At 68.6% G+C, this 57,231-nt stretch carries 46 protein-coding genes (1 of these 46 only partly in view); 21 read left to right on the top strand and 25 right to left on the bottom strand.

Annotated elements, in window-relative coordinates:
- From D7V88_RS03095 to D7V88_RS03080, 4 genes are all read left to right on the top strand, one after another.
- Window positions 1–423: the final stretch of a phosphatidylinositol-specific phospholipase C domain-containing protein gene (locus D7V88_RS03095; protein WP_120539076.1), read on the top strand. The gene continues 1,290 nt to the left of window position 1, outside the view; only the last 423 of its 1,713 coding nucleotides appear in the window; the start codon falls outside the window, past its left edge; the stop codon is at window positions 421–423.
- 147 nt (window positions 424–570) lie between these two features.
- The gene (locus tag D7V88_RS03090) at window positions 571–1,830 is read left to right on the top strand and encodes an amidohydrolase family protein (protein ID WP_120539075.1); all 1,260 of its coding nucleotides are present in this window, start codon (window positions 571–573) and stop codon (window positions 1,828–1,830) included.
- Window positions 1,831–2,047: 217 nt separating this feature from the next.
- Complete coding sequence (locus D7V88_RS03085; RefSeq protein WP_120539074.1) at window positions 2,048–3,052, top strand: PI-PLC domain-containing protein; 1,005 nt, start codon at window positions 2,048–2,050, stop codon at window positions 3,050–3,052.
- Between the two features lie 249 nt (window positions 3,053–3,301).
- Complete coding sequence (locus D7V88_RS03080) at window positions 3,302–4,906, top strand: PKD domain-containing protein (RefSeq protein ID WP_120539073.1); 1,605 nt, start codon at window positions 3,302–3,304, stop codon at window positions 4,904–4,906.
- A gap of 69 nt (window positions 4,907–4,975) precedes the next feature.
- On the opposite strand, the gene D7V88_RS03075 is transcribed toward D7V88_RS03080, so the two are convergent.
- The 3 genes from D7V88_RS03075 to D7V88_RS03065 form a co-directional block, all read right to left on the bottom strand.
- Window positions 4,976–6,013, bottom strand: a complete 1,038-nt coding sequence (locus D7V88_RS03075) for a hypothetical protein (RefSeq protein ID WP_120539072.1) — start codon at window positions 6,011–6,013, stop codon at window positions 4,976–4,978.
- A gap of 84 nt (window positions 6,014–6,097) precedes the next feature.
- Window positions 6,098–7,216: a hypothetical protein gene (locus D7V88_RS03070; protein WP_120539071.1), complete on the bottom strand. Its 1,119-nt coding sequence runs from the start codon at window positions 7,214–7,216 to the stop codon at window positions 6,098–6,100.
- Between the two features lie 110 nt (window positions 7,217–7,326).
- Window positions 7,327–9,504 carry a methyl-accepting chemotaxis protein gene (locus D7V88_RS03065; protein WP_341870650.1) on the bottom strand — a complete coding sequence of 726 codons (2,178 nt, stop codon included), beginning with the start codon at window positions 9,502–9,504 and terminating at the stop codon, window positions 7,327–7,329.
- 180 nt (window positions 9,505–9,684) lie between these two features.
- On the opposite strand from D7V88_RS03065, the gene D7V88_RS45035 reads away from it, so the two are divergent.
- From D7V88_RS45035 to D7V88_RS03055, 3 genes are all read left to right on the top strand, one after another.
- On the top strand, window positions 9,685–9,807 hold the full coding sequence (locus tag D7V88_RS45035; protein ID WP_279635975.1) for a hypothetical protein: 123 nt from the start codon (window positions 9,685–9,687) through the stop codon (window positions 9,805–9,807).
- Window positions 9,808–9,895: 88 nt separating this feature from the next.
- Entirely contained in the window at window positions 9,896–10,522 is a 627-nt protein-coding gene (locus D7V88_RS03060) for an SRPBCC family protein (RefSeq protein WP_120539070.1), read from the top strand.
- Window positions 10,522–10,851 (top strand): ArsR/SmtB family transcription factor, encoded by a 330-nt coding sequence (locus D7V88_RS03055; RefSeq protein ID WP_120539069.1) that lies wholly within the window; start codon window positions 10,522–10,524, stop codon window positions 10,849–10,851. The genes D7V88_RS03060 and D7V88_RS03055 overlap by 1 nt, the downstream gene beginning before the upstream one ends.
- A gap of 83 nt (window positions 10,852–10,934) precedes the next feature.
- On the opposite strand, the gene D7V88_RS03050 is transcribed toward D7V88_RS03055, so the two are convergent.
- On the bottom strand, window positions 10,935–12,803 hold the full coding sequence (locus D7V88_RS03050; RefSeq protein ID WP_120539068.1) for a M23 family metallopeptidase: 1,869 nt from the start codon (window positions 12,801–12,803) through the stop codon (window positions 10,935–10,937).
- A 305-nt stretch (window positions 12,804–13,108) separates the two neighbouring features.
- On the opposite strand from D7V88_RS03050, the gene D7V88_RS03045 reads away from it, so the two are divergent.
- Together D7V88_RS03045 and D7V88_RS03040 are read left to right on the top strand one after the other, a co-directional pair.
- The gene (locus tag D7V88_RS03045; RefSeq protein ID WP_147448580.1) at window positions 13,109–13,534 is read left to right on the top strand and encodes an immunoglobulin-like domain-containing protein; all 426 of its coding nucleotides are present in this window, start codon (window positions 13,109–13,111) and stop codon (window positions 13,532–13,534) included.
- 80 nt (window positions 13,535–13,614) lie between these two features.
- Entirely contained in the window at window positions 13,615–14,499 is an 885-nt protein-coding gene (locus tag D7V88_RS03040; RefSeq protein WP_120539066.1) for an NAD(P)H-binding protein, read from the top strand.
- Here the strand turns inward: D7V88_RS03040 and D7V88_RS03035 are convergent.
- Entirely contained in the window at window positions 14,464–15,387 is a 924-nt protein-coding gene (locus tag D7V88_RS03035; RefSeq protein ID WP_120539065.1) for a hypothetical protein, read from the bottom strand. The two genes, D7V88_RS03040 and D7V88_RS03035, sit on opposite strands and share 36 nt — an antisense overlap.
- A 1-nt stretch (window position 15,388) precedes the next feature.
- Window positions 15,389–18,160 (bottom strand): TonB-dependent receptor, encoded by a 2,772-nt coding sequence (locus D7V88_RS03030; RefSeq protein ID WP_244237945.1) that lies wholly within the window; start codon window positions 18,158–18,160, stop codon window positions 15,389–15,391.
- Window positions 18,161–18,504: 344 nt separating this feature from the next.
- Here D7V88_RS03030 and D7V88_RS03025 point away from each other — a divergent pair, with 344 nt between their 5' ends.
- From D7V88_RS03025 to D7V88_RS03010, 4 genes are read left to right on the top strand one after another with little or no spacing between them, the layout of a single operon-like run.
- Window positions 18,505–19,677 (top strand): NAD(P)/FAD-dependent oxidoreductase, encoded by a 1,173-nt coding sequence (locus D7V88_RS03025; protein WP_120539063.1) that lies wholly within the window; start codon window positions 18,505–18,507, stop codon window positions 19,675–19,677.
- Window positions 19,667–20,299 carry an AraC family transcriptional regulator gene (locus tag D7V88_RS03020; RefSeq protein ID WP_120539062.1) on the top strand — a complete coding sequence of 211 codons (633 nt, stop codon included), beginning with the start codon at window positions 19,667–19,669 and terminating at the stop codon, window positions 20,297–20,299. The genes D7V88_RS03025 and D7V88_RS03020 overlap by 11 nt, the downstream gene beginning before the upstream one ends.
- Window positions 20,296–21,093 (top strand): aldo/keto reductase, encoded by a 798-nt coding sequence (locus tag D7V88_RS03015; RefSeq protein ID WP_120539061.1) that lies wholly within the window; start codon window positions 20,296–20,298, stop codon window positions 21,091–21,093. The genes D7V88_RS03020 and D7V88_RS03015 overlap by 4 nt, the downstream gene beginning before the upstream one ends.
- A gap of 1 nt (window position 21,094) precedes the next feature.
- Window positions 21,095–21,979, top strand: coding sequence for a DMT family transporter (locus tag D7V88_RS03010; protein WP_120539060.1), 885 nt, complete (start codon window positions 21,095–21,097; stop codon window positions 21,977–21,979).
- Between the two features lie 69 nt (window positions 21,980–22,048).
- Here the strand turns inward: D7V88_RS03010 and D7V88_RS03005 are convergent, their stop codons facing one another.
- The 4 genes from D7V88_RS03005 to D7V88_RS02990 all read right to left on the bottom strand — a co-directional run bounded on the left by D7V88_RS03005 (window position 22,049) and on the right by D7V88_RS02990 (window position 27,205).
- Window positions 22,049–23,737 carry an invertase recombinase-like protein gene (locus D7V88_RS03005; RefSeq protein WP_120539059.1) on the bottom strand — a complete coding sequence of 563 codons (1,689 nt, stop codon included), beginning with the start codon at window positions 23,735–23,737 and terminating at the stop codon, window positions 22,049–22,051.
- Window positions 23,738–23,895: 158 nt separating this feature from the next.
- Window positions 23,896–24,795 carry a macrolide 2'-phosphotransferase gene (locus tag D7V88_RS03000; protein WP_120539058.1) on the bottom strand — a complete coding sequence of 300 codons (900 nt, stop codon included), beginning with the start codon at window positions 24,793–24,795 and terminating at the stop codon, window positions 23,896–23,898.
- A 139-nt stretch (window positions 24,796–24,934) separates the two neighbouring features.
- Window positions 24,935–26,248, bottom strand: coding sequence for a fibronectin type III domain-containing protein (locus tag D7V88_RS02995; protein ID WP_147448579.1), 1,314 nt, complete (start codon window positions 26,246–26,248; stop codon window positions 24,935–24,937).
- A 144-nt stretch (window positions 26,249–26,392) separates the two neighbouring features.
- Window positions 26,393–27,205, bottom strand: a complete 813-nt coding sequence (locus tag D7V88_RS02990) for an oxidoreductase (RefSeq protein ID WP_120539056.1) — start codon at window positions 27,203–27,205, stop codon at window positions 26,393–26,395.
- A gap of 121 nt (window positions 27,206–27,326) precedes the next feature.
- On the opposite strand from D7V88_RS02990, the gene D7V88_RS02985 reads away from it, so the two are divergent.
- Window positions 27,327–28,214, top strand: a complete 888-nt coding sequence (locus tag D7V88_RS02985; protein WP_120539055.1) for a LysR family transcriptional regulator — start codon at window positions 27,327–27,329, stop codon at window positions 28,212–28,214.
- 42 nt (window positions 28,215–28,256) lie between these two features.
- Here D7V88_RS02985 and D7V88_RS02980 read toward each other — a convergent pair whose 3' ends face one another.
- Window positions 28,257–28,865, bottom strand: a complete 609-nt coding sequence (locus tag D7V88_RS02980; protein ID WP_244237944.1) for a biotin transporter BioY — start codon at window positions 28,863–28,865, stop codon at window positions 28,257–28,259.
- 184 nt (window positions 28,866–29,049) lie between these two features.
- Window positions 29,050–29,508, bottom strand: coding sequence for a hypothetical protein (locus D7V88_RS02975; RefSeq protein WP_120539054.1), 459 nt, complete (start codon window positions 29,506–29,508; stop codon window positions 29,050–29,052).
- 144 nt (window positions 29,509–29,652) lie between these two features.
- On the opposite strand from D7V88_RS02975, the gene D7V88_RS02970 reads away from it, so the two are divergent.
- A complete protein-coding gene (locus tag D7V88_RS02970) occupies window positions 29,653–30,195 on the top strand; it encodes a DUF3592 domain-containing protein (protein ID WP_120539053.1) in 543 nt (180 codons plus the stop codon).
- 46 nt (window positions 30,196–30,241) lie between these two features.
- On the opposite strand, the gene D7V88_RS02965 is transcribed toward D7V88_RS02970, so the two are convergent.
- Together D7V88_RS02965 and D7V88_RS02960 are read right to left on the bottom strand one after the other, a co-directional pair.
- Window positions 30,242–31,891, bottom strand: a complete 1,650-nt coding sequence (locus D7V88_RS02965) for an SMP-30/gluconolactonase/LRE family protein (protein WP_120539083.1) — start codon at window positions 31,889–31,891, stop codon at window positions 30,242–30,244.
- A gap of 8 nt (window positions 31,892–31,899) precedes the next feature.
- Window positions 31,900–33,714, bottom strand: coding sequence for a flavin-containing monooxygenase (locus D7V88_RS02960; RefSeq protein ID WP_208726078.1), 1,815 nt, complete (start codon window positions 33,712–33,714; stop codon window positions 31,900–31,902).
- A 94-nt stretch (window positions 33,715–33,808) separates the two neighbouring features.
- Here D7V88_RS02960 and D7V88_RS02955 point away from each other — a divergent pair, with 94 nt between their 5' ends.
- Window positions 33,809–34,396, top strand: coding sequence for a TetR/AcrR family transcriptional regulator (locus tag D7V88_RS02955; RefSeq protein WP_244237943.1), 588 nt, complete (start codon window positions 33,809–33,811; stop codon window positions 34,394–34,396).
- 46 nt (window positions 34,397–34,442) lie between these two features.
- Here D7V88_RS02955 and D7V88_RS02950 read toward each other — a convergent pair whose 3' ends face one another.
- The 4 genes from D7V88_RS02950 to D7V88_RS44190 all read right to left on the bottom strand — a co-directional run bounded on the left by D7V88_RS02950 (window position 34,443) and on the right by D7V88_RS44190 (window position 40,385).
- Window positions 34,443–35,351 carry a GNAT family N-acetyltransferase gene (locus tag D7V88_RS02950; protein ID WP_244237942.1) on the bottom strand — a complete coding sequence of 303 codons (909 nt, stop codon included), beginning with the start codon at window positions 35,349–35,351 and terminating at the stop codon, window positions 34,443–34,445.
- Between the two features lie 153 nt (window positions 35,352–35,504).
- Complete coding sequence (locus D7V88_RS02945) at window positions 35,505–36,551, bottom strand: acyltransferase family protein (protein WP_158624976.1); 1,047 nt, start codon at window positions 36,549–36,551, stop codon at window positions 35,505–35,507.
- Window positions 36,552–36,708: 157 nt separating this feature from the next.
- Complete coding sequence (locus D7V88_RS02940) at window positions 36,709–37,680, bottom strand: GNAT family N-acetyltransferase (RefSeq protein ID WP_244237941.1); 972 nt, start codon at window positions 37,678–37,680, stop codon at window positions 36,709–36,711.
- Window positions 37,681–38,000: 320 nt separating this feature from the next.
- On the bottom strand, window positions 38,001–40,385 hold the full coding sequence (locus D7V88_RS44190; RefSeq protein WP_244237940.1) for an RCC1 domain-containing protein: 2,385 nt from the start codon (window positions 40,383–40,385) through the stop codon (window positions 38,001–38,003).
- 444 nt (window positions 40,386–40,829) lie between these two features.
- On the opposite strand from D7V88_RS44190, the gene D7V88_RS02930 reads away from it, so the two are divergent.
- A complete protein-coding gene (locus D7V88_RS02930; RefSeq protein WP_120539049.1) occupies window positions 40,830–42,278 on the top strand; it encodes a M20 family peptidase in 1,449 nt (482 codons plus the stop codon).
- 71 nt (window positions 42,279–42,349) lie between these two features.
- On the opposite strand, the gene D7V88_RS02925 is transcribed toward D7V88_RS02930, so the two are convergent.
- Together D7V88_RS02925 and D7V88_RS02920 are read right to left on the bottom strand one after the other, a co-directional pair.
- The gene (locus D7V88_RS02925) at window positions 42,350–43,756 is read right to left on the bottom strand and encodes a serine hydrolase domain-containing protein (RefSeq protein WP_120539048.1); all 1,407 of its coding nucleotides are present in this window, start codon (window positions 43,754–43,756) and stop codon (window positions 42,350–42,352) included.
- A gap of 111 nt (window positions 43,757–43,867) precedes the next feature.
- Window positions 43,868–44,977, bottom strand: coding sequence for a serine hydrolase domain-containing protein (locus D7V88_RS02920; protein ID WP_244237939.1), 1,110 nt, complete (start codon window positions 44,975–44,977; stop codon window positions 43,868–43,870).
- Between the two features lie 305 nt (window positions 44,978–45,282).
- Here D7V88_RS02920 and D7V88_RS02915 point away from each other — a divergent pair, with 305 nt between their 5' ends.
- On the top strand, window positions 45,283–45,834 hold the full coding sequence (locus tag D7V88_RS02915; RefSeq protein ID WP_158624975.1) for a DUF642 domain-containing protein: 552 nt from the start codon (window positions 45,283–45,285) through the stop codon (window positions 45,832–45,834).
- Between the two features lie 93 nt (window positions 45,835–45,927).
- Here D7V88_RS02915 and D7V88_RS02910 read toward each other — a convergent pair whose 3' ends face one another.
- The 3 genes from D7V88_RS02910 to D7V88_RS02900 all read right to left on the bottom strand — a co-directional run bounded on the left by D7V88_RS02910 (window position 45,928) and on the right by D7V88_RS02900 (window position 50,654).
- Window positions 45,928–46,158, bottom strand: coding sequence for a hypothetical protein (locus D7V88_RS02910; protein ID WP_120539045.1), 231 nt, complete (start codon window positions 46,156–46,158; stop codon window positions 45,928–45,930).
- A gap of 86 nt (window positions 46,159–46,244) precedes the next feature.
- Complete coding sequence (locus tag D7V88_RS02905) at window positions 46,245–49,001, bottom strand: S8 family peptidase (protein WP_158624974.1); 2,757 nt, start codon at window positions 48,999–49,001, stop codon at window positions 46,245–46,247.
- 159 nt (window positions 49,002–49,160) lie between these two features.
- Entirely contained in the window at window positions 49,161–50,654 is a 1,494-nt protein-coding gene (locus D7V88_RS02900; protein WP_147448578.1) for a hypothetical protein, read from the bottom strand.
- Window positions 50,655–50,975: 321 nt separating this feature from the next.
- On the opposite strand from D7V88_RS02900, the gene D7V88_RS02895 reads away from it, so the two are divergent.
- A complete protein-coding gene (locus D7V88_RS02895) occupies window positions 50,976–52,058 on the top strand; it encodes a Hint domain-containing protein (protein WP_147448577.1) in 1,083 nt (360 codons plus the stop codon).
- Between the two features lie 64 nt (window positions 52,059–52,122).
- On the opposite strand, the gene D7V88_RS02890 is transcribed toward D7V88_RS02895, so the two are convergent.
- Entirely contained in the window at window positions 52,123–53,502 is a 1,380-nt protein-coding gene (locus tag D7V88_RS02890) for a pyridoxal phosphate-dependent decarboxylase family protein (RefSeq protein ID WP_120539079.1), read from the bottom strand.
- Between the two features lie 503 nt (window positions 53,503–54,005).
- On the opposite strand from D7V88_RS02890, the gene D7V88_RS02885 reads away from it, so the two are divergent.
- Together D7V88_RS02885 and D7V88_RS02880 are read left to right on the top strand one after the other, a co-directional pair.
- Window positions 54,006–54,992, top strand: coding sequence for an RNA polymerase sigma factor (locus D7V88_RS02885; protein WP_120539041.1), 987 nt, complete (start codon window positions 54,006–54,008; stop codon window positions 54,990–54,992).
- Complete coding sequence (locus D7V88_RS02880; protein ID WP_244237938.1) at window positions 54,992–55,609, top strand: glutathione S-transferase family protein; 618 nt, start codon at window positions 54,992–54,994, stop codon at window positions 55,607–55,609. The genes D7V88_RS02885 and D7V88_RS02880 overlap by 1 nt, the downstream gene beginning before the upstream one ends.
- Before the next feature lie 26 nt (window positions 55,610–55,635).
- Here D7V88_RS02880 and D7V88_RS02875 read toward each other — a convergent pair whose 3' ends face one another.
- Window positions 55,636–56,823: a hypothetical protein gene (locus D7V88_RS02875; RefSeq protein ID WP_244237937.1), complete on the bottom strand. Its 1,188-nt coding sequence runs from the start codon at window positions 56,821–56,823 to the stop codon at window positions 55,636–55,638.
- Window positions 56,824–57,231 lie beyond the last annotated feature (408 nt).

Here is a 57,231-nt window from a genome sequence, read left to right as displayed (position 1 = left end):
GTGAGCTCCCGCTTCCCCTTCCAGCTCTGGAGCGTGGTGGTGAAGAAGGCGCCCGGCGGCCTCAGCAACTGGGCGTATTCGGATTACGGGACGGGCTACAAGGCCACGCAGGGCGACTACACGTATGCCGTCCAGGCCTACTCCGCCTCGGACGGCGTGTACCTCTACGAGCACGGCCAGTTCGAAGGCAACGTGCTGCGGCTCACCTCCGGCGTCGGCTACCTGGGCGACCTCGGCTTCGATGACATCCTGTCCTCCGTCAGGATCCTGGGCCCGTATCGCGCGACGCTCTGCGAACATCCTTCGCGAACGGGCAGGTGCTTCAGCACGACCCAGAGCCTGGGCGACGTCAACACCGCGGCGGGAGGCCCCTGGAACGACCAGATCTCCTCCGCCGGTATCGACTTCATCGGCCTGCGCTGAGTCCAGGCCGCGAAGGGTCCCGCGAGACCAACCGGCGCGCGCGGCGGACGGGCGCTCGCGCACGGTTGGCGGAGCCCTCCCCCATGGTCATGGTGAAAGAGCGGCGCCCTCTGGACAAGAGCGCGCCGCTCCCACGGGAAGGAGGGAATGATGCCACCGGACACGAGCACGGCGGCCCTGCGCGAATTCATCGGTGGAATCCGGGCCATCGACAACCACACCCATGCGAACACGGTCGTGCCCGGCGACACGGAATCCGACGCGCTGTCGTTGGAGGTGTTGGGAGACTTCCCCCTCCCCGTGACGCTGCATCCGGAGAGCCCGGGCTGGCTGGCCGCATATCGAGCCCTCTACGGCTTCCCCTACGAGGAACTGAGCGACGCGCACTGGCCCGGGCTGCGGGCCACCATGCGGGCCATCGCCGAGCAGCAGGGAGAGGGATTTCCCGCATGGGTGCTGGACCGCGTCGGGACGGAGGTCATGCTCACGAACCGGGTGGCGATGGGGCCGGGCCTCGCGCCGCCACGCTTCCGCTGGGTGTCCTTCGTGGATGCGCTGATGTTGCCGCTCTCCACGCGGGCGGAAGCCGCCGTGACGCCGGATCGCGGCAAGCTGTATCCGCTGGAGGCGTCGCTCCTGCGGCGCTACCTCACGGAACTGAAGGTCGGAGCGTTGCCGGCGACGCTGGAGGCGTACTTGCGGACCGTGGTGACGCCCACGCTGGAGCGTCACCAGCAAGCGGGCTGCGTCGCGGTGAAGTTCGAGGCGGCCCTGCTCCGCTCGCTGGATTTCGCTGACGTCGCCTCCCAGACCGCGAGCGCCGTGTACTCGCGCTACGTCGGCGGTGGAGAGCCGACCCATGCCGAGTACAAAGCGCTCCAGGACTTCCTGTTCCGGGGGATCGCACGCGAGGCTGGCCGCCTGGGGATGGCGGTCCACATCCACTCGTTCGAGGGCCCGGGCGCGTACTACGCGACCGCCGGAGCCGACCCGCTGCTGTTGGAGCCGACGTTCAATGATCCAACGCTGCGCCACACCCGCTTCGTCCTCGTGCACGGCGGCGGTGTCTTCGCCACGCATGCGCGCGCGATGCTGTGGAAGCCGAACGTGTACGTGGACACGTCCGCGATGGCGCTGCTCTACCCTCCCGGGTCGCTGGCCGTGATCCTGCGGGACTGGTTGCGCCAGTTCCCCGACAAGGTGCTCTTCGGGACCGACGCCGCGTCGTTCGGGCCGGACACCGGCTGGGAACTGGCCGCATGGCTTGGCACCACCCAGACGCGAACCGCACTGGCAATGGCACTCGGCGGCATGGTTCGCGACGGAGAAGCGAGCCGCACCCGCGCCGAAGAGATCGCGACGAGGGTGATGCGCACGAACGCCGGGGAGCTCTACGGCCTGATGTAGCCCCTTCCCTCTCCAAGCGTTCCAGTCGGGCGCGTTTCCACGGGACGCGGTTGCGTCCGCCCCCAACGCGGCGGGGCCCTGGAATTGATGCAAGTCTTCCTGGGCTCCTACAGGGCTCGGGTGAGTCCGTCACGCGCTGCCAGGTGGCCCGCCACGTGCACAGACACTGCGGCATCCCCCACGGGAAAGCGCACGCCCCCCCCGAGAGAAGGAATCGATGTCCACCGACAACACCGACAGCTCACCCATTGACCCGCGACGCTGGATGTCCAGCCTGCCGAACAATGCGCTCCTCTCGCGCATCACCCTGCCGGGTACGCACGACAGCATCGCGCGCTACGGATACGGCAGTGTCTGTCAGGACGAGGACCTGGCCACGCAGCTTGCCAATGGCATCCGCGTTTTCGACATCCGGCTCCGCTACCTGAAGGGTTCGGATGGCCGGGTCAACTTCTCCGTGCACCACTCCGACGACTATCAGTATGCCTTCCTCGACTCGCTCTACGGCGGCTACGGCAGCGACTGCAAGACCTTCGTCCTGGATGACTGCCTGAAATTCCTGGCTGAAAACAACCAGGAGACCATCGTCCTGATGATCAAACAGGAGAAGGACGTCCAGAAGGCCATCGTGTTCTTTGACGCCTTCTGGAACATCGTCGGAAACCGCGACGGGTACAACGGCAAGCCGCTGAATGATCTCTTCTACGCCGGCCGCACGGTGCCGCGACTGGGCGACATCCGGGGCAGGATTGTGTTGGTGTTCGTCGATGGCGATGAGGGGAAGAAAGACGCTGACTACAAGCTCAGCAATCCGGCGCGGGGCCTGTACTGGGGAAATATCGACTACTCGGTTGACGCCTCGAACCCGGGGCCAGACCAGGTCGCGAACCTGGACGTGGAGAACCATTACTCCGACATCATGTCGGCCAAGTGGGACAAGGTCAGCGCGCACCTTCAGAAGACCTTCGACACCGGTCCCAGCGCGACCAACCAGTACGTCACCTACATCTCGGCGAGCCGAACGCCAGACGTCACCCACTTCCCGCGCAGCTACGCCGACTACCTTCTGCCCATGCTCGAGACCTGGCTGGGCACCCACCTGCAGGTCCCCCGCAACAAGGTCCCCTGGGGCGCGCATTTCGGCATCGTGATGATGGATTTTCCAACCCCTTCCATCATCCGCCAGCTCATCCTGGCCTCACGGGGCTACCACTACGTTTGACCGCCTGGAGCATCAGGCGGACAGGCCGGCACACCACCGTGCGCCGGAGCCACTGTGTGCCGCGCCCAGGCAAGGCGCGGCACCTTCACCCGACGGGCAGGAATCCGACCCATTACCGGCCCATGCGAATTTCGCACTATTCCGCCCTATCTGAATAGAATTGACATTCGGGTTTCTGCGCTCGCAATGTCAGCCCGTCGCCAAGGTCGGCGCATCGTTGCCATCGCGTCCACGACAGGGATTCGCACCATGCCGAAGTCGAAGCCACTCGCGTCCTGCCTAAGTTCCGCCCGCCAGGTCTGGCCGGCGCTCGCCACCCTCGCCCTGGTCGCCTTCGCGCCGGTAGCCCAGGCGGATTCGGCGATCTACGGCGGCGGCCCCTTCTATTCCGGCGGCACCGCGGTGATGGACGACCTGCGCAACTCGGGCTTCACCACCGTGATCCTCTGGAGCTTCCACATCGAGGACAACGGCGACCTCGTCTACAACGACATCCCGGTGGTCAAGAACGGCGCCTACATGGGCGACCCGGCCTGGCCGACGCGGCTGGCCACGCTCAAGACCGCGCCGACCTCGGTCAATCGCATCGAAGTGTCGATTGGCGCCTGGAGCGTTCCGGATTTCGAGCGCATGGCCCGGCTGGTCAACGGCACCGCCACGGGCTGCGGCAGCACCCTCGTCTGCGGCACCGGCAGCAACAGCATCCTGTACCGCAACTTCCAGGCGCTGAAGACCGCCACGGGCGCCAACGCGGTCAACTTCGACGACGAGAGCGCCTACGACCTCGCCCCGACCACCCAGTTCGGGCAGATGCTCATCGGCCTGGGCTACAAGATCACCTTCGCGCCCTACACCCAGCAGGCCTTCTGGAGGAGCCTCAAGGACAACCTCGGCAGCGCGGTGGATGGCATCTACCTCCAGGTCTACGACGGCGGCGCCGGCAACAACCCGGCGAGCTGGAACACCGCGATGGGCATGACCGTCGACCCGGGCCTGTGGTCGCGCCACGGCACCGGCTGCGGCAGCGGTGACAGCCCGGCCACGGTGCAGAGCAAGATGACCAACTGGAAGAGCACCGCCGGCATCAACGGCGGCTTCATGTGGCTCTACGACGACATCCGGACGTGCGCGGCGCAGGGCACGACCGCGCAGTACGCGGCGGCGATCAACACCGCGGTCAGCGGCAACACCCCGCCGGTCGCCAACTTCGGCGTCACCGTGAGCGGACTGACCGCGACCTTCAGCGACGCCTCCAGCGACAGCGACGGCACCATCGCCTCGCGGAGCTGGAACTTCGGCGACGGCAGCGGCTCGACCGCGACGAACCCCAGCCGTGTCTATGCCAGCACCGGCAACTACAACGTCACCCTGACCGTGACCGACAACGGCGGCGCCAGCAACACCCGGACCCAGACCGTCTCGGTCGGCGCCGGCAACGTCAACCTGGCGCTCAACAAGCCGGCGACGGGCTCCAGCGCCTGCAACACCACCGAGACGCCGAGCAAGGCGGTCAACGGGAGCGTCTCCGGCGGCACCACCGACAAGTTCTGCTCGTTGGCCTCCCCTGCCTGGCTTCAGGTGGATCTCGGCTCGGTACAGACGGTCAGCAACCTCGTCGTCAAGCATGCCGGTGCGGGCGGTGAAGCAAGCACCTGGAACACCCGGGCCTTCACCCTCCAGACCTCCAGCAACGGCACGAGCTGGAGCACCCCGGTGACGGTGACCAACAACACCGCCAACACCTCCACCCACGCCATCAGCGCCACCTCCGCGCGCTACATCAAGCTCAACGTGACCACCCCGTCCCAGAACGGCGACCCGGCGACGCGCCTCTACGAACTCGAAGTGCGCTGACCCGTCCCTCTCCGTCAGGGAGCGGCTCGCGCGTCGCAGACACGGACGCGCGACGCCGCACGGCGGCTACTACGGCTGCGCCACGCCCAGCTCGTAGGCCTTGCGGATGGCCTGGGCACAGACGCGGGACTTCTCGCCCTCCGCATCCCCACCGAGTTGGCGACTGCGGGCCAGGAGCATGTACCGGTTCCTCGCGGCGTTCACCCAGGGATAGAAGCCAAACGCTCCCGCCGAGGAGTGGCCCGTCACGGTCCACACGCCGCTCACGGTCTCGCCCTCGATCCAGTGCCCGAGCCCGTAATACGCCTGCCCTGCCGCCGTCCACGGCGTGTAGGAGACGTTGGTGCCCCCCTCCCAGGCCGGAACGGAGTCCACGGTCAGCTTGGAGGACAGCTCGTACTGGTTGCTGAGCAGCTTCATCAGGAAGACGCGGTAGTGCGCCGCGCTGCCGGAGAAGCCCCCGGCCGGAGCGACGTCGCTGTCGGACTCCGGCAGCGTGGTGCCCAGCCGGGCGTTGATCCAATCCATGACGCTGGCCACGCCCGTGCCCTTCCTCGCGCCGATATCGTCCAGGGCCAGCTTCTGCATGTGGCCGCCGTTGTAGAAGAACCGGCCGTTCTGGAGCGAGCGGTAGGAGACGTCCTTGTAACCAGGTCCGTAGCAATCCGAGACCGTCGTCCCGGCGACGCCACACAAGGTGGTGCTCTCGTCGATGTAGCCGCTGGTGAAGTTGAGCCGCTTCTTCTCGTCTGCGGTGAGGTTCGCATACCCCTTCGACTGCACGTAGGCCCCCGCGTACAGCCACTTGCTCGCGGACGCGATGGGCATCACCGTCGTGGCGGACACGCCGCTGCCGCGCGGGATTCCGTAGAGCGTCCCCGCGGCATTGCCAATCTCCCAGTAGAAGTTCCCGAGCGGCGTGCAGCTCGCCGCGTTGTTGGCCGTGTCCAGCGCGGCTTGTTCATACGCGGTGAGGGCCGCACGGGACGTGCCTGGGGGCGCGTCCTCGGTGGGTTCGAAGGCGTCCTCGGCGGATCCACAGCCAATGAGGCCCAGGGCCAGCAGCCCGCACATCGGGCTGAACGTCGTTCTTCCGTGTTGCTTCATGCGGTGATTCCTCCGGGGAATTGGCCCTGTGAACCCGGGAGGCGTTCGGAAGTTGCGGGGAAATCGATTGGGTCGCCAGGGAACTCAGACGGCTTCCCGGCGAGCCACCTTGGAGGGAGTCGCCAGGGCCCGGCGCAGCACCGTCTCCGTCCATTCGAGTTCCGCCTGGGACAGGTCCATTCCCAGTTGCACCAGGCCCGCGTCGTACTCGATGACGACACTCCTGCCCCGGGAGGTCTCGGTCCGCGTGTCCCGCAGGTCGATGTCCTGGATGCGCAAGGCCGGGAGCCTCGTGAGCTGCCGAGGCCGCCAGGGGCCGTGGCGCGTGAGTTGGAGGCCCCGGGAGGACGCGGTCACGGTCCAGCCCGTGGTGGACTCCCGGGCGACCCGCCAGAACAGGAAGGCGCCACAGGCGAGGAGGATGGCGCACGTGATGACAGGCACCGTCGACGCGGCCGACCGCAGGCCGAACATCCGGCTCCATTGCACCAGGAAGAAGACAGGTCCGCCCACGCCGATGAGCAAGGCAAGGACAGCCTGCGCCGCGTAGACGAAGCTCCACCCACACGGAGGCAGCTCCAGCGTCAGTCCCCGTTCCCCCTGGGTGAACCGGATGGCGCTGCCGGAGGGAAGCGCCGGGATGCCTCCTTCTGAAAGAGGCGCCTCTTCCAGCCTCGCGGTCACGGGGCGGCTCTGCCCCCCTTCCACGCTCAGCCCGACCCCCAGGAACCGGGACACGGCCTGCGCCAGTTCCAGGGCCTCCTCCCGGTCATCGCTGTGGGACAGCGTCAACGCTCGCGCCGGTGACACCAGCACCACGGAATAGGCCTTCGGGAAGAAGGGGCCATCGCTCGTTCCCTGCCCGCGCATCCGGAGGGCCACGGACGTGAATGGCTCCAGGGGCTGTGCCTGCCCGGTGAAGGACTCCCGGTAGCCGGTCCGGCGCCACAGGGTGCGGTTGTCCAGGTTCAGGAGCACCTTCCAGCGGGAGGCCAGGTGATGGGCCGCCAGGACGCCCAGCCCCACCATCAAGAGCCAGATGCGCCCGTCGTTGGAGAGGATGCCCGTCGACAGGGAAAACACCGGGAAGCCCAGGGCGGCCACGAGCGCGCCCCACGACAGCCACCGGTCGAGGGGACGCACTTCGTGCTGGAGCGTCAGGAACGATCCGGAGATGAACCAGCGGTGGGGGCCACAGCGCATCCTTCGCAGGTTAAAGCCCTGGGGCCGGCGGCGAAAAGAGCGGACAGCCGCGCCAAACCACTCCGCTCCTGCCGTGGCGGAGAGGAAAAGCGAAGCAGCGCGCGGGAAGACTACCGGGCCGGCGTCTCCTGGGCGTCCAACGTGCCGGAACGGAGCGCGTGGTCGGCGACGCCCGACAGGCGCTGGGCCAGCGACTGCACGGAGTGGGTGACGTTCTGCGTCTCGTCCACCACCCTCAGCGTGCGCTGCATCTGGGCGGACAGCTCCTGGATGGCCTGGGCAATCTGGTGCGTGCCCGTGTCCTGCTGGGCCACGGCGGCGGTGATCTGGCGCACGCTGGAGCTGGTGTCGCTGATGATGGAGGCCAGCTTCTGGAGCTGCATGCCCGAGGTGCGCACCGCTTCGAGGCTGCCGAGCACCCGCTGCTCGCCCTGCTCGCTCGCCTTCGCGGCCTCGCGCATGCTCGCGCCCACCCCTTCGAGCACCTCGCGGATGCGCTGGGTGGCGTGGATGGACTGGTCCGCGAGGCTGCGCATCTCCCGTGCCACCACACCGAAGCCCTTGCCGGTGTTGCCGCTGCGCACCGCCTCGATGGCCGCGTTGAGGGCCAGCATGTTGGATTGGTCCGCCAGCGCCTTCACCACGTCCACGATGCCGGAAATCTCACGCGTGCGCGCATCGAGCGCGAGGATGTGGCTGGCCATCTCCGACACCTCGGCGCGGATGGCGGAGAGGTCCGTCAGCGTGCGCTCCAGGGCCACGCCGCCGTCCCGCCCCACCTGCTCGGCCGTCTCGGCGGAGGCGGCCATCATGCGGGCCTTGTCGGCCGTCACGTGCGAGCTCTGGCGGATCTCCTCCACCGTCTGCTCCAGTTGGTGGAGCGCCGTCGCCTGACGGCTGATGCCGTGGGTCTGCTCCTCGCTCGTGGCGCGCAACTGTTGCACCACCGCGGCCAGCTCGCCGGCGCCGCTGCCCATGCTGTCGGCGAGCTGGCGCACCTCCTTGCGCCGCTCCTCCAGCCTGCGCGTGTGCTGCGCCAGGGAGTGCATCACCCGCGACGAGCGGCTTCCCACGATGCCCACGAGCGACAGCGTGAGCGAGAAGAAACCCCAGTGCAGTTGGAGGTCCGCCGCATCCGCCAGGCCGAGCATGGGCAGCGTGCTGAGGACGCAGAAGAAGAAGAGGATGCCCAGGCCGACGACGAAGATGCGGGCGTCGGAGTTGCCGCGCCAGGACTCCACGGACACGACGCCGACGCAGACCATGATGCCGGGAAGCGAATAGAGGATCATGAGCGGCAGGAGCCCCTGGGCCAGGCTCAGGTCCACGAGGACGAGGACGCCCTGGATCGCGGCCGGAACGGAGACCACCGCCGCGCCCACGCGGAACCAGCGCATCCGCCCCTCGCCAATCGTGTCCGAGATGAACCACGCGAGGCCCGGGAGGATGCAGTACGCGCCCAGCAGCGTGAGCTGGCTGCTGGCGACACTCCTGTCCCAGAGCGCGGCGAACAGGCTGCTCAAGCCAAGCAGCAGCACGCCTGAGCCCCCGGAGAAGACGGTCAGTGCCACCAGCATGCGCCGCTGGCGTCGCAGCACGGCGGCGCCCGCGGTCACCCCGGCGATGGCGAGCAGCATCATTCCGATGACGAACGGCGCCAGCCCCGTGCGCGTCGCCGCGGCGAGCAGCTCGCGGTGCGAGCCCACCCGCGCGTCGACCGTCACGCCGATGGCGAACCCGGTCCCCTGGATGCGCAGCAGGATGCGCGGGTCCTTCAGCTCGGGCGGCAGCGGCACCAGGTGCCAGCCCATGCTGTCCAGGCTCTCCCGGCCGGAGGGGTTCACCTTCCCGCTCGCGTAGATGCGCTGGCCTCCGGAGTACGCCTCGAAGGCATTGGCGACGTTTCCGAGGTAGAGCGCCGGCTCCAGCCACTTCCCCTCGGGGACGGGGATGCTTAGCCAGAGCAGCGTGTTCGAGCCACGGCCCGGAGGCACCTTCAGCGCTGCCACCGGCTGCCAGCCCTCCTCCGTGCCCGTCGCATGCGCCCAGGTGGGGATGCCCTCGGGCCCCATCGGCGAGTCACCCCAGCGGAAGCGCCATCCTTCCACCGCGGGCACGCTGGCCTGCACCGGCGCCGCATGCGCCAGCGGAGCCGACATCAAGACGAGGAGCAGCGCCGCGCCCAGTACCGCGAGGAGTGAGCTGCTGCCCGGACGCGGACTCGCGGCGGACATGAAGGGAACAACGAGCACCTTGGGCACGAAGAAGCAGACGCGGGAGAGACCCATGTGGAAGGGATGCTCCGGCGCCCGTGATACAATTGTAAACGGGGTCTGATACACCCCCCAGACGCCTGCTGGCCCAGAGACCGTCGCGAGAGCACGCAAGGGAGCCAGCGGTCGCGCTGGCCAGCTCACGGACGCCATGGGCCGCTTCGTCCCACGCCTGCCGCCACTGGCGGCACGGCGATGTCGCGTGCCCACCCAAACAACATCCAGACGAGCGACGTCCTCTTCTCACCCGATGGGCGCCTCCTGGCCTGGGGACAGGGGAACGGCACCGTCGGGCTGTGGGGCGTGGACTCGCGCTGAGTCCAGTCACCCCAGGTAGGAGCGAATATAAGAATTGACTAATATGAGCACGAACTGTAATGACTCCGTGAAAGCGGGAGGTTCACACATGCTTCACGAAGTCATTGGCGCCGAGTTCCGTGCCTGCGTCGAGCGCGAGTACGAGGGCAAGCCGGCCCACGTGGTCATCGCCCACCGCGTCTACACCACCGACATCGAGGACCTGTGGGACGCGGTCACCAACGCCGAGCGCATCCCGCGCTGGTTCCTGCCCATCGAGGGGCAGTTGCAGTTGGGCGGCCGCTATCAGCTCAAGGGCAACGCGGGGGGCACCATCAAGCGCTGTGACAAGCCCACGGCGTTTGATGTCACCTGGGAGTTCAACGGCGGCATGAGCTGGGTGACCGTGCGCCTGGCGCCGGAGGGCAAGGGCACGCGGCTGACGCTCGAACACATCGTGCACGCCGCCGACGTCGAACAGTTCTGGAGCCAGTTCGGTCCCGGCGCCACGGGCGTGGGCTGGGATCTGGGCTTCTACGGGCTGGGCCTCCACGTCGAGAATGGCCAGACCCTGGCTCCGGAAGCCAACGCCGCCTGGGCTGCCTCCGACGAGGCGAAGACCTTCATGCGTGCGAGCGCCCAGGCCTGGGCCGACGCCCACGTGGCGGCCGGAGAGGCGCCGGAAGTGGCCCGAGGGATGGCCGACCGCACGGCCGCGTTCTATACAGGAGGCTGATGCACGCCTTCGACGTCCTCGGAGATCCGGTCCGCCGCCGCATCCTGGAGCTGCTGGCGGAAGGCGAGCACGCCTCGGGCGAAGTCGTGACCGTGGTCCAGCGCGAGTTCGGCATCACCCAGTCGGCCGTCTCGCAGCACCTGAAGGTCCTGCGGGACAACGGCTTCGCGACGGTGCGGGTGGATGGCGCCCGGCGCCTCTATGCCGTGGACGCCGCCCCCCTTGCGGAGGTGGATGCCTGGCTGAACCGCTTCCGTGCGTTCTGGACGCCGAAGCTGGATGCCCTGGCCACCGAGGTCGCGCGGGGCAAGAAGAAGCGGGGCGACTGACACCAGCACCGCCCCAGGCTTCAGGGCGGTGCCGGGTCTGTCACCCCGTGCAACGGGTGTCCGGGGCACGGCCCCGGCGACACTCAGGGCTGGACGACGTTGACGCGGGAGAAGCCGAAGCCCGCGATCTTCCAGACGCCGCCATCCAGGCCGCGCACGTACGGAAGCCCCTGGAACACGGTGATGTCGTAGGCGCGGGCGCCGCCGGGGTGCTCGGCCCAGGTGCTGCCGCCCGTGGAGGACCAGACGCCGTCATTGGCCCCGATGCCCCACAGCTTGCCGGAGGTGCCGTCCACCGCCAGCCGCTTGAGCGTCGTGGTGGCGGGCAGTTGCGCGAAGGAGGAGCCGTTGAACTTCCAGACGCGGTCATCCATGCCGATGATGTAGGGGATGCCCTGGGCGACCGCGATGTCCTTGCCCGTCGAGGCGGTCGGCAGGTGGGCGCTCCACACGAGGGTGGAGGGGTTGAAGGAGTAGACCTTGTCGTCCAGGCCAATGACCCAGGCCTTGCCGGTGGACTCATCCACCGTGAGGCGCTTGGCCGTCTGCGTCGTCAGGACCCACCCGGTGCTGGTGCCCCGGTAGACGAAGTCGTTCATCCCAATCACATACGGAACCGTGGCGGTGACGGCGATGGCCTTCGCGCTGCCGCCCGGGTTCACATTCAGGTAGACGCCGGTGTGAAGCGTGCCGCTCAAGCGGTCCTGGGTGGTGCGGACCGCGTTCGTGTCGCCCACGACCCAAAGCTGGCCGTTGGTGCCCAGCGCGAAGTCGTTGGCCACGGTGTGGCTCAGCACCACCGGCACGCTCGCCGAGGGCCAGAGGAGCGAGTTGATGTGATTGGGGGCCGCTCCGCTGGGAATGCCCACGCCGTTCATCGGGGACCAGGGCGCGAGCTGCTCGATCCCATACCAGGAGGTCAGCACCGCCGAATCGATGGCGAAGGCACCGTCGAGCGGCAACGGGCGCAGCGGGCCTCCGCACTGGGGGGACCACAGCGTCGCTGACGCGTCCGAGGCGATCGCTCCGATGTGGAGGTGCGGCTTCGAGGAGCTGCCCGAGTTGCCCAGCAGGCCCACGAAGTCGCCCACGTTGACCTGCGCGCCAATGGACAGCAGTGCGGGGTTGAGCGTGCCGGCCTGCATGTGGGCATACCCGACTTCATACGTGCCGTTGTCGACGAGGAGGCTGTTGCCGCCGCCATGCGATGCCGGGTTGACCGAACCCACCGGGAAGTTGGTCGGGTCGGTGTTGACGAAGGCCGACACCGTGCCCGCGGAGACGGCGTAGATGGGCTTGCCCCACTGCCGGTAGTGCTCGTTCTGCGAACCGTCGGTGCCCGGAAGCAGGTCGGACCAGCCGGAGCCCGTCCAACCATAGACGCCCACGTCATGGGCGAAGAGCTGGCAGCCCTGGACGCTCGCGCCGTGCACCGCGCCCATGCCCTGCCAGTATTCATGAGGGCGCAGGTCGCCCACCCGGCCCCAGAAGCGGTTGCTGCCCGTCGGAGTGGGCGCCTGGTAGGCGGCAAGAGAGAACGTCTCGATCACCGGGTTCGGGTAGCCCGTGAAGTAGAGCCAGATGCGGATGGTGGCCGGCGCCGGGTTGGGCAGGATGATGTTCTGGGCGGTGCTGAACGACCAGTTGCGGATCGCGTTCGCCGGCACGGCGACGCTGGTGGACATGGCCGACAGCAGCGTCGTGCCAGGGAAATCAATCAGCACCTGGGTCAACGTCACGGACGTCGCCTGGTTGTTGCGCAACGCCAGCGCGAGCGACAGTTGATGGCTGGGACCCGGACCGCTCGACGTCGGAGACGCCATGGTGAGGTAGCGGATCGCGCCACCCTCCATGGGCTCGTAATAGGTCGTGACGTTCGGCGCCTGGGCCAGCGCGAGCGGACCCCACAGCAGGCAGGGCAACAACAGCAGGAGGGTGCGGAGCTTCATCATGGGAGCTGGAGTCCTTGGGTTGGCAGCAGGCCAGCCCTAGAGCAACGGGAGTGCCAATCGCCGCAAGGGGCTCCGTCCCCAGGAAGCGACCTCCAGGACGGCAAGTGTTGCCGTGATCCGGGTCCGGAGGGCCGGCAAGGTCAGCCATCACCGGCCAGGATTGCCGGGCGTGGAGATCCGTGAGGCCTGACGGCGCGACTCCGGATTTCCGAGTGGGCCTCCTATGCAATCCCCTGAGAAGACAGTGGAATGGAATTGGCCCGGTGGCTGCATTGGCGCAGGGGCTCATTCCCAGGAGGATGCAGATGCGACTCACACTTCCGTTGATGGCCCTCACCACGCTTCTGGTGGCCTGTGGAGAGGTGATGGTCTCCCTCACCACGGACGCCACGGAGTATCAGCCCGGTGACACCGTGGAGCTCGTGCTCCAGAACCAGGGCACTCGCGAGGTGGGCTACAACCTCTGCGTCGTCCGGATCGAACACCAGGAAGAGAGCGGGTGGATCCACACGCCGCACCTGAGCGTTGGCGAGGCCTGCCAGCTCCCGAGTTACACGCTGAAAGCGGGCGCGGAGGCCCATGACACGCTGCGGCTGCCCGCTGCGCTGCCGGCCGGCGAGTACCGCATCGTGCACGATGTGGACACCCTGCGGACCGACTCCGAGGGGCGGTCCGAGCGCGAGCCGGTGATCAGCAATACCTTCCTCGTCAGCGAGGAAGGGACGCCGTAGGACTGTCGGCGTTCGAGGAGCCAAGGGGGCGCACCTCGCCATCGCGTCCCTCTTCCACCTGCTTCCACAGGAGAAGTCCCATGCACATCATCCTTGGCGCCACCGGCCACATCGGGTCCGCACTGTCCAGGCTCCTCCTGGAGCGTGGCGAGTCGGTCACGGTCGTGTCCCGCAGTGAAGACAAGCTCAACGCACTTCGGTCGCTGGGGGCCGACGCGGCGCGGGTGGACGTGCGGGAAGTCCAGGCGCTGCGGGCCGTGTTCAGGCGGGGCAAGCGCCTCTTCCTCCTCAACCCGCCCGCGGCGCCCACGACCGATACGGACCGCGAGGAGCGCACCACCTCGAGGGCCATTCTCGAAGCGCTGGAAGGTTCAGGGCTGGAGCGGATCGTCGCGGCCTCCACGTTCGGAGCCCAGGCAGGCGAGCACATCGGAGACCTGGGCGTGCTCCACGAAATGGAGCAGGGCCTGGCGCGCCAGGGGGTGCCCGCGAGCATCGTGCGCGGCGCCTACTACTTCACCAACTGGGACATGGCGCTCCAGAGCGCGGCGAAGCACGGCATCGTGCAGTCGTTCTTCCCGCCCGACTTCCGCCTGCCCATGGTGGCTCCTCGGGACCTAGCGGAGGTCGCCGCGGACTTGATGACCGCGCCGGAGGACCGCCCCGGCCTCTTCCACGTGGAGGGACCCCAGCGCTATGCGCCCACCGATGTGGCCACGGCCTGCGCGGCGGTGCTGGGCCGGCCAGTCAAGGTGGAGGTGGTGCCCCGCGAGCGGTGGGTGGAGACCTTCCGCGGCTTCGGGTTCTCACCCTCCGCCGCGAAGTCCTACGCGAACATGACGGCCGCCACCGTCGACGGCACCTTCCCGGATCCGGGCAGCACGCTGCACGGGCGGACGTCGCTCCAGGACTACGTCACTGAACGCTGCTCAGGGGCTCCAGCGCGCCCGCCGCACCAACCATGAGCTGCCGCCGCGCCCGTCGCGCACCACGGCCCAGAACGTCACCTCCTGGGCCGCCGCGCCTTCAGCCGGCTTCCACTCCGTGCGGTGTCGTCCCTGCTGACCACCGAAGTCCGCTCCGCCCGTCTCCTGCGGACCGAACTCCCCCAGGGTGGCGTGCCAGGAGATCTCCCACGCCTCCTTGAGGTTCACGGCCTGGAGCCGCAGGCCCGGCACCACGTACGCCTCTTCCAGTGCCGACACGTCCTCGGACGTCACCACGAAGGGACCGGGGCCACTGAACTCCGGCAGCACGCCGTCCTGCCAGGGCACGTCGTCCACCCGCAGGCCCGGGAGCACCGGCTGCTCGTTGGCCTTCATGCCCTCCACCACCGGGCACCAGAAGACCATCAGCTTCTGCGCGTACACCTCTTCGTCGCCCGCCACCGCCCGCAGGACGAGCGGCATGCGGATGCCTCCCAGCCCCAGGTAGGGATCCTCCTCCTGCACGCGCTCCAGCAGCAGCCTGTCCTCCCCTACCCTCGCCGCACCGGGGCGGATGGGAAGCGTCAGCTCGCCCGCGCCCGTGGTGCCCTCCGCGAGCAGCGCGCGGTCCGCCTCGTTCGCGCACGTGCGGTCATCCGGATCCGCGCACGCCCACAGCGTGTACGAGATGGAGCGCCCCTCGCCTGAGGGATCCACCAGCAGCGCGCGGTACGTCACCTCCGCCGCGAGCGCGTCCAGGGCCTCCGGCGTGCGCTCGCAGGTGGAGGCCATCAGCTCTGGCTGTTCCGTGGAGACGCCGAGCACCCGGAAGTCGTGCACGCGAGAGGACCGGTCTTCGGGGTCGACGCAGGCGAGCGCCGCCATCGCCAACAGGAGCAGACCTCCGGAGTTGAGAAGGGCCTTCATGTCAGAAGCTTCCTTTCACGCCCACCACGGGGAGGATGGGGATGCCGGGCACCTCGTACTCCCGGCGCTGCCGGTAGTCGTTGAAGACGAACTCGACGTTCTCCGCGTTGTAGAGGTTCTGCACGTCGATGTAGGCCCCCAGCGTCCAGTTCTGGAATTGCCAGCCCTTGTCCAGCCGCACGTCGAGCTGGTGGAAGCCCGCCGTGCGCGCCGAGGCATACGGCCCATACGTGCCGTTGAAGCGGTTGCGATCCGCCTGGTACAGGTCGAACGAGTGGTTGAGCGGCGTCGTCGGACGGCCGGTGGTGTAGCGGAAGCGCCCGCCCAGCTCCCAGCCATTGCCCAGCACATAGCTGCTCACCAGCGTGAGGATGTGCGTCTGGTCGAAGGGGCTGAGGCCGTAGGTGTCATCACCACTGCCACCAAAGCTGCCGCCAAAGCCTCCGCCACTGTCGGGGTTGGAGCCCGTGCGCCCGTCGAGCGAACGGCTGAAGGTGTATGACAGCCAGCCGGACCACTTGTCCGTCGCGGACGCGCGGTTCTTCTTCACCATCACCTCCAGGCCCAGGGCGCGGCCGATGCCCTCGTTGGAGTACGGCAGTTGGACGACGCCGCCCTCCGCGCGCGCGACGATCTGCCCGGGCGCCGCGATGTTGTTGTAGCGGCGGTTGAAGAAGCCCGTCACGTCCACGTTGAGCACGTCCGTCAGGCGGTGGTCCACGCCAAGGCTGCTCTGGAACGCGCGCTGATAGATGAGGTCCGGGTTGCCGTACGGCAGGCTGATGAAGCGGAACGTCTCCGCCGGCTGGCTGTAGAGGCCGAGCGACCCCTTGAGGTTGGTGCGCTCGGTGGCCGCGAAGCTCACCCACAGCCGTGGATCCAACGCCAGGTTCCGGGCGTTGCCCGCGCGCTGGAGGTTGCCGCGCACGCCGGGGGTGAAGGTGAACTTGCCCACCTTCAGGTCCGCCTCCACGAAGAGCGCGCCGTCGAAGGAGCCGAGGCCGATCTTCTCCACCAGCAGCTCGCCCACGGACTCGGCGCCGGGGAAGGCCACGTACTCGAAGTTCTCCGGGGCGGGGAACTCCACGTCGAAGGACTGGTGCTCGTACACGAGATCCAGGCCGGTGCGCACGGTCAGCGAGGGGGACAGCTCCAGGCCCAGCACCTCGCGCGCGCCCACCGTGTAGCCCACACCGTCCTGCTTCGCGGCGCCGAACTGGAAGCTGTTCGCGTCGTAGCCCAGGTACGGCGTGAAGACGGAGGTGAGCGCGCCCTTGCGGTACGTCCAGTCACCCTTGAGGCGGTGGAAGAGGGTCTGCGTGTCCACCGACAGGTCCCGCTCCGTCTCCGGGCCCGCGGACACCACCCGGAGCTGGTCGTCACTGCCGAAGGCCATGACGTAGCCGGTGCTGCGCGCGCCGCCCGCCTGCGCCTGGGCCTCCTCCTCCGAGCGGGCGCCCCGCTTCGCGCCGAAGTCCACGCGCACCTGGTAGTCCCAGTAGCGCGGCACCACGGACAGCGTGCTGCCCTCGCTCTTGGGGAGGACGAGGGGCAGCAGCGTGTCGATGTACGAGCGCCGCGCGGCGGCGGCCACGCTGATGCCGTCCGTCACGGGCGCTTCCAGGAAGAAGCCCGCGTCCAGCAGGTCCACCTTCACGGAGCCGTGCAACGTGTCGGCGGCGCCCTTGCGCGTGCCGACCTCCACGATTCCGCCCACCGCGCGGCCGTACTGGCTGCCGTAGCCGCCCGGGAAGAAGTCGAGCTGGTCGATGAACTCGGCGTTCACCACCGAGGGGCCACCGAGCAGGTGGAAGAGGATGGGGATGCGGACCCCGTCCATCATCGTCGAGGTCTGGCCGGGGTTGGAGCCGCGCACCAGCAGCTCGCCGGAGATGAAGGGCGCACGCGCCACGCCCGGCAGGGTCTGGATGACGCGGATGGGGTCTCCGAAGGTGCCCGGCGTCCGCTGCGCCTCCTGGCGGGTGATGGTCCGGCGCACGACCTCCTTCTTCGGCCGCTCGGAGCGCACCACCGTCTCCAGGGCGCCGGCGGAGGGGGCGAGGAAGAAGTTCACCTCCGTCGTCACGTTCTCCTGGAGCTGCTCCTTCGTCTGGTAGAGCTGGAAGCCGGACGCCACCACGCGCACCGCGCACTCGCCGGGCGGCACCTCCAGGGTGAAGCGGCCGTCCGCGTCCGAGATGGCCTCGGGCGCCTCCGGATCATCACCGCAGCGAACGGTGGCACCGGGCACCCGCGAGCGGCTGCCGCGCGAAATCAACTGGCCGGTGAGCGTGGCCTTCCGCGCCGCCTGGACCTGCTCCGGTCCGGGGGCCTCTTGCGGCGGAGCGTCGAGGGTGAAGTGGTAGACGTACTCCACCTGCACCGGCGCGGGCACGCCGTCCACCTCCGCGGGCGAGAAGCGGAACTGGCGCACCGCCGCGAGGGCCGCCTCGTCGAAGCCATGGCCCGCCGGCTCCGTGGGCAGCACGTCCGACACGGTGCCGTCCGCGGCGATGGTGATGATGAGGCGCACGGAGGCAGTGAGCCCTTCCGCGAGCGCTTCGGGCGGGTACGGGGCCGCCACCTGCTGCACCAGCTCCGGGGCCTTCGTCATCGTGGGCTGGGCCTGCGCGGGCGGAGCGCCCTCGGCCTGCGAGGGTGGCGCGGCTTGCGCGGGCGACGCGCCGGGCTGCGGGGCCTGCGCGAGCACCGGGGTCGCCAGCAGGAGCGAGGCCGCGGCGAGCGCGCTTCGGGCTTTCAGGTTCGGGGACATGGCGCGGGCGAGCATACGGGATGCGGCGCCGCGTGGGGCGACAGGTCCGTCCCCCACCCCACCGCCTCACGTCACCTGGAGTGTGGCCCCTGAGCCCGCGCCCCGGGAGCGCGCATCCGGGGGAAGGCCGTGCGGCGCCCGAGCCATCACGTCGCCTCACGCCTCACGCCTCCACCCTCCGCCCTGGAGTCGCAACCGCACGGCAGACAGGCAGACGCCCCCCATCCTTCCGTTGCACGACCCAAACCAGCCATCTTCGCGCACCTTGCTTTTCCGGTTAGTCACGTTCGTGCAACAAATTGAAAAGGGATTGGAAATTTCATGCAACGACAAGGAGGCGTGCCGTGACGCGAGACGTCCGCCGCTACGACGTGGTGTTGGTAGGAGGAGGAATCACCGGGCTGATGCTGAGCCACAAGCTGTCCCGGCTCGGGCTGCGGTTGTTGCTGTTGGAGAAGCAGCCGACGCTCGCCAGCGGTCCCTCGACGCGCAATGAGGGCTGGCTGCACCGGGGCAGCTACCATGCCGGCTCCATCCGTGACCGGGAGAACGCGGTCCAGGTGGCGCGGCGTTGCATCTACGGGCACGAGCAGATTCGCGCCTTCGCGCCGGAGGCAGTCGAGGACGCGGACCGCACCCCGCTGGTCCTGGTCCGCGACGTGGACCGGGTGCAGGAGCTCACGTCCCGGTGGGACGAGGCGGGCGTCTGGTACCGGCCGAGGGCCCGGGCCGCCGCCGTCTCGAGCTTCCCGGCCGCCGACCTCTCCCGCGCCGCCGCCATCTTCGAGGTCGCGGACGTCAGCCTCAACACCCGGATGCTGTACCGCAAGCTCTACACCTCCGCGCAGCAGGGCGGCACCGAGGTCCTCACCGGCGCCCGCTTGGAGCGCATCAACGGCCTGGAGGCCAGCGTCGTCACCGCCGACGGACAGACGCTCCATGTCGAGGCGGGGCTGTTCGTCTATTCCGCTGGCTTCGGCGCCAGGGATCTCTTCCGCGACTTCTTCAAGCTGGAGCTGCCCATCCGCTACTGGAAGAGCCACCTGGTCGTCGTGCCCCGCCTGGGCGCCCACGGGCTGTTCTACGTGGACCCGCACGAGGCGGCGATGATGCACCACGGCGGCTACAGCATCGTTGGCCTGAACGAGGACGCGCTGCTCTGCACCGAGCCTGACTACAACGTCATCGAGGAGAAGGCCGGCAACCTCCACCGGGCGCTGGAGCGGCTGGTGCCCGGCTGGAAGCGCGGGACGCCCTTCACCGACGTCGCGTGCACGAAGGTGGACTTCTCACCTGACGCGGGCGCCGCGCGCTCGCTCAACATCGCCATCCACGAACCCGTCCCCGGGCACATCTGCATCCTGCCGGGAAAGATGACCGAGACGCCCTTCCTGACGGACGTCCTGACGGCGCGGCTCTACGAGCGCCTGGAGGATGGCCTCATCGCGAAGCGCCCCTGTGACGTGCTGCACGCCAACCTCACCCTCCACCGTCGCGAGCCCTCCCATGCAGCCTGACCTGGACCTGCTCTCCGCCCTCGATGCCCCCCGTCTCGCGGCGGGCCTGCTGACGATCAAGGAAGTCCTCGCGCTCGCCAGCAGCGGCAACGTCATCTTCGATCCGTTCTCCGTGCTCATCTCCCGTCACGCGCGCATCGGCCAGGGCAATGTCTTTCATCCCTGCGTCACCCTCACCTGCGCGCCGACGGCGGAGCTGCGGTTGGGCGACCGCAATGTCTTCCACACCGGCACCCTGCTGGCGGCGGAGACCGGCCCCCTCCTCATCGGGAATGGCAACCAGTTTGGCGAGGGCGGCTTCACCGCGAAGGCGAACAGCGCCGGCGCGCGCATCGTCATCGGCGATGGCGGGCGCTACCTGGGGGGCGCGTCCGTCTTCGGCCAGACGGAGCTGGGGTCGGGGACGCAGGTGCTGGGGGCCATCACCGTGGACGGATGCAGCCTGGCCGGGGGCGCCGCGTTCAGCGACCCGGATCCGGACCGGCGCGCCGCCGTCCTCAAGGGCTCCGGCACGGCCCGCCGGCTGGTGGTCGGCGTGGGCCAGGTCATCGCGGGCAGCGGCACCTTCCGCCTGGAAGATGCGAAACCCCAGTCCTTCTTCCACCCGAAGGCGGCACCATGAGCCCCCGGGGTGACGCTGAAGCACCGGTCGCGCCCGGCCCCGTCGGACTCGGGCTTGGCCTGCTGTCCATCGGCCGCACGTGGGGCTACCACTCGGAGCCTCCCCCTCCCGAGGCGGACGCGCGGCGCCTGCTCGAATTCGCCGTCGAAGCCGGAGTCCGCTGCTTCGACACGGCGCCCGCCTATGGCACCAGCGAGGAGCGGTTCGGAGCCTTCCTCACCACCCTGGGCTCACGGCGCGAGGAGCTGCTCGTGGCCACCAAGTTCGGCGAGCACTGGAACGCGGAGGCCCACACCTCCTTCACCGACCATGCGTACGACGCGCTCCGCCGCAGCCTCGACCAGAGCCTCCACCGGCTCGGGCGGATCGACCTGCTCCAGGTGCACAAGGCCACCGCAGCCACCGTGGGCGCGCCCGACGTGGTGCGCGCCCTCGAGTACGCCCGCTCGCTGGGCATCACCCGCCTGGGCGCGAGCATCAGCGACGTGGCGGCGGCGGAGGCGGCCTGTTCGGTGGGCCTCTATTCCTACCTCCAGTTCCCCTACAACACGCTCCACCGGACGCTGGAGCCCGTCTTCGCGTTGGCTTCGCGGAAGGGCCTCCAGGTCCTGATCAACCGGCCCTTCGCCATGGGGCAGTTGCTCCATGCCCCGGAGAAGGCGCGCGAGGTCGCGCTGCGGGAGTCGCTCGACCACGTCCTGGGCCAGGCCTTTTCGGGCTTCGTGCTGACGGGCACGAAATCCGTGGACCACCTTCGCCAGACGCTCGCGGCCTTCGGCGCCCGGGGAGGCTGAGATGTGGATTGCCTATGGCCTTGGCGCCGGGGTGATGCTCGGCCTGTACGATGTCTGGACGAAGAAGGCGATGACGGGCAACGCCGTCATCCCCGTCGTCATGTGGTCCTCGCTCTTCGGGGCGCTGGTCTGGGTTCCCACCCTGTTCCCCGGGGCGCTGCCCATCCACATCGATCCGTTCGGGCTGTCCCTCCGCGAGCACGCGCTCCTGCTCCCCAAGGGCGTCGCGATGACGGCGTCGTGGATCCTCGCGTACTACGCGGTGCGGGAGCTGCCCATCTCCATTGCTGGCGCCGTGCGGGCGTCCGGGCCGCTCTGGACGCTGGCGGGCGGGTTCGTGATGTTCCGGGAGCTGCTGACGCCGATGCAGTTCCTCGGGCTGATGATCACCGTGCTGTCCTACTACGTGCTCTCCGTCGTCGGCAGGAAGGAAGGCATCGTCGTCTTCCGCAACACCGCCGTGCTGCTCATGCTGTCGGCCACGGTGCTGTCGGCGGTGACGACCGTCTATGACAAGTACCTCGTCGTCCAGCTCCAGCTCCCGGTGCTGGAGATCCAGGCGCACTCCGCCTTCCAGCGGTGCGCGCTGTCCGCCCTGCTCTTCGTGCCGTACATGCTGCGCAGGGGCGGCCTGGGGCTGGGCCTCACCTGGAGCTGGGCGGTGCCCCTGGTGGGCGTCTCCTGGGTGCTGGCGGAGCTCATCTACTTCCACGCCCTCATGGATCCCCAGTCGATGGTGTCCCTGCTGTCCGTCCTGCGCCGCACGAGCCTCATCGTCGCCTTCCTCCTGTCCGCCCTGCTCTTCCGCGAGGCGAACCTCTGGCAGAAGACGCTGATGATCCTCGTGCTCATCGGGGGCATGGCCATCCTCATCCTCGGCCGGTGAATGCAAGACGGGCCGCTTCCCTCCTCGGGAAGCGGCCCGCTCTCTCAACGGCGATGAATCAGCGTCCGTTCAGTCCTTCGTGCAGACGACGTCGTCGATCTGGAGGTGGTCGCGGTCGGCCACGCTGCGGCTCGGATAGAGGATCAGGCGCCAGTCGCGCACGTTGCCGGTGAAGCGGAAGAACACCGGCTGCCACGCATCGCTGTCGACGGCGAGGAAGTCGGTCTGCGCGCTCCAGCCGCCGCTCGAATAGGTGCGATGGCGGATGCTGCCGTGGCCTCGCACCCGGTACGAACAGGAGTAGCTGCCGCTCGGGACGTTGAACTTCTCCAGCGAGAAGCGCTCGGCCACCTGGATGGGGACGACGAACTGCAGCGCCAGCGAGCCGCCGTGCACCGCGTTCGTGTACGGCACGAGGCGCGTGGGCTTGATCTCGGTGCCCGGGTCGGCGATGCCGTTGTCCATGCCGTACCAGTAATCGGGAATGTAGTGGTTCCCGTAGTAGGGGATGGAATAGGTGTCCCAGCTCTCGAACCCACCATTGCGGATGATGTTCGAGGGGTGAGCGGCGGCGACACAGCGCCGGGTCGCCGCGTCGCAGGCAGGCAGCGCGCCGACACAGTCGTAGGTGGTGAAGCAGGCGCCTTCGGCCAGCTCGCACACGCCCGTCGTGGGGTTGCAGCTCGTCGCCGCGTGGCTGCAGGTGACGCCAGCGCAGGGGTCGCCCGCCACGCACAGATGCGTGGCCTGTTCGCAGACCGGCGTCGCCGGGGTCTCCGCGCAATCCGCGTGACGGGTGCAGCGATCCGCGGCGACCACACAGGTGTGGGTCTCATCGCAGGACTGCCACTCGTTGCAGTCCGCGGCGTCCTGGCAGCGACCGGAGAGAGGTTCGCAGGTCGCGGTGGCATTCACGCAACGCTGCCAGGTCTCGCAACTGACCGCATCACACGGCTCGTCGGCCCGCACGCAGCGCACGTCGTCGACGAACAGGTGCTCTCCGCTGGTATTCCGGATGCTGAAGATGAGCTCGAAGGTGTCGAAGACGTTGGCGGCGAGGTTGAAGTTGTACGCCACCGCCTTCCACTCCTTGCTGTTGACCGAGGTGTAGGCCGAGTAGGAGGAGTAGTCGTCGTCGAAGAAGGCGTTTCGCACGTCGCCGTTGCCTCGCACCTGGTAGGTGCAGGAGTAGCGGCCCGCGGGCATCGACTTCGCCAGGGTGCTGAAGCGCCTGTGCGCGGTCAACGGATTGGACAGCCGGGCCGCGTTCCTGCCTTCAAAGGCATTCGTCGTCTCCAGCCGCACGTCGTCGGGGGAGATATTCGACGTGCTGCCGTACCACTTCGCCGGAAGCGCACCGGGCCATTCTTCGAAGCCCCAATTGTCGATGACGCTTCTCGCAGGAGGCTCACCTGCGTCCGACGTCTCCGTGCCTGCGTCGGGCGTCTCGGTGCCCGCGTCGGGCGTCTCGGTGCCTGCGTCGGGCGTCTCGGTGCCTGCGTCGGGCGTCTCGGTGCCCGCGTCCGGAGTCTCGGTACCTGAGTCCGGCGTCTCGGTGCCCGCGTCCGGCGTTTCATCACCGGCGTCCGGCGTCCCACCGCCTGCATCCGGCGTTTCATCGCCCGCGTCCGGCGTCCCACCGCCCGCATCCGGCCGGGGCTGGCCGGCATCAGGCGTCACCTCTGGATTTGGATTCGAATCACCACAGGCGGCCACCACGAGCAGCAGTGAAGCCAGACACACTCGAAACAACGTCACAGCGAGCCTCCGCTTTCCAGGAAATATCCACCCATACCACACTTCCCCCTGGGGGTGGCAGCGCCGAAGCCACAAGAGGCGAGCCCCTGCGTCTGCTTCACGATCCGGATGAATCCGTCGTGACGGGTAGTATGGATGGCGTGCGCGGCAGCCGCGGCTCAGGGCATCAACATCGCCGCCGCGGCCTCCCGGTGCCCCGGCTGGCCCGTGGTCAGCGCATAGAGCGCGTAGCCAATGGGGCTGGCCGCGAGCAACTCCATGCAGTGGTCGCCCATCCGTTCCCAGACCTGGCCGCCCGCCTTCACGTAGGCGTCGACGGTGGCCTCGAACACGGCGTCCACACCGAGCATCCGCTGGAACACGAAGTCGCGAGCGGGGTCGCCGACCTTGGCGGTGGTCCAGTCGAGCACGCCGGTGATGGTGTCGTCGGGGGCCAGCAGGACGTGGGCGGGATACAGCTCACCATGCGTCAGCGTGACGTGCCGGGGCCAGTAGGAGTCATCCCCCAGCCAGTCCTCCCAGCGCCGGACGAGCGCTTCGGCCACGTCGAACTCCTTGCGGACCCGGGCGATGTCGGCGGCCCAGCCGGTGCGAACCTGTTCGGGTGTCTCGACCGTCAGGCCGGCGCGCCCGGCCTCCTCGATGCTGATTGCGTGCAGCCGGCTGACCAGGTGGCCGAACTCCCGGGCATAGACGCGGGATTCGCGGTCGAAGTGCCACACGGGTTCGCCGGAGGCCGGGTCGAGCGTCAGCCCGGGCCTGCCGGGCAGGGCACGGTAGGCGATGAGACTGCGGTCGGCCACCTGCCACCGGGGGACGGGGACTCCGAGGCGCGGGCCGACGAAGTCCAGGATCGCCCGCTCCGCACCGAGCTTCGCGGAGACATCGTCGCGCCGGGGGATCCGGAGGACCCACTCCACGTCGCCTGCGTCGCGAGCCATCACGACGCGATAGTCGAGCCCCGCCTCGTTGACCGACAGCGATTCGGGGTTGAGCGACAGGCCGTGTGAGGCGGCACGTTCGAGGATCCGCCGGGCATCATCTGGAGGCAGGGGCATGGAGGGGTGTCCTTTCGTGAGGGGCCCGCCAGGGAGCGAGCCCGGGCAAGAGGTCCTGACACATCCGACCCGCCAACCTGACGGGCGGTGGCGAGGGTTGAAGGCGCCCCTGCCCCGAAAGCCACATATCCACGCGACCTTACTGCGGCTCGACCTTCAGGACATGGACCAGGGAGTCACCGGTAATGCCCACCAACCTGTCGCCCATGAAGGTCATGTGCTTGTAGATGGAAGCGCTGACCACGACCCCGATATGCACACCGGCGTCATCGAGGATGACGAGGTCGGGTCTGGCCAGATCACTTCCCCAGATCTCGCCGGGCCGATAGGCAATGCCCGCCGCGCGGTGCGCACCCCGTTGCGTGAAGGGATTGATGAAGGTCCCCGCGATTCCTCCCGTCGCGAGGTCGACGCGCTCGATGGGCCCCTGGATGTAGCCCTTGCTCTGCAAGAGGAGGCTGCCTGTCCAGGCCAGGGATTCCGTCCCCTCCGTCGTCACGAAGGCCCGCTCGTGAGCTCCCGTCGTGGGGTTGATGCTCACAAGCTGCCGGTTGTTGCTCCCGCCAAGGCTCACCCAGAGCGAGGAGCCGTCCCAGGTCATGCCCGTGGGCACCCGGTAGTCCTCGAAGACAAACGTATTGAGCACCGCCAGGGTGACGGGGTCGCGCTGCACCAGCGTGAGCGTGTCAGGATCGTAATAGCCACCCACATCCTGCCGGTACAGGAACCAAAGCGAGCTGCCGTCGTAGGCCACTCCGAAGATCGGCCAGGCACCCGCGAAGTTGCGCTCGAGGGCCAGCCGGTAGGACCGGGTGAAGTTGGCTTCGTTGGCCCATTTGGGCGTCCGGACAGGGAGGACATTGCTGCCAGCGAGCGTGCCATCCTCCCCGAGGACGAAGACGCGAAAGTAGAGTTGGGTGTCGGCCGAGACGAGTGGACTGCCCCCGAAGTACTGACCCGCCAACGTGAAGTCCGTCAGGGAGACCTCGGTTCCCACATGGACGAGCACGCCGTTCGTCTCGTCGAAGGCGGGCGAGTAGCTGGCGTAGACCTTGTACTCGCGGAACTTCCTGTCGTCGCTCCGCTCCCAGGCGAGGTGAACACTCGACGTCGTCACCTCGCGCGGCGCGAGCAAGCGCACGGACCTCGGCAGGCGGACGCTCACCTCCTGGAGCTCCGTGCCCTTCTCCAGGGTCTGCACGATCCGGGAGAACGTGTCGTCCCCCGACCCTAGCTGAAGCTCGAGCTGGTGCTGCCCCAGGGAGAGCTCAAGGGTCAGTTCACCAGCGGAGTCCGTCCGGCCCGCCTCGGCCCCGTTCAGCCTCACTGAGGCATCCACGACGGGTTGCCCATCATCATAGGCCGCGCGGATGTGGGTTTTATCGCTCGGAACCGCCGGCACCTCTGGCGTCTCCGCAGGACTGCCGCAGGCCATCCATCCGGCCGTCAGCAAGAAAAGGAACGGAGTCCAACGTGACATGAAGCCCCCCAGGTGAGGACGAAGTCCGGCCACTTCGTTGGGCCGATATCCTACACCATTCAAACGGCCCTGCCCCGTGTCCCGGAGACCGTCGCCCGCCCTGGCTTCAGGGCGCGCTCACGACGTGAAGTCCGTGGAGAGGGAGAGCGCGCGGTGGGCGGACAGCTCGCGGGCGACGAACGCGTTCTTGTCCTCGATGCCCTTCACCGTGTCGCTGCCCAGGGCAAGGCGCAGCGGGGGCTGCTTCAGCTTCACCAACTCCAGCAACGCGGTGGCGAGCTTCGCCGGGTCGCCCGGCTGTTGGTGATTGATGGCGGTGGCGCGAGTGCGCGTCGCGCCAGACGTCTCCGCGTAGTCGGGGATGATCTTCGCCGCCCGGGTGAGTGAAGTCTCATCCAGGAAGTCGGTGCGGAAGTAGCCGGGTTCGACGACCGTGACGTGGATGCCCAACGGGGCGAGCTCCTCATGCAGCGCCTCGCTCAGGCCTTCCACGGCGAACTTCGTGGAGCAGTACACGCCGAACCCCGCCCCCGAGCGGTACCCGCCGATGGACGAGAGGTTGATGACATGCCCGGAGCGCTGCTGGCGCATGACGGGCAGCACCGCGCGGGTGACGGCCAGCAGGCCGAAGACGTTGGTCCGGAAGAGCTTCTCGATTTCTTCGGCGCTCGACTCCTCGACGCCCCCGAGCAGCCCGAAGCCCGCGTTGTTCACGAGCACGTCGATGCGCCCCGCATTCGCCACGACGCGCCGGGCCTCGGCCTCGTCCGTCACGTCCAGCTTCGCGACAACCAGCCGGGGGTGCGCCTGAAGGGGAATGCTCTGGGGGTTGCGCGCGGTGGCGATGACGCGGTCGCCTGCGTCGAGCGCCGCCTGAGCGATGCGGAGTCCAAATCCACGGGATGCGCCAGTGATGAGCCAGGTCTTCATGTGCGTGCTCCTTGTCAGCGGTTCCGACACGCATAGAGATAGACGCTGGCCATCCATGAGGGAATCCGCACAGCATGCACTAGACTGTTGAGCCTCGCTCAACAGAGGAGAGGAAGCGTCCATGCAGGCCGACGTCCGTGAGCTGACGGTGTTCCTGGAGATCGCCCGGCACCTGAACTTCCGTCGCGCTGCGGGGGCGCTGGGGGTAACGCCCTCGGCGCTGAGCCACAGCCTGCGGGGGCTTGAGGAGAAGTTGGGTCTTCGGCTGGTGCACCGCACCACCCGGAGCGTGGGACTCACGGCGGCCGGAGAACGGCTCGCCCAGCGGCTCCGTCCCGCGTTCCGCGACATCGACGATGCGCTCGATGACCTGAACGCGTTCCGCGAGGCGCCCGTGGGCCGGCTGCGCATCACCGCGGCCCGGGTGGCGACGCGGCTGGGATTGATGCCGGTGCTCGGTCCCTTCATGGCGGCCTACCCGGGCATCGAGGTGGACGTCGTCGACAACCCGGCGTTCGTGGACATCGTCAAGGAGGGCTTCGACGCGGGCGTGCGCTTCCGTGAGCGCGTGGCCGCGGACATGGTCGCGATTCCGCTCGGGCCGCCGCTGCGCTCAGCCATCGTCGCCTCGCCGGAGTATTTCGCGAAGCGCCCTCTTCCGAAGACGCCGAAGGACCTCGCCGCGCACGACTGCATCCAACTGCGGTTCAGCAATGGCTCACGCTACGCATGGGAGCTGGAGCGCAATGGCCAGGAACTGGAAGTGGAGACGCGGGGCGCCCTGGCGCTGAGCGATCAGGTGGAGATCCTGGAAGCCGCGCTCGCGGGCCTGGGGCTGGGGTATGTCTTTGAGTCCCAGGTCGAGTCCCTGGTGCGCGAGCGACGGCTGGTCCGCGTCCTGGAGGCCTGGTGCCCGCCCTACCCCGGGTTCTTCCTCTACTACCCGAGCCGCAGGCACCTGCCACCCGTGCTCAAGGCCTTCGTCGACTTCGTGCGGACACGGACCTGAAGGAGCATGCGGGACGAGCCTCCGCCGGAGCCCGCACTGGCTTCAGGAGACCGTGGCTCGGGAAGCGCGAGCCCTTACGAGCCGCCATGCGAGGAAGGTGATCAGCCCGGCGATGGCGGCCTTGATCAACCCTCCGGGGACGAAGGGGAGGAAGCCCTTCTGGAAGGCGGTGGCGAAGTCGAGCGAGACCGCCACGCGGAGCCAGACCATGCCGATGCCCAGGATGACGAGCTGTCCCACGAGGAACAGGGGCACCGCTGTCCACGGTCGCTGGTCGTAGCCGTGGCGCGCCGCGAGGCCCACGAGGAAGGCCGCGGGCAGGAAGGCCACCAGATAGCCCCCGGTTGGCCCGGCGAGCTGCCCCCAACCGCTGGCCGCCTTCGCATAGAACGGCAGTCCCGCCGCCCCCAGCAGGAGATAGACGAGCTGCCCGGCCATGCCACGTCCAGGCCCGAGCGCTGCGGCCGTGAGCACGACCGCGAGCGTCTGTCCCGTGATGGGCACCGGCGAGCCCGGCACCGGGAGGGCCACCTGCGCGAGCAATGCGGTGCAGAGCGCCGCCGCGAGCACGAGCGCACCCTCGTGGACGCGCGTGCGCACGAAGACGTCGGCCAGGACGCGCTGCGGTGGAGGACTCTCGCCCGCGCTCAACTCGGAACCACCAGCGAGGAGTGCGAGCCGCGGGACACAGAGGGAGCAGAAGACACGAACCGATGCTCAGCGAGGACGGGCCTCGATGCAAGGGCCCTTGCGCGACGGTCCATCGGCTCCGTGCGTGGCGCTCGCGAAAATCGCTGGAAGCATTCGCGCCGCTGGGTTCAACGGCGCCGCAACCTCAGGAGTCGACGGCTTCGCGCGCGGGCTCGCGGGGCATCAGGCCGTTGAACTCGTAGATGAAGGCGCCCTGCTCGGTCACGTCGACGGTGCAGGCGCCTGCGCTCTGGAGCTCTTCGAGCACCGTCTTGGCCTCGGTGAAGCTGAGGCTGCTCTCGGCCGCCACCTCGGCGATCGTGACGCGGCCACCATGCTGCTTCGCGCAGGTGAGGACGGCCCTCTCGATGTCGCGACGGGACATGGCGGGGAGCGGCGCCATGGTGAGCACTTCCCCCGGCTCGGCCGGCAGCTTTGCTCGCCGCGCGCTTCGAATGAGCTCACGGCCTCCGAGGACGAAGACGGTGGCGAGAATGAGCCCCAGGACGGTCGAGTCCGTCGTGCCCCTGCGCAGGTTGTCGATCTCCACACCGAAGCCGGCGAGCCCCAGGATGACGAGAAACCATCCAGCGATACTTCGCATGCGCCCCTCTTCGCGACGGGGCGGCTCATCCGTCCCACCTCCTGTCTTAGCAGAAGATTCCGGTCGGTTGCGTCCATGCCCCCTCCCCCGCCATCCTCGCGCCACCAGGAGCCGCAACACCATCCGCGGCCGGAGGAAGACACCATGGACGCCATCGGCGGGGTCATGTTCATCGTGTTCGCCGTGGGAATCCTCCTGGTGTTCCTGGTGCAGTTGCTGGTCGCTCACCAGCTCACCCTGAAGCTGCGGGAGGAAGGCCTGCATGCACGGGGCGAAGTGGTCCGCGTCCGCAAGAGCTTCCTGGATTCGAAACACCGCATCGTGGAGTACGTCTTCCACCTGCCGGACGGTTCGGAGATCCGCGATGAGTACAGGGAACGCCCGGGCGGCTTCAGGTTCCAGCGCGCCTCCGAGGGGGACTCCCTGGAGGTCCTCTACCTGCCGGACACCCCCCTCCAGCACCAGCGCATGGGCACGGAGGTCGGACTGGGCAAGGCGCTGTTCGGGTTGGGGATCCTGGTGCTGCTCATGATCACCGTCGTGCTCGCGGCGATGAGCGGCTCCGGGCAGACGACGCCGGAGCGGCCCACGCCCACGCCCTCCAGACAGATCCAGCAATACCAACCGTCGAAGCCCTCCAGGGCGCCTGCCCATCGCGACAATCACCGCCGGGGTCCGGACTACTAGGGCCTGGGAGAAGGAGGCCTGGGTCTGGACCTTCCTGGTTGTCCTCTCAGGGCTCGGGAACGAAGCGGTAGAGGGCGCTCTCGATGTCGGACGTCAGGTAGACGGTACCCGAGCGCCCCACGGCGACGCCCGTGGGCAGGTAGCCCGGCGGGAAGGGAGCGCTCTCGGGCAGACCGATGCGCAGCTTGCTCGCGACCACCGTCGACCTGCCCGTGGCGGGATCGATGCGCACCAACTGCTTGCGGCCCACCTCGGCGACGAAGAGCCCACCGTCCGGATGTCGGGCGATGCCCTCGGGGCCCTTGAGGCCCCTGGCCACCGTGCGCCTGGCGCCATCCGACAGCCGCACCCGGGTCACCTTCCCCGAACGCACCTCGGTGACGTACACGCCGGGCTCCGTGGCGTCGGTATCGGCCGCGAGCCCCACCGGGCCCTCCAGCCCCTCGGCGAGCACCGTGGTGACCGCGGGCTCGGCCGTGTCCACTCGCACGAGCCGGCCCGTGGCACCCTCCGCGAGGATGAGCGTGCCGTCGGCGAGCTCCACCACGCCCTGGACGCCGTTGGCGTTGGGGAGGGTTCGCAGGAGCTTTCCCGTGGCCCGCTCCAGCACCTGCACGCTGCTGTGGCCGCCCAGATAGGACGTGCTGCGCACCACGTGCAGGGCGCTCACGCTCACGTTCATGGGGAAGTTCGTCGGGGAGGAGAGCACCCGGTCCGTCTGGTGGATCTTCCCATCCAGGCCGCCCACCTGGCGCAGGGCATACACATCCGCCACGTAGACGCGCTCGTCCGGATCATCCGGCGCCACGGCAATGCCCGAAGGCACGCTCAAGCGCGCCTCGACCAGCACCCGCACCGAGCCCCCCGCGGGGTTGACCACGCGGATGTCATTGTCGACCATGTTGGACACGTACACCTGGTCGTCGGGACCCACGGCCAGGTTGTCGAGTCCGGTGGGCAGCGTCGTGACGACCTCCTTGTCGCCCGAGGGCAGCCGCACCCGCACCAGCTCGCCCCGCGCCGCGTCGACCACGTAGAGGTGCTCGCGCCGCGCGTCGAAGTTGACGGCCGTCGGCATCGCGAACCCCTGGGCCACGGGCTCGATGCCGCCCGTGTCCACGTCGATGCGGGCGATCTGCCCCTTGAGCAGGAGGGGGCCGTAGAGCTTGTCGTCCGGGCCGAACTCGAAGCCGTTGAGGAAGCCGGGCCCGTCGATGACCTTGCGTGGCGGCTTCTTGCCGTTCGGGTCCACTTCCCACAGCACATCCGCCGCGCCGAGCTGGGTGGCGTAGAGCCGGCCATCGCCGCGGAAGGCCAGCGAGTTGAGGCCCGGCAGCCCCCGGGCGATGACGCGCGTCCTGCCATCCGGCGAGCGCCGCATCAGTTGGCCGGTGAAGTAGCCGGTCCAGTAGACCGAACCGTCGGGTCCCAGGGTGACGTCATCCGCGCCGCCCAGCGGAGGCCCCACCAGGGTGCTCACCGCGCCCGTCTTCAGGTCGACGGAGTGCACCGTCTGGCCCAACAGGTTGCTGGCCAGCAGGCGGCCCTTGCCGTCGACGACGAGCCCGTGGACGCCCTGGAAGGGGGAGCCGGCCACCACCACCTCCTGGCGCCAGGCCCTGGGCGGAGCGGCCAGCACCGCAGCCCCGGCCAACACCAGACTGGCGGCCAAAGACTTGGAGAGAAATCGGAACATGCGAGCGCTCATGACTGGACCTCCGCCCCGCCGCGCGTGAGCTCCAGGCCCACGAACTCCTCGCCCTTGCGCCACTCGCGCAGCACGTCGATGAACGCGAGCGTGTCGCCTCCGAAGGTGGCGAACTTCATCATCTCCGGGCCCGCCTTCATTCCCTCGTTGTTGTAGTAGCCCGGCGTGCAGTCGGCCCCGCCAAAGGTGGCGCTCGTCTTGAGCCGGCCGAGGATGACGTCCCACCACTGCTGTTGCGCCTGCTCCGAGGGCTCGGACACCTCGACGCCCTGCTTCAGGCACCGCGCGATGATGTGGGCAGCGTGCTGGGATTGCTCGTCGAGGATGTGCACGAAGTTGATCGCCCAGCCGCTCTGGGTCGTGGTGAACAGCATCAGGTTGGGGTAGCCGCGGCTGTGCATGCCGTGCAACGTGGCCGGGCCCTGGGCCCAGGCATCCCGCAGCGACCGGCCGCCCCTCCCCCGGATGTCGAAGCCCAGCTTCTGGGTGAACTCTCCCGCCACCTCGAAACCCGAGGCGTAGACGAGGCAGTCGACCGGGTATTCCCTTCCGTTGACCACCACGCCGGTGGGCGTGATGCGCTCCACACCCTTTCCCTCGGTGTCGACGAGCTGGACGTTGGGCCGGTTGAACGTCGGCAGGTATTCGTCGTGGAAGCAGGGCCGCTTGCACATCTGATTGTAATAGGGCTTGAGCGCCTCGGCCGTCGCGGCATCCTTCACGAGGGCGCCCACGCGCGCGCGGATCTCCTCCATCTTGCGGAAGTCAGACAACTGCGCGAGTTCGGCGGCTTCCTCCGCCGAACGGGCCTGGGTGAGATCCAATCCCTGGAAGATGTAGGTCCAGCCGTCGTTGACCATGTCGACGGGCTGCTGGCGGCCGGAGACGATCGCGGAGAAGTTGCGGATGCGCTCCTGCTGCCAGCCCGGCTGGAGCGACTTCGCCCAGGCTTCGTCCGTCGGCTGGTTGGCTCGCACGCCGACCCCCGAGGGGGTGCGCTGAAAGACATACAACTGCCGGGCCGTGGCGCCCAGGTGCGGAATGGCCTGCACCGACGTCGCCCCCGTGCCGATGATGCCCACGCGCTTGTCGCCCAGCTTCGTCATGGGGCTCGTCGGACTGCCACCCGTGTATGCATAGTCCCAGCGGCTCGTGTGGAAGCAGTGGCCCTGGAAGGTCTCGATGCCCGGGATGCCCGGCAGCTTCGCCTTGTGGAGGATGCCGCCCGCGATGATGACGAAGCGTGCCGCGATGAGGTCACCCCGGTCCGTCGTGATGTTCCAGCGACGGGTGCCCTCGTCCCAGTCCATGGTCCGCACCAGCGTCTGGAACAAGGCGGCCTTGTAGAGGTCGAAGTGCCGGCCGATGCGCTGGCAGTGGGCGAAGATCTCCGGCGCCTTGGCGTACTTCTCCCTGGGCATGTAGCCCGTCTCCTCGAGCAGCGGCAGGTAGATGTACGACTCCACGTCGCAGGCCGCGCCCGGGTAGCGGTTCCAGTACCAGGTGCCGCCGAAGTCGCTGCCCTTCTCGACGATGCGGAAGGAATCCACCCCCGCCTGACGCAGGCGAGCGCCCGCCAGCATGCCGCCAAAGCCACCGCCGACGATCAGCACGTCCGTCCGCTCGGTCAGCGCCGGGCGGGTGAAGCCGGGCTCGACGTAGGGGTCCTTGTCGAAGTCCGCGAAGACGCCCTGAAGCGGGAGGTACTGGGCAGTGCCATCCGCGCGCAGCCGCTTTTCCCGCTCCTGCCGGTATTTCTCCTTCAACGCATCCAGAGAGAAAGACAGCTCGTTCCGTGTCGTCGCAGTCATCCGCGCACGTCCCTTCGGCCAGGTGGCCGCGCACGATGTACACGGCCGTGTACATCCCTGGACATACCTGAATTCCTGGCATAGGTAAACAGCCGTGCATAAACCGCCTCCGCCCGACCCCAGGTCCTCGACGCGTCAACGCGATGCCGAGCGCACGCGTGCCGCGCTCATCGACGCCGCCCGGACGCTGTTCTCCACGCGTGGCTTCGCCAGCACGGGGGTGCGCGACATCGCGGACCTGGCGGGGGTGAACTCCTCGCTCGTGGGCCGCTACTTCGGTTCGAAGCAGGGGCTGTACCGGGCGACGCTGGAGCAGGTGCTCGACATCACCCCCCTGTTGCAGGTGGAGCGTCGGCGCTTCGGTGAGGAGGTGGTGGCGCTCTTCTTCGGCGCGGAGGACGCTCCGGGGCCCCTGGCGATGTTGATCCTCTCGGCGACGGATCCCGAGGCATACGCGACGACGGTCGAACTGCTGCGGGAGAAGGCGATGGAGCCGCTGGCGCGCTGGCTCGGCCCACCGGACGGCGAGGGGCGCGCGGCCCGGCTCAACATCCTCTGGAGCGGCTTTCTCATCAGTTGCCGGTTGATGCCCGACCATCACCAGTCAGCGTCGGGCAACACCTCCACCCGCCGCTGGCTGGAGCAGGCCATCCAGGCGGTCGTCGACGAAGGGGGGACCTGAAGGACCGCCGCCGGGCCCCCTGAGACGAACGGACGTCGCGGGCCGCTCAGGCTTGCGGCGCGCGATAGGCCGGGAAGTACCCCGTGTCGCTGCTGCGCTCCGAGAGACGGTCGTACACCGAGGGCTCGCAGATCAGCTCGTGCGTGCAGAGGTGGGAGGACGTGTTCGAGAAGCTCCGCTTGAACTGCTCCAGGCCGTCCCCCGGCCGGACACCGCCGCCCAGGTGCAGCGGCATCCCCAGCCGCGCGCTGAGCTCCACCAGCGCCCCGAAGACGGTGTTCTTGGCCGGCGAGCGCGCCAGGTCCGCATCCGCCGTCCCGCCCAGGTAGTAGTGCAGCAGGCCATCGCTGGAGACCCCCACCCCCGAAGAGGCGATGTGGCCGTCCGCGGCACGCGTCGTCGCAAGCCAGGCGACAGGGGATGAGAACAGCTCCTCGAAGTACGCGTCGGAGAAGAAGTACCGGGCGTGCGCCCCGTCGCGGACCATGGTCTGCCGGTAGACGTCCTTGAAGCCCTCGCGCTCCTCGTGCGAGGCCTCGCGCACCGGACAGCAGGTGCTCAAGAAGCCCAGCCGGGTGTTGCGCCGCATCTGCCGACGGGCCTCCGCCGGGAACTCCAGGGGAAGCCTCGGGTCGATGAAGAACACCTCGTTGCGCTCCGTCCCGCCCGCGAAGCAGCGCGGGCCCGCGACGCGGTCTCGCACGAAGAGGCTGACGAGCCCGGTGCCTGTCCAGTCCACGGCATCCTTCGGCAACTCGCCCAACCCATCCTGCCCCCCGCCGGGGTAGCCATAGGGGGAGATGGCATCGCGGTACTGCGTTCCCTCGATGGGCCGCACGATGAGCGGCACCCGCAGCGCGCTGCCCCCGCCGTCCTCGATGACGAGCGTGTGCGTCACGCCTTCGGCCCGCAGGTGGTGCACGGAGCGGAAGTAGTCGTCCGACAGCGCTGACATTCCTTCGTCAGGCACCAGGGCGGCGCGGCATTGATTCAGGTGCGGAGGCCTGATCCGCGAGATTTCGGAGTGATTCATCATTCGAGCGCATCCTTTCAATGAGCGACGCAGCGCCCCCCGCCCCCGGCTCCCACGTCGGGCGCACGGGGGCCCTTATGCGACGTGTGGCGAGACAGCCGACCGCTCCTGGGCCTTGCGCCGCAACTGGCGGTAGGCGCGCAGCGCGGGCTGCTCAATGCGATAGGTGATGACGGTGGCCAGCAGGAACCCGACAGCGAAGGCGACCGCGATGGCTGCCTCGGGACGCCAACCCGCGGCCTCGAGCCGCCGGATGATGACGTAACCGATGTTCTGGTGGACCAGGTAGAACGGATAGGAAATGAGCCCCATGAAGAGCAGGGGGCGCCAGGTGAGCCAGCGCAGCGCGCCCCGGGAGAGCGCATAGGTGAGGACGAGCACGACCCCGAACACGGGCACGGGGGCGATGCTCCCGACGAACACCTCGTGCGCCAAGCAGACCCCCACCAGCGCCAGCGCCGCGGGGACGGAGACCTCGCCACGGCTCTGCTTGAAGGCCAGCACGCCCAGCGCGAAGAACTGCAGGTGCGGCCGGCTCGCCAGGCGCGCGACGAAGGGCATCCCCATCGCCTCGAAGGCCAGCTCGGCCAGCGTCTGGAGCGAGACCAGGACGATGAAGAGGGGGATGACCCTGGGAAGCGCCCGCGCGTATGCGATCAGGAACATCAACAGATAGAAGGACAGCTCGATGGTCAGCGTCCAATACACGGTGTCCACATGCGGGACGCGAACAAGCTCGTGAAACATGGTCAGGTTGATCAGCGCCGTCTGGAGGCTGAACTCACGGTTCGGCAGCCCGAACAGCGACACCACCGTGAAGGTGAGCAGGACGGCGGTCCAATAGGCCGGGTAGAGCCGGGCCGCGCGGCTCGACACGAAGTCCCGGGCCCGGGTGATGCGCTCCAGCGACATCAGGATGACGAAGCCACTGATGGCGAAGAAGAGCTGGACCCCATACTTCCCGAAACGCGCTTCTCCCCAGAGGGGAACGGAGTGCCCGTAGAGGTCGCTGTATTCGGCGGTGAAGTGATACAGCGCGACAACCAGTGCCGCGAGTCCCCGGAGCGCGTCCAGTTCCACCAGGCGCGGGTGGCTCGCATCCGAGGCGGCAATGCTTCTCATCCGGGTTCTTCCTCCCTGACTTCCTCCGGCCAACGCTCGGAGTGTGTCGGAGGGTAGGTGCCACCCCGGGCCCCCACCATGACCCCCGCGGTCTCGGGCAAGTGTCACGTCCTCCGCACCCGTCGGCCCTCGCGTCGGGGGGCCGCCGCGAGCAGCGTCACCCGGGGACAGCGCCCCCGACCGCCGCTCGGATCCCTGGCGCGCGATAGGCCGGAAAGAAGTCGCCGCCGGTGTGGCCTTCCGACAGGTGGGCATACACCGTCGGGTCGCAGATCAGCTCGTGGGTCTGGATGCGGGAGCTGGCGTTCGCGAGTCCCCGCTTGAACTGTTCGAGCCCGTCCCCCGGCCGGACGCCTCCACCCAGATGGAGCGGGACCCCGAGCCGCGTGCAGAGCTCCACCAGCGTCCCGAAGACATTCTTGGCCGGCGAGCGCGCCAGGTGCTCATCCGCCGTCCCGCCCAGGTAGTAGTGCAGCATGCCGTCACTGCTGACGCCCAGCGCCGCAGAGGCCACGCGCCCCTCCGGCGAGCGCGTCGTCACCAGCCAGGCGCGGGGCGAAGCGAACACCTCCTCGAAATAGGCGTCGGAGAAGAAGTACCGGAGGCTCGCTCCTTCGCGGACCATGGTCTGCCGGTAGACGTCCTTGAAGCCCTCCCGTTCCTCGCGCGGCGCCTCGCGCGCCTCACGCGCGGTGCTCACGAAGCCCAGCCGGAGGTTGCGCCGGATGTGCCGCAGGTGCATCTCCCGGAACTCGACCGGCAGGCGCGGGTCGATGAAGAACACCTCGTTGCGCTCCGTCCCGCCCGCGAAGCAGCGCGGGCCCGAAACGCGTTCGCGGACGAAGAGGCTGACGAGCTTCGGTCCCCGCCAGTCCACCGCGTCCTTCAGCACCTCACCGAGCCCGTCCACCTCGCCTCCGGGAAACCCATACGGAGAGATGGCATCGCGGTACGGCGTTCCCTCGATGGGCCGCACGATGAGCGGCATCCGCAGCGCGTTGCCTCCCCCGTCGTCGATGACGAGCGTATGCGTCACCCGTTCGGCCCGCAGGTGGTGCGCGGAACGGAAATAGTCCTCCGACAGCGCGGACGCCCCTTCATCCGGGACGAGCACTGCCTTCGCTTGCATCACCCTCATCTCTGCGCTCCCCCTGGCCCTGCCCACGTCCGCGACTGCGCCGAGCAGCCAGGACTCCTGGCCGCTCCCACTGGGTCCAGGCGAAGTCACGGACCTTCCGCCCGGGTCGTTACATGGAATCTTCATGTCGTGACGCAGGGTGCGGAACGGGATGTACGCACCCTGGCGTTTGCGTGGCAGGGTAGCCTTTCAGCAAGTCCCCTGGAGACGTCCCCCGGGACACCCCGGATGTTGGAATCCGGTCGCCGTCGGAAGTCGCCGCGACGGTCAGGGACGAACGGGGCTGAAGGCCGCCCCGCCGCCAGCGCCATTCAGTTCCCCAGGCCCTGCACCCGCACGGGTGTGGGCCGGTCGACCGTCGTGCCATCCCCGAGCGCACCGTCGCCGTTGAAGCCCCAGGCCCACACGGTACCGTCCTGCTTCAAGGCAAACGCGTGGGCATCTCCCCCGGCCAGGGCCTTCACCGTCGCCAGACCCTGCACCTGCACGGGCAACGGGCGGCTCACGACCGTCCCATCTCCCAGTTGGCCCGCATCATTGCGGCCCCAGGCCCACGCGGTGCCGTCCTGCTTCAGCGCGAGGGAGTGGGCGGCCCCCGAAGCCAGGGCCGTGACACCCGTCAGGCCCAGCACCCGCACGGGCAACGTGCGGCTCACGACCGTCTCATCCCCCAACTGACCCTCGGTGTTCCGGCCCCAGGCCCACACGGTGCCGTCCTGCTTCAGCGCGAGCGAATGGACGAGCCCCGCGGCGATGGCGGACACCCCCGTCAATCCCTGCACCCGCACCGGCGTGGTGTGGCTCGCGATCGTCCCGTCGCCCAGTTGTCCGGAGCTGTTGTACCCCCAGGCCCACACGGTGCCGTCCTGCTTCAGCGCGAGCGAGTGATAGGTGCTCGCGGCCAGGGCCGTGACGCCCGTGAGGCCCTGCACCGGCCTCCGCTCCGAGCGGCTGTCGGTCGTCCCGTCTCCCAGTTGCCCCAGGTTGTTGAGGCCCCAGGCCCACACGGTGCCGTCCTGCTTCAGCGCGAGTGAGTGGTAGGTGCCCGACGCCAGGGCCGCGACCTGCGTGAGGCCCTGCACCGGCGCCGGCGTGGGGTGATCCACGTTCGTCCCATCCCCCAGTTGCCCGGAGTCGTTGTACCCCCAGGCCCACACGGTGCCGTCCTGCTTCAGCGCGAGCGTGTGGTACGCGGTGGCGGACAGGGCCGTGGCGCCCGTGAGGCCCTGCACCAGCGCCGGCACGGGCAGGAGGCGGTCCACGTTCGTCCCGTCGCCGAGCTGGCCGTAGACATTGGAGCCCCAGGCGGACGCGGTGCCATCCTGCCTCACGACCAGGCCGTGCGCGCCTCCCGCGGCGATGAAGGCCACGCGGCTCGGGCCAGGAGGGCAAGGCGTGCCGCCCTCCAGCACCATGGACGCGCTGGCGGACAACCCCAGCGCGTTGGTCACGGACACCGTCACCGTGAGCGACGGCCCCGAGGCAAGACAGGAGGGCGCCGTCCAGAGCACCTCGCTCGTCGTCGCGCCGTCGCTGGCCGTGCCCAGCCCGTCCGCGTCCGCGCTCCAGGAGAAGGTGAGCTCGCTGCCCTGCGGGTCCCGAGCCCTCGCCCGGAAGACGACGGTGTCCCCCTGCGCGGGGACGAGGGCGATGGAGTGGAACGTCTCCACCAGCTCCGGCGGGAAGCGCGCCACCGGCGGCGTCCCCACGCAGATGCCCAGCGAGCCCCGCGACCGCCCTCCCCTCCCATCCTCCACCGCCACCGTCAGCGCGCACCGGGCGCACCCATTGCCCGCGGGAGGCAGCTCCGTGGGAGTGAAGCTGGCGTTCGCCGAGCCTGCGTTCGTCCACGTTCCCGCGCACCCCGCGGTCCACTGGTAGCTCAGGCTGTCACCATCCAGGTCGTTCGCCAGCGCCGTCACCGACGTGGTCTGGCCCACGGCCACCTGGGACGGCGTCGCCGTCAGGCCCGCCACCCGTGGCCAGGTGTTCACCGTCACGTTGACGGCGGCGCTGCCTGACCCCGTGCTCACCGTCACCGTGAGGCTGACGCTGTCCGAGGCGCCCTTCGCATCCGTCACCGTCAGGGTCAGCACCACCTGGCCCGGCTGCGCGGGCGCCGTCCACGTCGTGGCAGGACTGGCAGGCGCGTTGAAGTGCCCGGCGGCCGCGGTCCACGCATGGGTGAGACTGCCTTCCGCGTCCGGATCCTGGGCGCCTGCCTGAAGCGTCACGACGCCTCCGGGCTCCACGATGGATGGACTGGCCACCACGGAGGTGATGAACGGGGCCGAGTTCTCGAAAGGAGCTGGCGCACCGACCTCCTGGAGCCGCAGCGTCACCGCGGTCGTCTGCCCCGCGAGGATGACGACCCCCGTCACCGTCCCAGCGAAGCGCAGGGTGCCCGCCGCATCGAAGGCCCGGCCCTCGAAGCGCCGGTCCTCCCCCACGGGGAGCTTGCCCAGCACCCCACCCCACTGCTGCCCTGTCTTCACCAGGAGGTCCGTGCGGGTGTTCATGCCCACGCCGCTCACGGTCAGCTCCACCCGGGCCACGTCGCTGGCGCTCAACGCGAGCGGCAGCGTCACCACCGTCTGAGCGATGCCGAGCTCGGCGGGTTCACCGCGACAACCCGCCAACGCGGCGCTGACCGCGAACACCACCCAAACCCACCACTTCGTCGTTGCTGGCGTCATGCGTCCTCGTCCTGTTCCTGGAAGGGCGTCCCTGTCGAGTCCTGGGGGCCAGACAACGCCACGGAAGAGTCGGGGAGCGGCGCCACCCTACTTGCACGCAATCTCCTTGGAAGCTGGGTCCCCACCACCCTGCCCCAGGTCCAGATCGCGCCATCGTTGGAGGGCCGTCGGTCCAGCACGGACCGGGTGTCGGCGCTCCATTCGGGGTGGCGTCGAAGGGACTGAGTTCATGCAGTGCGCGTCAGCGATGAGCGCTTGGGGCAACGCAACGCCGGGTCTTGCGCGAGGGGGAAGACACTCCCCGACCCCTGTGTCTCGCGCCGTCACGGTGACCTGGAAGCCGCGCACCCACTGCGTTCCGCCCGGGCATGACTCCGCGCGAAGCGCGCATGCGCCGCGCCTGCTGTTACGCTCGGTGGCGCCCTCTCCGAAAGTCTCCATCCGATGAAGCGTGTCCTCCTCGCCCTGCTGGTCCTCCTGCTGCTCCTCGTGGGCGCGCTTGTCGTCCGCACGCTGCGCTTCGGTTCGCGCCAGGTGACCGCCGAGCCCGCCGAGCCGTTCTCGGTGGATGCCACCGGAGCCGCGGGCCGCCTCGCCGAGGCGCTGCGCCACCCCACCGTCGCCGCCTCCGACGGAACGGGCGCGCAGGACACCGCCTTCCAGGCACTGCACGCCCAGCTCGTCGCCGCGTTTCCCCTCGTGCACGCGCAGCTCGGTCATGAGGCGGTGGGCACGCATGCGCACCTCTACACGTGGAAGGGCACGGAGCCGGAGCTGCATCCCGTGCTGCTGATGGGCCACCTGGACGTGGTGCCCGCGGAGGCGGAGGCCACCTGGAGCCACCCTCCCTTCGGCGGTGTGGTGGCGGACGGCTACATCCAGGGGCGCGGGGCGCTGGACGACAAGGGCAGCGTGCTCGCCATCCTCGAGGCCGTGGAGGGCCTGCTCGCCCAGGGCCACCGCCCGCGCCGCACGGTGCTGCTCGCCTTCGGCGCGGACGAGGAGGTGGGCGGACGCGACGGTGCCGCCCGCGTGGCCGCGCTGTTGAGCGAGCGGGGCGTGCGCCTTGAATCGGTGCTGGACGAGGGAGGTCCCATTGGCGTGGGGCTGGTGCCCGGCGTGGACGCACCGGTGGCGCTGGTGGGCGTGGCGGAGAAGGGCTCGGGGCGCGTGGAGCTGCGGGTGAGCAGTTCGGGCGGGCACGCGTCCATGCCGCCGCCGCAGACAGCCGCGAACATCCTCGCCCGCGCCCTCGTGCGGCTGGAGGAGCACCCCTTCAAGCCCGGGCTGCGCGGCGGGACGCGGGCGCTGTTCGAACATGTGGGGCCGGAGATGGGCTTCGGCAAGCGCCTGCTCTTCGCCAACACGTGGCTCTTCGCGCCCCTCATCGAACGACAGATGGCCGGGGCGCCGTCCACGAACGCCAGCATCCGCACCACCCTGGCGGCCACCATGCTCGAAGGCAGCCCCAAGCCCAACGTGCTGCCCGCGCAGGCGCGCGCGGTGCTCAACGTCCGCCCGCTGCCGGGCGACAGCCTGGAGGACGTGCGCGCCCACGTGCGCGACGTGGTGGACGACGCGCGCGTGGAGCTGCTCGTCGAGGGCGACGAGGCCTCACCGGTGTCGAGCCTGGACACGGAAGGCTGGCGGCAATTGCAGCGCAGCATCCGTCAGGTGTTCCCGGACGTGCTGGTGGCGCCCTTCCTCACCGTCGCGGCCACCGACGCCCGCCACTTCTACCCCCTGAGCGACAGCGTGTACCGCTTCATGCCCGTGCGAATGACGCGCGAGGACCTGGGGCGCATGCACGGCCGCGACGAGCGGCTCTCCGTCGCGGCGCACGCAGCGGCCATCCGCTTCTACGCGCAGTACCTGCGCAACATCACGCGCTAGCCTTTGGAAGGACGGCCGCCCCGCGCACGTTGGGCAGGGCGGCCGTTGCCGACGGGTGTCAGCGGTTGCTGTCAGTTCTCATCCAAGCTGAACGCGGACACGCGGCCATCCGGCACGAAGGCCGCCGTGTAGCGCCAGGTCGCGGAACCAAACCGCACCAGGTACGTGTAGAAGCGGTCATCGCCTCGCGTCTCCCGCTTCGCCAGCACCAGCGGTCCCGCCGGTCCCAGGCCTTGCAGGACGCCCTGGTAGTACGGCCCGGCCTCCGCCACGAACCACCAGGGGACGTACGCGAACATGGCCGGGTCCCACGTTCCGGCCCGGGTCTGCTCGAGCAGCGTCGCCAGCCGCGCGGTGACCTGCGGCTCCAGGTCCGGAATGGGCTTCAGCGGCGGCACGGCGAGCGCGGGATTGACGAGGGTCGCGATGCCTTCCGCGATGCCCCTGGGGTCCGCCTGGCTCAAGTTGGCCAGCACGATGATGGACAGCTCGTCGCCCAGGAACCGGATGTAGGCCGACGTGAACCCCTGCCACGCCCCCGTGTGCGCGTGCATCGGCTTGCCGTTTCGCTCCTTCACCTCCCACCCGAAGCCATAGGGATACGTCGCCCCGCTGTTGAGCTTCGCGGGCGACAGGATCTCCCTCCAGCTCGCCCGCGACAGGATGTCGCGCTCATCCACGACCTCCTCCCAGGCCAGCAGGTCCTTCACGGAGAAGTAGAGCGACCCGTCCCCCGTCGTGTTGAGCGAAGGTGAAACCCACCACTGGTTCTTCACCACGCCGCCGCTCATCCGGTAGCCGGCCGCGCGGTTCGGGATGACGTCCTCCTCGCTGATGCCACGCGCCGTCTTCATGCCCGCGGGCTTGAACACCTGGCGGCCCAGGACCTCCTGGTACGTGGACTGGGTGACACGGTTCGCCAGGATGCCCAGCAGCACGTAGCCGGAATTGCTGTAGCTGAACCGCAGCCCCGCGGGGAAATCCAGCGGCAGCGTGTAGAGGAACTTCGCGAAGTCATCGTCCGAGTAGTCCTTCCGCTCGTCGATCTGTCCATCCAGGTCCTGGAGGCCCGACGTGTGCGTCAGCAGGTGGCGCACCGTGATGGGAGCCCAGGTGGCGGGCGCGTCGGGGAAGTACTTCGTGATGCTGTCGGACAGCGACACACGGCCCGCCTCCACCTGGAGCATCACCGCCGTCGCGGTGAACATCTTCCCCAGGGAGCCCGCCTGGAAGAGGGTGTCCGTCCCGACAGGGACCTGGTGCTCCAGGTTCGCGGAGCCATACCCCTTCACCAGCACGACCCGGCCGTGGCTCACGACGCCCACGGCGAGACCGGGCACGCCCTGCCGCTTCTGCTCCGCGCGGACGTAGGCGTCGATCCGGTCTCGGAGCGAATCGTGCGCCACGGCGGGACGACCCGTGAGCAGGCCCAGGATGAAGACAGCGAATAATGAAATGGATTGCAGGGAACCGCGCATGAAGACTCCAGGCGCCTGGACAACCATTGCCCACGGCCCCCCCACAAAAGCACCCTGTCCCCCACCGCGTGAAGGCAATACGAGACAACCGGCCAGGGCCAGACTGAAGCCTCACTCCGTGGCGAGCACCTCCAGCAGCCTCCCGGTGACCCGCAACACGTCCGCTCCTTCGCGGTTGGTCAGCATCGCGAGCGAAGCCTTGCGCTCGGGCAGATAGAGGGCCAGGGCGGAGAACCCGGGGATGCCTCCGTCATGGCCGTGGCCCGGCCCCACCGGGGTGACGGCCCGCACCAACCCCAGGCCATACCCAGGCATGTCCGGGATGGGCGTCGCCACCCAGTCCGTCATCTGCGCGAGCTGCGCCGGGGCCAGCAATGAGCGCTCGAAGAGGGCCTGGTAGAACGCGCTGAGGTCGTCCGCGCTGGAGCTCAAGGCACCGGCCGCGCCAGCCGCGGACGGATGGATGAAGTCGGTGAGGTCCATCCACGCTCCATCGCGCGTGTCTCGCGCATGGCCCCGCACGGTGAGCGGCGGCAGCGGCTCCGCGCCCTCCAACCCCGTGCTGTCCAGGTCCAGGGGAACGAGGATGCGCGTGCGAAGCTGCTGCGCCAGCGGCATCCCTGTCACCGATTCGAGGATGCGGCCCAGGAGGATGTAATTGGTGTTGGAGTATTCCCAACGCGCCCCGGGCTCAAAGGAGGGGGAAGCCGCGGCCCCCAGCGAGATGAGCTCCTCGGCGCTCCACGTCTTCCCGGGGCTCGATTCGGCCTGCGTGAGGAAGGCCTGGCTGTCGGTGTAGTTGAACGCGCCACTCGTGTGGTTGAGGAGCTGGCGCACGGTGATGCGGTCCGCACGGGGAAAATCCGGCACCCAGGTGGCCAGCGGCGCATCCAGGGACAGCGTTCCCTCGGCCTGGAGTTGCAGTGCCACCACGGAGACGAAGCTCTTGGTGATGCTGCCCACGCGCAGCCGGTCCTCGGCCTTGAGCCCGGTGGCGGGCTCCACCGTGGAGACGCCCGCCGAGCCCCGCCACGTGCAGTCCTGGAATCGCAGCGAGGCCGTGGCCCCGGGGAGGTCCTCGGCCTGGACGGTCACCTCGAGCGCGCGCTGCAACCGGGGCGCGAGCCGCTCACAGACGGGGCCTTCGTCCTTGTCGCAACCCGACATCCACAGCAACAGCGCCACGCCAAGCACGCGTCGACCAAACCGATGGGTAACCATCCAGAGCCTTCCAGGTGAATCCGCAGTGTGCGTACGAAGCACCGGAGCGCCGCTTTCCTGTCACCCCCACCTGCCGGTGTGAACTTCCACCCGAGTGTTTCACACCCCAGGATGGCTCATTTCTTCTCGCGGCGTGAAAAACCCAGCCTGTTTCAGCGCTGGACTCCTCACGCACTCACCGAGCGATTAATGTTCACAGCGCCGACACTCGGCACCGCGGGCCCGGCGGCGTTTGGGGATCGCCGAATCCCCGCGGTTCAACACGAAAGGTGAACATGCACATGATGCACTGGATTCGAGGGGGCGTGGCTCTGGGCTTGGGGCTCGTGCTGGCGGGCTGTGGCGGTCCCGAGTCGCAGGAGGCCGACGCGCCGGAGGTTGGCGCGGTGCAGCAGGGCATCAACAAGGTCACGAACAGTGGCTTCGAAGCGGCGCCGCCTGGCTCCTACAACTACACGGTTCTCACCACGGGCGCGACGACCCTGACCAACTGGATCGTGGGCGGCAGCATCAAGGTGATGAACAACTCGTACAAGACGCCGAACAGCGGGACCAAGTCCATCGACCTGAACGGCTACGGCGCGGGCAGCATCGAGCAGACCATCTCCACCGTGGCGGGCAGTGGCTACACGGTGCGCTTCTACGTGGCGCTCCCGCCCAGTTGCACGGGCACGCGCAACGCGACGCTCACTTACGGCCCGTCCACGGCGAGCGTCTCCAACTCGCTGCCGGGCTGGACCCTGCGCACGTATGTCTTCACCGCGACGACCTCCAGCACGCTCATCAAGCTGCAGAGCACGTCCGGCGGCGTGAGCTGCGGCCTGGCCATCGACGACTTCACCGTGGACGGTCCGTGATCCACCCGTGAAGATTTGAACGAGCGTAGGGAAAAGCCCAGCAACCCGGTGAGGTTGCTGGGCTTCTCACTGTGAAGCCGATGAGCGGCCAGGCTACTTCTTGATCACCGTGCGCACCGGCCGGAAGCCGTAGGAGATGTCACCCGAACCCGCGGGGTACTGATACCGATGCGCCGCGCGCGCGGCGAACCGGTTCTCGCGGTAGTTGCCGCCGCGCACGATGCGGCTCTGCCCTGCCTCTTCCTGCTCCAGTCCGCAGATGCCGAAGGCGGTGGGCCGGGCGGTTGCTGTGTCCGCGCCCGAGCGCGTGGTGCGGTTTTCCATCGACAGCTTCGATGGCGGCTCTTCCGCACGCGCTGGAGGTGAGACCCGCTCCCGTCGCCCCGGGTGGAGAGAGGGGCGACCGTCCTTCAGGGACGCCTTCCCCGCCTGTTCCCGCGCAGCAGTCCCGTCAGCAAGAGCAGCATCAGCCCCTGAAGCGGAATGGCGCTCCAGGGCATCGAGGCACAGCTCTCGGATTCGCGCGGTGGGTCCGAGCCTGAGGACAGACTCCCTGGGGTGACATCACTCACGCTGAAGACCGTCGCGAGCACCTCGGAGGAGGTACCGTCCTGGCCTGTCACACGCACGGCCACGGCATAACGCCCACTCTTGGAGTAGACACAGGTGGTGCTCACGCTGCCGGGAGCGCCCACTGACTGCTCCACCTCTGGCTTGAAGGTCGCGCCATCGTGGTGGCAGTCCCACGCGACCGTCCACGCCCCCGTCTCCTGGCCGTCGTCACGGAAGGAGGCCTGGAGGGTGATGGGGCTGTCCTCCCGAGGGAGCGAGGAGACGAGGACCGGAGCAGAGACCACGGGCCCGGGCGAAGGGTGTGGCAAGGACGTCCTGAACAGCAGGCTGGTTCCGTTGCTCAGACTGGGAGCGAGATGACTGAACTGCAGCGCCGCCGACGGGGCCGTCTGGATGCCCACCGTGGCCGCGCCTCCATTGTCGATCTCCGGGTACTCGTCCGAGCCGAGAAGGACGTTGGCATAATTGAAGGCAATGTCCGAACTGCCCTCCAGGAACACCACCTGGAACGTGAGCGGCGTGGAGAACGAGACCCCCGCATAGAGGGCGTCGCGCCACTCGATGACCAGCTTGCGGTGGGGCGCTTCTCCCAGCACCTCGTAGAAGAGGCCCGAAGGGAGCTGTGACGGTACTTCCAGGTTCTGCCAGAGCGGCAGGATCGCCGAGGAGAAGAACGGGGCAGGAAGCGCGGAGTTGGCCGCGAGCGAGAGCCCGGGGGCAAAGCCAATCCTCCCATTGCTGTCCACATGGAGCGTGGTGAATCCCGGCTGCACGTCGGCGAACCGCAGGGGGAACGGAAGCGGGCCGATGACGCTGACCGTCTCGTCGCCCGCGTCATCGAGGCGGACCGCGTCCTCGGTCATCACTTCATAGGTGGAGGGCCGCTCCTCCACGGAGAGATAGGGTCTGAGCACGTCCACGAAGACGGTCTCCCCTCCCGGGAAGCCCAGTGCGTAGGAGCCCGCGTCCCTCGGGATGAACCGCGCCGTGTAGATGCCATCGCCAGCGGCCTGATCATCCCCCGCGCCATCATCCAGCAGCCGGAGGACCGCCGGACCCCGGCCGGCCACCGTCACGACCACCTCGCCCCCCGGCGCGGCACAATTGATGTTCAGCACCGCGACGGGCAGGGAGCCGCCGACGACGAGCGTGAGGCGGCTGGAGGACAGCAGGGGCTTCAGCCTCCGGGTGAGCAACTGCCTGTCACAGTTCAGCGCGCCGTCCCTCTGGGGTCCCCAGGCCCGCAGGCGCCGGCCGGTCAGCGTCACGTTGGCCAGACTCGGCACCGCCTGGCCCCCCGCAAGGAGAAGGTTCTTGATGGCCTTCCAGTCCCGCGTGGGGTCCTGGGCCGCGAGCAGGCCGGCGACGCCGGTGACGTGCGGCGAGGCCATGGAGGTACCACTGAAGGCGCGGTAGAGGCCGCCAGGAACCGTGCTGAGGATCTCCACCCCCGGCGCCCCCAGGGCCACGGTCTGTGGGCCGAAGCTGGACAGCCCCCAGCGCGCATCCTTCCGGTCCGTGGCCGCGACCGCGAGGATGTTGGGCAGATCGTGCCGGGCGGGCCAGCTCTCCGCGACGTCGATGTTGGCGTTCACATTGCCGGCTGCCGCCACGAACAGCATCCCCGCCGTCATGTGCCGAGCGATGGCATCCCGCATCGCGGGGGAGTTGCAGCTCCGCGTCCGGCAGCTCCACGAATTGTTGGTGGCGACGATGTTGACCGGGTGCGCAGCACGAGTCTTCAAGCCCAGGAAGTAGTCCAGGCACTTGAGCGCATCCGACTCCACCCCATTGCCCGCGCTGTCGAGGAACTTGCAGGCGAGGATCTTCACCTTCCAGTTGACGCCCGTCACCCCCAGGTTGTTGCCGCCCACCGCGCCCAGGATGCCCGCGACGTGCGTCCCATGGTTGCCATCATCCATGGGGTCCCCCGAGCCCGCTCCAATGGCGTTGATGCCATGCACATCATCGATGTAGCCATTGCGGTCATCATCAAGCCCGTTGCCGGGGATCTCCGCCGGATTGGTCCAGACGTTCGCGGCCAGGTCCGGATGGGTGTAGTCGATGCCACTGTCGATGGTGGCCAGCACCACATCACTGCTGCCCGTGGTGACACCCCAGGCGCCAGCCGCCTGGATGTCCGCCCCCGTGAGCCCTCCGGACTGCCCCGTGTTCCGCAGGCTCCAGAGACGTTCGAACTCCGGGTCGTTCGGCACGTCGCTGTTGCTGGAGTAGATGGAGTTGTACCCGGCGTAGAGCACCCCAGGATCGAGCCGATAGGCCGCGAGCGCCCGTTCCAGGTCCGTGCCCGGTGGCAGCCGGACGACTCGCAGGCCGGGCAGGGACGTGTACCCATGGACGACCTTCGCGCCCCATGCGGCGCTCGTCGCGGACATCGCGGAGGGGGAGTCCTTCTCCCGGAAGCGCACCAGCAGCTCGCCTTCCACGCGCTGGAGCACCGGGGGGGGCTGAGGGGAACCACGGGCTCCCTCGGCCTCCTTGCTGTCGCACCCCTGGAGCGCGAACAACCCCAGGACCAGGCCCACCCTTCCCACCGCGCGCCATCCGCGTTCCCGCCGGACACGGTACGTCATGACCAAGAAGCTCCTCACAAATGAAGGGCTGCAACGACACTCCACGACGGAACCCGTCAGCGGCGGCGGACCCCAGCCAGGGTCCACCAGCCGCCAGTTCCCTCTTCCCATCCCGACGCGAGCAGGGGCGGCGCCTGGAAGCGCCGCCCAGCTCCGACATCAGTGACCGCCGCTGGGCTTGAAGAGCGGCTCAGGAATGAATCTCAGCAGGCGCTGCATCTCACACTGACGGCGCCACAGGTCGTTGTACTGCCGATCCTCGAAGTCCACCGGGTCGGTGAAGGTGTGGTATTGGAGAGGCTGGGACAGGTCCCAGCTGTTCGCCTCCAGCGAGCCCTGATCGTTGGTAGGCGCGACGAACCTCGAAAGCGCGGCCCGCATGTTGATGGAGCGCGGCGCGACGTGGAAGTTGGAGGAATGCGTCTCCGCGTAGTGGCAGCCGTTGCAGGTCTGCAGCGCGAACAGGTGTCGGGTGTTCGTCGCGAACGTGCCACCGTTCTGCTGGTAGCTGCCCTGGGCCCCATCCGTCAAATCCCAGACCAGTTGCAGCGTCTGCGCTCCGGGGGACCGGGAGGCACCTCCCACCATGACCGCGGGCAGGGTGCTCAAGTCCTCTGCATTGATGAGCCCCGCGTTGGCCAGCAGATACCCATCCAACGAGCCGCTCTTGTTGTAAAGGCTGTCAGGGGTCAGCTTGACCGTGTCGGGACGCAACAGGCAGGTGCCCGTGGAACAGTCGCGCTTCTGCTCGCGCAGCTCCCACACCCTGTTCGCAAGCGTGTTGGTGTCGAACTCGATCTCATTGGTGCGCGCCTGGCTGAGCGCGGAGCCACCGGAGACCACGCCCGGGTTGTACTGGGTCACCCGGGTCGTGAGCTGCCCCAGTGCGACGTTGAAGGGCTCTCCCCACCCGCGAGCCGCGAGCGAATACCAATCATCCGCCCAGCCGAAAGCGTCGTTGTGAGGGGTCAGCTTGTACTCGAGGATGACCGTCGCCTTCATCGCTCCGTTGGTGGCCGAAGCGAGCCCGTTGAGGTCGACGAAGCCGAAGACGAAGCGCAGTTCGCCAGGGCTGTCCGAACCATAGGCATTCCCACTCAGGTCCACGCGATTGACGATAGCCAGCAGCCGGAACGGAGCCTGATTGAAGTCGAGCGTGCACGCGCCACTCGCGGGGCAGAAGCTCTTGTCCCGCCACGTCTTGATGAACTTTCCCATCCCCGTGGGATTGCCGCTGAGCATCCCGGTCCGGGCCCCCATCACATGGCCATTGACGACCTGATCGGTCATCCAGGTGTTGAGCCACTTCAGCACGAAGTCCGACGTGCCCGCGGCGTCCTTGTTGCCCGCGATCTGCGACATCAGATAGCCGAAGTTCCACTGCCCCTTGCTGCTGGGGCTTGCACACGACGCGGTGCCGGTCCATGGAGACTGGGTGCGGCACGGGTCGTTCACAACTGAAAGGTCCCGGACCACCAGGGACTTTTCCATGTCGAGGACCGGTGAGTTGAAAGGACAGGCGGCGATGATGCCCTGCTTGGCCGTCCGCGTTACGGCAGGCGCCTGCGGCTCTGGCATCACGTCGCGCCCACATCCGACCAGAATCAGTGCCATCACGCACCACGGCAACTGCTTCGCGTATGACTTCATCATTCTCCCCTCACGTGAACAGCAAAAGACGCCTGCCACCCCCTCTCACGCGAGGGCATCAGGGCCTTCCTCTCAGCAGTCGGGTCTGCGGCGGCGATACCCACGTCAGGGACCCGGGACGGTCCGCTCAGGTCGGCGACTGCATCCGCCGCCCTTCTTGTGGGAGACACCAGGATTTCACGGAAAGTATGACTAGTCAAGCAAGTCCTGTCAGGGTCGGGCCCTGGACGGGCTGCGAAGACTTGAGGCAACGTGCCTGTTCTGGCGGCGCTGTCTTCCTTCACTCACGGTGTTTTCATCGACGGGCCCATGAGAAATCCACTCTTGAGGTACTTGCTGAATGCGGCGGCGCTCCTCTTCGTTCCCGGCCTGGCGGGCGCGGAGCCGACACAGGAGTGGCGCTGCAGCACGGATGACCTGGAACCGGAACAGGCCATTGCCCGCATCGAGTGGGCACGCAGGTGCGCGCTGACGCGCAATCTCAATCCTGCGGGGCCAGAATCCTGGATGGTGTCCAACAAGGCCTTCGACACGAGCTTCGCATGGGCGAAGGACTACAAGGAGTTCAACACCAGCCGCGCATACACGGGCAACATCCATCAGTACAACGTCAACTACTACCATGCCTACGCGCTCTTCGAATCCACGCCGCTGTATTCGGTCTTTCGTGAGCCCATGGGACGCCCGACCAGCAATTACTGGAAATGGTCTCACTATTCGCCGCGAGTGCGTCCGTTGTACCCTTCGTTCGAGAACACGCCCGTGACGGGCGGCGGCACCCAGCTCTTCCCCTCCCCCACCCTGGCTGACTGCGATCTCTATACGGACAAGGCCGGGACGCAGCGGTGGACGAGCGACTTCTTCGTCGTCGCCTATTGCGAGTCTGCCTGCTACGCGCCGGACCAGCGCCTGGAGTTCAGCACGGGAGAGGTGAACATCGTCGAGGCCATGCAGCAGGGCCGCGAGGACATTCTCACCCTCCATCCAGACGCCACGCTCGAGGAGCTGTCGCTTCAGCAGGGCAAGGTATTCAGCTACGTCACGGAGATTCGCGACGCCAGACACGTCCTCTTCGAGCTCCGCACGAAGTCCGGTGGGACGCTGCGTGTCACCCACGAGCACCCGGTCATCACCAGTGAGGGCCGACTGGTGCAAGCGCAGACGCTCCAGGTAGGCGACGAGCTGCTGCGAAGGGACGGCACACCGGACGTCATTGTCTCCGTCGAGAAGACCTCCCACTTCGGTAAGGTCTACAACGTGAAGCCGGAGTCACGGGAGCGGGTCGCCAACGTCCTGGTGGCGCAGGGCTTCCTGGTGGGCTCCGCGCGCTTCCAGAGCGAGGACGTGGGGTACATGAACCGGGTCCTGCTCTTCCGCGGCATTCCCGCGTCAGTGCTCCCGAGGTAGCGCACTCCAGACAGAACCCGAGGGCCTGCCGCGGCTCCTCGCCTCAACCGCGGTGAGCCCCGTGTCAGGCGCCGGAGGCGGCGGCTTCCAGCGCCGCGAGGATGACGGGGAGGTCCGCCTCCCCCGTGCGCCAGTTGGAGAACGCCGCGCGCAGGCCGGGGCGACCGGCGTACTGAGTGGGGGTGAAGTGCACGCGCCCGTCGGCCTGCAACGCCGCGAGGAGGCGGTCGCGCCGCGCGGCGTCCCCCGAGCGCAGCGCGAAGCAGACGATGTTCAGCGTCACCGGGGCGAGCAGCGCGTACTGCGGGGAGGCAGCGAGTCCCTCTCCCAGTCCGTGGGCGAGCGCGCAGCAGCGCTCGACGAGGGCGCGGTGCCCGTCGCGCCCGTAGGCCATGAGCGTCATCCACGCGGGCAGCGCGCGGAAGCGGCGTGAGTTCTCCGGCGTGCGGTGCAGCAGGTCCGGCCCCGCCCCCAGGTAGGCGGCCATCGCGCGGAAGACGCGCTCCTGCTGCACGAGGTGGCGCGTGAAGACGATGCCGGAGTCGTAGGGGACGTTGAGCCACTTGTGCCCGTCGGCCGCGATCGAGTCCGCGTGCGCGAGCCCCCGCAGCAGGTGCGCGTGCGCCGGGCTGCAGGCGGCGAAGATGCCGAAGGCGGCGTCCACGTGCAGCCAGGCCCCGTGGCGGCGGCACACCTGCCCCACCGCTTCCAGGTCGTCGAAGTCCCCGGTGTTCACCTCCCCCGCGCCCGCGAGGACGATGGCCGGGGCGCCGCCGAGTGCCGCGAGTCGCGCATCCAACGCCTTCGGATCCATGACGGGCCGGTCCGGGAGGCACGGGACGTCCTGCACCACGCGTCGGCCCATGCCGAGGATGGAGAGCGCCTTGAGCACGCTCGCGTGCGGCGCGCCGCCCAGCACCGCGAGCCGAGGCAGCCCCCACAGCCCCTCCTCACTCACGTCATGGCCCAGCCGCTCCATCGCCCACTGCCGCGCGGTGGCCAGCGAGACGAGGTTCGCCGCCGTCGCGCCGCTCACGAAGGCGCCCTCGAAGGCGTCGGGCAGACCGAAGAGGGAGCGCAGAAGGCCCAACGCCTCGCGCTCCACGCTGGTGGCGAGCGAGTCGCCGCCGTTGCTCAGGTTCTGGTCGTACGCGGAGACGAGCCAGTCGCCCACGAGCGCCGCGGGCGTGGTGCCGCCGGTGACGAAGCCAAGGTAGCGCGGCCCCGCGGAGCCGGAGAGCCCTGCCTCGTAGCGGCGGCGGAAGAGCGCGAGCGCGTCCTCGGCGCCAAGGCCCGCGTCGGGCAGCCCGAGCGGCTCGGGCGGCGCGGGGCGAATGCCCGCGGGGCGCTCGGGCAAGGCGGTGAGGAACTCGACGGCGCTCGCGCGGGCCTGTTCGAGCAGGTCCGGGAGCCGGGAGAGATCACGGGAGAGGACGTCGCTCATGGTCACCAGGGGCCCTGCGCCCTCAGGCAGAGGGACGGGGCGAGGGAGGATTTCTGAATCATGCGTCAGCCCCGGAAGAACGTGCGAGCGCATTGGCGCCTTCGTCCGCTGTCGCGCGAGCCCTCGGCCCCCAAGCGCCTGGAGGCCCCGCCCCCTCCTCGGAGCGCGGAGGGGGACGATCGCCACGGCGCCATCGGCCCGGCCCGCCGCCCATGAGGCATCCGGCCGATGCGCTCCACTGCCCCTCTGCTCCAGCATCCCACCCTCCACGGAGCCCGGTGCATCCTCGATGTCGGGTGAAACCGCCGGATGTGGACCCCGTACCCGGGTCGACGGGCGAGAACGCCGCCATCTCCCCTCCGAGCCCGCGTGCGTCCTCGACGTCGCCGGACCCGGGTCGACGCGAGAGAGCGCCGCGCTGTGGGCCAAGGTGGAGAAGTCCTCACGTCGCTGGGTTGGGCAGGGGGACGTATCCTTCCGGTGCCCCCATCCGTTCTCCCAGCATGACCCCACCGCCAGACCCACTCCCGACGACGCTGCGCAGCTCGTGGCAGCACTTCCTCGACGTCTACGAACCCCACCGTTCCGAGCTCTTCCGCTACAGCCGCTACCTCACCCGCAGCCCGTGGGATGCCGAGGACCTGACCCAGGACGCCCTCGCGCGAGCCTTCGTCACGCTCGGCCAACTGGGCGCCGCACCGCCCAACCCTCGCGCGTGGTTGCTGCGCGTCGCCACGAACCTGTGGATCGACCGCGCGCGCCGGATGCGGCCGGAGGACGCGCCCGCGGAGGCCGCGCCGGTTCAGGCGGACCCTCGCCCGACGCGTGAGGCGGCCGGGACGCTGCTCGTGCGGCTCGCGCCCCAGGAGCGCGCGGCGGTGGTGCTCAAGGACGTCTTCGACCTCTCGCTGGAGGACATCGCGGAGACGCTCTCGACGACGACCGGAGCGGTGAAGGCGGCGCTGCACCGAGGACGCGGCAAGCTCGCGGACCCCGAGGTGTCGCCGACGCGCGCGCCCGCCCCGGGAGCCCTGGACGCCTTCTGCGCCGCCTTCAACGCGGGAGACCTGGATGCGCTCACAGCGCTCCTGCTCGACAGCGCCATCGTCGAGGTGGTGGGGGCGACGACGCAGTACGGCCCGGAGGCGGCACGGCGCACCGTGCTGTACGGCATGCTCTTCGGTGTCGCGCGATTGGTGGACGCCGAGCGGCGCGGCGGCATCGAGCCGCGCTTCATCCAGGGCGCGCGCAATGTCGCGCCGCGCGTGGAAGCCCGCGAGCACCGTGGCGGGCAGGTCCTCCTGCACTGGTATTCGCACGCGGACGGAGAGGCCGTGCGCGCGCTCACCCGTGTACGCATCGAGGAGGGCCGCGTCGCGCACCTGGCCAACTACTTCTTCAACCCGGACCTGATCGCGGAGGTGTGCACGGAGCTTGGAGTGCCGTTCCGCTCCAACGGCCACCGCTTCTGGATCGACGGAGCCTGCTGATGCGAACGCTCCACTTCCACCCGCTCTCGTCGTTCTGCCAGAAGGTGCTCGTCGCGCTCTACGAACTCGGGCTGCCGTTCGAACGACGCTTCGTGGACCTTGGCGCAGCGAACGACCGCGAGGCGCTCGCGCGTCTCTGGCCGTTCTGCCGTTTCCCGGTGCTCGAGGACGACGGCCGCGTCGTCGCCGAGTCGAGCATCATCGTCGAGCACCTGGGCCCGGGGCTCATCCCCACTGACCGGGAGACAGCCCTGGAGTGCAGGTTCCTCGACCGGGTGTTCGACCTGCACGTGAACGAGCCGGTGGGCAAGATCGTCACCGACCGGCTGCGGCCCGAAGGCGCACACGACGTGCTCGGGGTCGAGCGCGCACGGGACACACTGCGCACCGCATACGGTGTCCTCGATGCACGCCTGCGCGGCAGGACGTGGGCGGCCGGCGACGCGTTCACGCTCGCCGACTGCGCCGCCGCCCCCGCGCTCTTCTACGCGGTCCGCATCGAGCCCCTCCAGCACCCGCATCTCACCGCGTACTTCGAGCGGCTCCTCGCACGGCCCCCGGTCGCGCGCGTCTTCGAGGAGGCGAGGCCCTACCTGCACCTCTTCCCCGTGAAATAGACGCCCTCCCGGGCAGGCCGCGCGACCTACTGCGCGGCCTGCTCGGACAGCAGCCGCACGTTGAGCGCTCCGTTGGCGAAGAACTGGCCGTTGCGCCCGACGGTATGCCCTTCCAACCGCCGCTGGAGTTCGATGTCGTAGCGTCCGAGCTTCATCAGCCCGTCGTTGAACCAGCCATCCCCCTCCCCTGAACCATCCACGTACTGCGCATACACCCCGGCTGCGGGCCAGATGACGGTGTCGAGCATCACGAGGAACCGGTGGAGGTCATTGTCCGTCCACGTCATGCCCGCTTCGTTCGCTTCGACGACGAAGGCGATGACGCCGTTTGCGTGCGCCACATCCTGGCCGGGCTGGGTGTTCAAGCCCCACCGGTCATTCCAGATGTAGGCCGTCGGGTGGTCGGGGTTGAGCTCCATCTGCGCGCGCAGGGACGACGGGAAGTTGGGCAGGCCCTGGTTGATGTTGTCGAAGACCTCCAGATAGCGGGCCTTCCGCTCGGAGTCCGTGGTCATCCTCGACAGGTCCATGGCGATGAACGCCCAGTGCGCGGCCATGTGCGTGCGGTTGCGATAGAGGTTGTCGTTCGCTCCCCGATGGAACCACTTGTCGAAGACGTTCTTCTCCGAGAACGCCAGCAGCCGCTCGTATTGAGAGCGGTAGACATCGGCGGTGTAGAGTTCGGGCGTCTCGCGGATGACGCGCAGCATCCGTGTCACGTAGCGCCAGCAATAGCTCTCATACAACGGCACCTCCTGCCCCGGAGGCTGGGAGAGCGCCGAGGCCCAGCCCAGATACCCGTCCTTGAACTGGCTCTGGGGGAGCACCGAGGAGCGCGAGGCGGAGGCCACCAGGTTGTTGACGTAGAGCAGCGCCCGGTCCAGGTACTGCTTCTTCCCGGTGGCCCGGTACATCGCGGTGTTGGCGTCGATGCCATAGGCGAGGTTGTAGAAGTTCCAACTGTCGCGCGAGTTGCTCCAGCTCAGGAAGTCCCGGGTGTGCGCACGCCCCCACTCCGCCAGGAACAGCCGCTCCCAGGCCGCGACGGAGCGAAGCCCGGCGGGGGCCGGAGGCACCGGAGGCGGAGTCGGAATCGAAGCCGGAGGAATCGGCTCCTCCGCGGGCGGGGGCGCTGTCTCCCCGGGAAGGAGGACCTGCTCCGGGTCTTCGATCCTGCCCGCGACCCCGCATGCGACGCACAGCAGGGCAAGCAACAGGACCGGGTGCCTGGCGAAACGAGAGCGGCATGGGCGATGGGGGTTCGACATCAGGGGCCTTTGGTCGGTTCAACGGGCCTCTGAGGCTAGGGGCGCCCAGGGGCCGTCCCAACGCCCCCAAGGGGACGGACGCGCTTCCAGGACAGGACGCACCAGTGCCCCCAGAGGCCGGGCCTGGAAACCGTGCCGTGAAGCCTTGGACAGACGAAGCGTTCAGCACCGGCTTCGGCGCGGGGATTTTGTCGAAAGTGGAGACGCCCCCCTTCCATCCTGCGCGACCGCTCCTTGGATTGGCTGGATGCGGGCGCCCATCCCTCGGCCAGAGGATGGGGTCGCACCGTCAGCCACCCTGCCCTACCGCGTGCGCGACGGTGGGACCCGGACGTGCTACCCCAGGCCCATGTC

The sequence above is a fragment of the Corallococcus terminator genome, assembly GCF_003611635.1.
In the GTDB taxonomy this organism is placed as follows: domain Bacteria; phylum Myxococcota; class Myxococcia; order Myxococcales; family Myxococcaceae; genus Corallococcus; species Corallococcus terminator.
Note: the sequence above shows the minus strand (reverse complement) of the source record. Positions and strands in the feature narration are given on the sequence as shown.

Excerpts from the sequence above, each read along its gene's own strand:
- D7V88_RS03090 (WP_120539075.1), top strand. The coding sequence starts at position 571 with ATGATGCCACCGGACACGAGCACGGCGGCCCTGCGCGAATTCATCGGT.
- D7V88_RS03085 (WP_120539074.1), top strand. The coding sequence starts at position 2,048 with ATGTCCACCGACAACACCGACAGCTCACCCATTGACCCGCGACGCTGG.
- D7V88_RS03080 (WP_120539073.1), top strand. The coding sequence starts at position 3,302 with ATGCCGAAGTCGAAGCCACTCGCGTCCTGCCTAAGTTCCGCCCGCCAG.
- D7V88_RS03075 (WP_120539072.1), bottom strand. The coding sequence starts at position 6,013 with ATGAAGCAACACGGAAGAACGACGTTCAGCCCGATGTGCGGGCTGCTG.
- D7V88_RS03070 (WP_120539071.1), bottom strand. The coding sequence starts at position 7,216 with ATGCGCTGTGGCCCCCACCGCTGGTTCATCTCCGGATCGTTCCTGACG.
- D7V88_RS03065 (WP_341870650.1), bottom strand. The coding sequence starts at position 9,504 with ATGGGTCTCTCCCGCGTCTGCTTCTTCGTGCCCAAGGTGCTCGTTGTT.
- D7V88_RS45035 (WP_279635975.1), top strand. The coding sequence starts at position 9,685 with ATGTCGCGTGCCCACCCAAACAACATCCAGACGAGCGACGTCCTCTTC.
- D7V88_RS03060 (WP_120539070.1), top strand. The coding sequence starts at position 9,896 with ATGCTTCACGAAGTCATTGGCGCCGAGTTCCGTGCCTGCGTCGAGCGC.
- D7V88_RS03055 (WP_120539069.1), top strand. The coding sequence starts at position 10,522 with ATGCACGCCTTCGACGTCCTCGGAGATCCGGTCCGCCGCCGCATCCTG.
- D7V88_RS03050 (WP_120539068.1), bottom strand. The coding sequence starts at position 12,803 with ATGATGAAGCTCCGCACCCTCCTGCTGTTGTTGCCCTGCCTGCTGTGG.
- D7V88_RS03045 (WP_147448580.1), top strand. The coding sequence starts at position 13,109 with ATGCGACTCACACTTCCGTTGATGGCCCTCACCACGCTTCTGGTGGCC.
- D7V88_RS03040 (WP_120539066.1), top strand. The coding sequence starts at position 13,615 with ATGCACATCATCCTTGGCGCCACCGGCCACATCGGGTCCGCACTGTCC.
- D7V88_RS03035 (WP_120539065.1), bottom strand. The coding sequence starts at position 15,387 with ATGAAGGCCCTTCTCAACTCCGGAGGTCTGCTCCTGTTGGCGATGGCG.
- D7V88_RS03030 (WP_244237945.1), bottom strand. The coding sequence starts at position 18,160 with ATGTCCCCGAACCTGAAAGCCCGAAGCGCGCTCGCCGCGGCCTCGCTC.
- D7V88_RS03020 (WP_120539062.1), top strand. The coding sequence starts at position 19,667 with ATGCAGCCTGACCTGGACCTGCTCTCCGCCCTCGATGCCCCCCGTCTC.
- D7V88_RS03015 (WP_120539061.1), top strand. The coding sequence starts at position 20,296 with ATGAGCCCCCGGGGTGACGCTGAAGCACCGGTCGCGCCCGGCCCCGTC.
- D7V88_RS03010 (WP_120539060.1), top strand. The coding sequence starts at position 21,095 with ATGTGGATTGCCTATGGCCTTGGCGCCGGGGTGATGCTCGGCCTGTAC.
- D7V88_RS03000 (WP_120539058.1), bottom strand. The coding sequence starts at position 24,795 with ATGCCCCTGCCTCCAGATGATGCCCGGCGGATCCTCGAACGTGCCGCC.
- D7V88_RS02990 (WP_120539056.1), bottom strand. The coding sequence starts at position 27,205 with ATGAAGACCTGGCTCATCACTGGCGCATCCCGTGGATTTGGACTCCGC.
- D7V88_RS02985 (WP_120539055.1), top strand. The coding sequence starts at position 27,327 with ATGCAGGCCGACGTCCGTGAGCTGACGGTGTTCCTGGAGATCGCCCGG.
- D7V88_RS02975 (WP_120539054.1), bottom strand. The coding sequence starts at position 29,508 with ATGCGAAGTATCGCTGGATGGTTTCTCGTCATCCTGGGGCTCGCCGGC.
- D7V88_RS02970 (WP_120539053.1), top strand. The coding sequence starts at position 29,653 with ATGGACGCCATCGGCGGGGTCATGTTCATCGTGTTCGCCGTGGGAATC.
- D7V88_RS02965 (WP_120539083.1), bottom strand. The coding sequence starts at position 31,891 with ATGTTCCGATTTCTCTCCAAGTCTTTGGCCGCCAGTCTGGTGTTGGCC.
- D7V88_RS02960 (WP_208726078.1), bottom strand. The coding sequence starts at position 33,714 with ATGACTGCGACGACACGGAACGAGCTGTCTTTCTCTCTGGATGCGTTG.
- D7V88_RS02950 (WP_244237942.1), bottom strand. The coding sequence starts at position 35,351 with ATGTCAGCGCTGTCGGACGACTACTTCCGCTCCGTGCACCACCTGCGG.
- D7V88_RS02945 (WP_158624976.1), bottom strand. The coding sequence starts at position 36,551 with ATGAGAAGCATTGCCGCCTCGGATGCGAGCCACCCGCGCCTGGTGGAA.
- D7V88_RS02940 (WP_244237941.1), bottom strand. The coding sequence starts at position 37,680 with ATGCAAGCGAAGGCAGTGCTCGTCCCGGATGAAGGGGCGTCCGCGCTG.
- D7V88_RS44190 (WP_244237940.1), bottom strand. The coding sequence starts at position 40,385 with ATGACGCCAGCAACGACGAAGTGGTGGGTTTGGGTGGTGTTCGCGGTC.
- D7V88_RS02930 (WP_120539049.1), top strand. The coding sequence starts at position 40,830 with ATGAAGCGTGTCCTCCTCGCCCTGCTGGTCCTCCTGCTGCTCCTCGTG.
- D7V88_RS02925 (WP_120539048.1), bottom strand. The coding sequence starts at position 43,756 with ATGCGCGGTTCCCTGCAATCCATTTCATTATTCGCTGTCTTCATCCTG.
- D7V88_RS02920 (WP_244237939.1), bottom strand. The coding sequence starts at position 44,977 with ATGGTTACCCATCGGTTTGGTCGACGCGTGCTTGGCGTGGCGCTGTTG.
- D7V88_RS02910 (WP_120539045.1), bottom strand. The coding sequence starts at position 46,158 with ATGGAAAACCGCACCACGCGCTCGGGCGCGGACACAGCAACCGCCCGG.
- D7V88_RS02905 (WP_158624974.1), bottom strand. The coding sequence starts at position 49,001 with ATGACGTACCGTGTCCGGCGGGAACGCGGATGGCGCGCGGTGGGAAGG.
- D7V88_RS02900 (WP_147448578.1), bottom strand. The coding sequence starts at position 50,654 with ATGATGAAGTCATACGCGAAGCAGTTGCCGTGGTGCGTGATGGCACTG.
- D7V88_RS02890 (WP_120539079.1), bottom strand. The coding sequence starts at position 53,502 with ATGAGCGACGTCCTCTCCCGTGATCTCTCCCGGCTCCCGGACCTGCTC.
- D7V88_RS02885 (WP_120539041.1), top strand. The coding sequence starts at position 54,006 with ATGACCCCACCGCCAGACCCACTCCCGACGACGCTGCGCAGCTCGTGG.
- D7V88_RS02880 (WP_244237938.1), top strand. The coding sequence starts at position 54,992 with ATGCGAACGCTCCACTTCCACCCGCTCTCGTCGTTCTGCCAGAAGGTG.